The following is a 57,671-nucleotide window of genomic DNA, read 5'->3' as shown; positions in this document are numbered from 1 at the left end:
GCTCGACCAGCTCGCCTTCTACGGCGACATCAAGGCCAACACCTACATCTACACCCCCAAGGACGACGCCTACCTCAGGGAGGAGTGGCGCGCCCCCTACCCCGCCGACGAACTGGCCGACCTGCGTGAACTGATCGAGCAGGCCACCGCCCACCACGTCGACTTCACCTACGCCCTCTCCCCCGGCCTGTCCGTCTGCTACAGCGACCCGGCCGACGTGAACGCCCTGAAGGCCAAGCTGGGCACCCTGTACGACCAGGGGGCCCGCAGCTTCTACGTGGCGCTGGACGACATCAGCTACACCAGGTGGAACTGCGACGCCGACGAGGAGAAGTACGGCGCGCCGGGCAGGGGCAGCGCGGGACAGGCGCAGGCCGACCTGCTCAACGCCGTACAACACGACTTCATCGACACCCGTCCGGATGCCGAGCCGCTCCAGTTCGTGCCCACGGAGTACTCCGACACCTCCGACAGCGCCTACAAGTCCGTGCTGCGCGCGCAGTTGGACCCTAAGGTGGTCGTGCAGTGGACCGGCACGGACGTCGTCCCCCCGTCGATCAGCGTGGCGGACGCCGAAGCGGCGTCGACGGTATGGGGGCGGAAGGTGTTTCTCTGGGACAACTACCCCGTCAACGACTACGGGCAGACGACGGGCCGGCTGCTGATGGCCCCGTACGACAAGCGCGAGGCCGGGCTGCACAAGGCGCTGAGCGGCATCGTGCTCAACCCGATGAACCAGGCAGCGGCCAGCAAGGTCGCGCTCTTCGGCGGGGCCTCGTTCGCCTGGAATGACGAGGACTACGACCCCGGGCGCACCTGGCGCGCGGCGGCCCGCTACCTGGCCGACGGCGACCCGGCGACCACCCGGGCACTGCTGGCCTTCTTCGACACCCAGCATCTGGCACCGACCTTCGGCGACACGGACTGGCAGCCCCAGGCACCCGAACTGGGCGCACGGCTGGCGGACTTCACCGAGGCCTGGGCCGGCGGGGACCGCGCCCGCCGGCAGGCCGCACTGCGTGAGCTCGGCGCCTACGCCGAGGTGCTGGCCGGGGCTCCCGCGCAGATCCGGGCCGGTGTCCGGGACCCGGCCTTCCTGGCGCAGACGAAGCCGTGGCTGGACGCCCTCGACGCCTGGGGCAGCTCGCTGGAGGCCACCCTGGACGGTCTGCGGACCCGGCTGCACTCGGGGTCCGGGGAGAGCGACTTCGCCGAGGCGGCGGAGCTCGCGAAGCGGGCAGCCGCGTACACCACGATCCCTGGCACCACCCGCCCGCAGGGCACGATCAAGGTCGCCGACGGGGTGCTGGACACGTTCATCGAGCAGGCGCCGACGATGTGACACGTGCCCCGGGCGCCGATACCGGCGCCCGGAGCAGTCCGCCACCCCAGGCGGCCCGGCGCTCGCTTCAGGTGTGCTCGGCGGGGGGCCTGAGGTAGGCCAGCAGGGCCCCGATTCCGACGACCGGCCCCAGGACGAGGACGAGGAGTGCCGCCGTCCAGGAGACTGCGTCGGCCAGGACCGGCACGAGGTAGATCGTCACCGCCGTGGTCACGTACCCGATGGCGAGCTGCAGCGACACGGCGCTGCCGACGTACCGTTGATCGGCGTTCTCGGTCACCATGGCGGAGAACTGGGCGGAGTCGGCGATCACCCAGAAGCCCCAGAACACGCTCAGGGCCAGAACGACCGGCAGCGGCAGGTGGTGGGCGAACGCCAGCACGGCCGCGGCACCCCCCGAGCAGCTGAGACTGATCATCGCCGACTGCGCGCGGCCCCTGCGATCACTGATCCGGCCGCCGACGAGGCAGCCCACCGCGCCGACGCCGATACAGAGGAAGGCGGCCAGCGCGGCGAGCCGAGGCCCGTCCGCACGGTGCGCGAAACCGTCCAGGCCGGCCAGGAAGGTCCCGATCCAGGCCCACATGGCGTACAGCTCCCACATGTGCCCCGCGTATCCGATGTCGGCCAGCAGCACCTGACGGTTGCGGCCGGCCCGCAGGGCGGAGCGCAGGCTGAAGTCCGACGTGGGGAACGGGTACGGGCCCGAATGCCGGATGAGCAGTGTGGCGAGGCCGCCCAGGGCGGTGAGGACCGACGTCGCCACGATCACGATGCGCCAGTCGACACCTCCGGTGGCCTTGACCAGCTGCGGCGCCGCGGAGCCGAGGGTCAGCGCGCCGATCATGACACCCAGGGCGGTGCCGCGTCCCTCCCGGAACCAGGTCGACACCTCCTTGAGCGCCGGCGGGTAGACCGCGGCGAGGCAGGCGCCGGTGACGGCCCGGAGCAGGACCGCGACGGTGAACCCCGGCGCCCACAGCAGCATCAGGTTCATCACCGCCGCGGTGAGGGCACCGACGCACATCAGGCGGCGCCCCGGTACGGCATCGGCCAGCCCCGTCGCGGTGAGGGTGAGAGCCCCGGCCACGAAGCCCAGCTGTACGGCGATCGTGAGGAACGAGCTCTCGCCGCTGCTCAGATGCCACATCTGCCGCAACTGGGGGACGACGAACGACGCGGAGAACCAGACGCTCATGGACAGGAACGTGGCCAGCGCGATGAGAGCGAGCGCCCGCCCAGGACGGCTCCGCACCCCCTCGTCGGGCGACGACGTGGTCACAATCCTCACTGCTGGACACTCCATGCTCGGTCGGTGCGGGCCGGGACGGCAGGCGCGGCCGGCGGCCGCGACGGTGCGCCGCACCGACTGGACGGCAGGAAGGCCGTACGCCGCTGCCTTGCGCAGCGTACGGACCCGCCGGCCATGTCCGCCCCCCGCCTCCGGAGGCGGGGCACCTCCCCTACACGTGCCCCGGCTCCTGCGCGGCCAGAGCGTCACGGCACCACAGGCAAGGTGCGCGGTCCGCCCGTGGTGCGGCGGTTCCGTCAGCGCGCCTTCGCCCGACCGGCGATGTACCGGCGAGTGGCTGGGCGGCGTACCGGCGAGCTCCCGGTGGGGCGCCGCCCGCCCGGGCATCTCGACCACGACGATCTCCCGAGTGGAAGCCGTGCCACCGATCCCCCGACGGCCATGTCAACGGCCGTACGTCGTGCGGCACAGGTCGACGATCTCGGCGGACGCCACCCCCTGGCCCGTCGCGCAGACGCTACGCATGTCGTAGGCCTGCCGAGGCTGGGCCCGGCGAGGTGTGCCCCCGCGGCGTGGCGGCTCGGGACGGACGGGCACCGCCCTGCGCGGCTGGCCACCGGTCTCCCGGCGCGCCGGCGGCGCGACGGCACCCGCCCGCCGGGCCGGGTCGCCCGCCTCCTCCTTCTTCCGCTTCTTCCCGCTCCCACGATCCTGCCGCTCCTCGGACTTCCCGAGTCCGTCGTGCACGGCCGGGGGCGCTGTCGGTGCCGTGGACGCGTGCGCGGCGGGCGCGTTGCCGGGGCGCGCCGAGACCGCGGGGGCGGGCCTGTCCGGTTCGGCCTGTACGGATACGCAACCCGCCGTGCTCAGCAGGGCGACGAGCGTGAGGGACAACGACCGCAGGTTCATGGCCTGATCAACGACGGTGCCCTCGGCCGGACACGTGTGGCCGCGTGCACCCACGAACGGCCCTCGCGCCCTGTTCTGAAGCCTCCAGCCCGCGTTCCGCATGGCCCGTGACCACGGACGGTGTCAGCCGGGCCCTGTGGGGCCGAGCTTTTCGTCCTTGCGGAACTGCCGCCAACTCCCGCTCCTGGCGGCATGCTTCGACCGGCGAGAAGGTTGGTACTACGCCTGCGCATGCCCTGCGAGGGCCAGGGGACGACGCCGAATCCCCCAGTGGCCGCAGCGGAGGCTGAGGCCGCTGCGGCACCGGTCCTCCTCAGCTGGACAGGCCGGCCCGGGCGAGGCCCAGTGCGCGGGCGATGGCACCCGGGAGTGACTCCGGCCGGGGATCCGGGCCCCACGCCCACTGCTCGACCCCGATGCGCAGGGCGCCGTTGAGCAGGGTCGCCTGCACCCTCGGTTCCAGGTCGTCAGGCCGGTGGCCGGTGCGTTCGGCGACGACCTCGGCGAAGACCAGCTCGGCGTCGTGGTGCACCTGGAGCCAGACCGCACGCAACCCGGGCTCGGTGCGGGTCAGCAGGACCAGGTCGCGCAGGGCTTCGGCGTCGGTCGGGGGCGACGCCTCCGTGAGCGAGGACGGGCCGCCGGCGACGGCCTCGGACAACGGCTTGTCGCGCGGCCACGACCGCATGAGGACGGTGACGGAGTCGAGCGCGTAGGTCAGCAGCGGTCGGACGCACAGCTCCTTCGACGAGGTGTAGCGCCACAGCGTCCGCTGCGAGATTCCGGCAGCGGCGGCGATCTCGTCGGCGGTGGTGGCAGCCACACCCCGTTCGGCGAACAGCCGTACGGCTTCGCGCGCGATCTCCAGACGGGTGGCGGCCTTGCGCCGTTCGGTCAGTGGGGGCCGGCCGAGGCGGGCGCCCCCTTCTGCGGAAGCCCCGGGGGCGCCGGCGACCCCGGCCTCGACGGAAGCGGTGGAGGCCCCGGGCGTTCCCGGCCTCCCGGTGGTGCCAGAAGGGTCCCCGGAGGCGACGGAGGGGCGGCCTTCCGTCCCGGCGTGTGCGATTTCCACGGCTTACGGCCACCTTCCTTCCGCTCGGGCCATCGTAGCGACTCCCTTTTCTGGCGCGGTTCGCCATTTTGGCACCACACGCCATTAAAGGTAGCGTGCCAGAGCCATCACCGACCGCGAGGAGCCTTCCGTGAGCGTCACCCCCAACGGCCCCGGCCGCAGCATCATCGTCACCGGCGCCGGATCGGGCATCGGCCGTGCCACCGCCCTGCGCTTCGCGGAGGAGGGCGCGCGCATCGTGGTCGCCGACGTCGACCCCGTGGGCGCCCAGGCCGTGGCCGAGGAGATCACCCGGGCCGGGGGCACCGCGGCAACCGTGATCGGTGATCTGCGGGACCAGGCTGTCGTCGACCAGGTCGCGGCGACCGCCGTTGAGGAGTTCGGCGGGATAGACGTCCTGGTCAACAACGCCGGGATCATGGACAGCATGTCGGCGGCGGCCGACACCGGTGACGACGAGTGGGAGCGGGTCATCGGCATCAACCTCACGGCCCCGTTCCGCCTCACCCGGGCCGTCCTGCCGCACATGCTCGCCGCCGGCAAGGGCGCCGTGGTGTTCACCGCGTCGGAGGCCTCGCTGAGAGGCAGCGCGGCGGGCGCGGCCTACACCGCGTCCAAGCACGGCATCGCCGGCCTGACCAAGTCGCTGGCCGTCATGTACCGCGACAAGGGGATCCGGTCGAACGCCATCGCCCCCGGCGGCACCATCACGAACATCCGCGTCGAGGCCGACCGGGGCGCCCACGGGCCCGCCGCCCTCGCCCCCTACATGGGCAACGTCGGTTCACCCGCGGCGGCGGACGAGCAGGCGGCGGCCATCGTCTTCCTCGCCTCCGACGCCGCGAGCAACATCAACGGGGCGATCCTCCCCGTCGACAACGGCTGGTCCGCGGTCTGAGTTCACCCGCCGCCGCGCCACTGCGTCACCGCGCGGCCGGGTGCCGGGTGCCGCGCGGCCGGGTGCAGAGTGTCGCGCGGCCGGGTGCAGGGTGGCCGGGATCCGGGTGGTGGGGATCCGGTGGCCGGGTGCCGGGTGGCCAGGTGCCGGGTGGCCAGGTGCCGGGTGGCCAGGTGCCGGGTGCCAAAGCCGGGTGCCGGACTCCGGGTGGCCGGGCTCCGGCTGTCACCCCGCCCGGTTCCTCGTGTGCTGTCCCGCTGCACGTCCGCCGGAGGGGTACCGCGTCGGAGTACGACGGGCCCGCGGGACCTCCAGGCGCATCTCGTGGTGGCCGAGGACGGCCGCGGTCATGAGGCGGACTTCCCCCTGCCAGGGTGGAGCGCGGCGTCCGGGTATGTCCCGGTCCCATGAGGCCGCGGGAGCGGGCGCTGGGTACAGTCGTGCCACTGATCACCCAGCCAGGAGGAGCACGGCCGGACATGGCGGTGGACGCCCTCGACACCCGCATCCTGCGGCTGCTCATCGAGCAGCCCCGCACCAGCGTGCGCGAGTACGCGCGCATCCTCGGGGTGGCACGCGGCACCCTCCAGGCTCGTCTGGACCGGCTGGAGCGGGACGGGGTGATCACGGGGACGGGCCCGGCCCTGTCGCCCGCCGCCCTCGGTCATCCGGTGCTCGCCTTCGTCCACCTGGAGGTCACCCAGGGACATCTGGACGAGGTCGGGAACGCGCTCGCCGCCGTACCGGAGATCATCGAGGCGTTCTCCACCACCGGCGGCGGGGATCTGCTGACGCGCGTCGTGGCGCGGGACAACGGGCATCTGGAGGACGTCATCCAGCGGCTGATCCAGCTCCCCGGCGTGGTCAGGACCCGGACCGAGGTCGCCCTGCGCGAACGAGTGGCCCATCGGGTGCTGCCGCTGGTCGAGGCCGTGGGGCGGGCTGCGGGCGGCCCGGGCTGATCACCGTCGGGCATGCTGGGGGTCATGAAGACCCCGCGCGTCCCGGCACCGTCCGTCCTCTTCGACCTCGACGGCACGCTCGTCGACAGCGAGCCGAACTACTACGAGGCGGGGCGCCGGCTCCTCGCCCGGTACGGCGTGCGGGACTTCAGCTGGGAGAACCACACCCGCTTCATCGGGATCGGCACCCGTGAGACCTTGACCGCCCTGCGCGCGGAGTACGGCATCCAGGCGCCGGTCGACGAGTTGCTGGCGGGCAAGAACGCCCTCTATCTGGAGCTCGCCGGGGCGTCCACCACCGTCTTCCCCGAGATGCTCACACTCGTCGAGCGGCTGCACGGACACGGGGTGCCGATGGCGGTGGCCTCGGGGTCCTCCAGGGCCGCGATCGCCGCCACGCTCGCGGTCACGGGGCTGGACGCGTACCTCCCTCTGTACGTGTCGGCGGAGGAGGTGGCCCAGGGCAAGCCGGAGCCCGACGTGTTCCTGGAGGCGGCCAGGCGGCTCGGGGCGGAGCCGGGCTCCTGCGTCGTGCTGGAGGACGCCGTGCCCGGGGTCCTGGCCGCGCACGCGGCGGGGATGCGCTGTGTCGCGGTTCCCGACGCCCGAGCGGCGGCGGACGGGGCGGTGTTCGCGCTGGCGGAGCTGCTCTTCCCGGGCGGGCAGGCCGAGTTCACAGCTGCCGCAGTGCTGGACTGGCTCTCCGCCGAACAGAACGCGCCGCTGCGACCTGGCGATTGACCGGATTCGGCTGTCCCGCCCCCGGCCGGGCGAGCGGAGGCCCGGAGGGCGGATATCCTGATCACGCCGCGCACCCCGACGCACCGTACCGAGGCGATGAGCCCGATGAGGTCGCCGCCGCGGCAGTTCGGAGCGGGCCACAATTCGAGATTGGTGAGCACAGGTGCTGGTTGCTGGGCGGTACCGGCTGATATCCCCCATCGGCCGTGGCGGTATGGGTGAGGTGTGGCGCGCCACGGACGAAGTGCTGGGGCGGGCCGTGGCGGTGAAACTGCTGCTGGGCGACCAGGCCGATGCCTCGTCCACCGCCCGCTTCCGCCTGGAGGCACAGACCGCCGCGCGCCTGAGCCACCCTCACCTGGTGGCCGTGTTCGACTTCGGCTCGTGGGAGGACCGCTTCTATCTGGTGATGGAGCTCGTCGAGGGCAGGAGTCTCGGCGATCTGCTGGAGTCCCAGGAGACCGTCCATCCCGAGCAGGTGGCCCGTATCGCCGGAGAGGCCGCCGCCGGCCTCGCCGCGGCCCACCGGCAGGGCATCGTCCACCGCGACATCAAGCCCGGCAACCTGATGCTGGACGCCGACGGGTCCGTGAAGATCGGGGACTTCGGCATCGCGCAGTTCGTCGACGATCCCTCGACGGCTCTCACCACGGCGGGCCACATCGTCGGTACGAGTCTGTATCTGGCCCCGGAGCGGGCCCTGGGCCGCACGGCCGACTCCGCCTCGGACATGTACTCACTCGGCTGTGTCATCTACCAGTTGCTGGTCGGGCAGCCGCCGTTCCGCTCCGACACCGCGACCGCGACGCTCTACCAGCACGTGGACACGCCGCCGGTGCCGGTGCGGCAGCGGGGTGCCGACGTCTCGCCCGCCTTCGACTCGTATCTGCTGGGCCTGCTGGCGAAGCAGCCCGAGGACCGGCCGAGCGCGCAGCAGGTCTCCGACTGGTTCCGCACGGATGCCTGGCGGGGGCGTCCCGAACCGCTCCCCCGGCACGCGCCGGCCGCCCCGCGACCGGCGCCCCGGCCCGCCCCGGCGCAGGCCCCCGCTCCAGGCTCACCCGCCACCGGGGGCGTGTCGACCTACCGCCTGCCGCAGGCCACCGGACGCAGACGGGCGGCACCCGCACCCCGGGCGCCCAGATCCGCCTCCACGCGCCGGATCAGCACGAGCGAGGCCATACGCCGTCGCCCACGGGTGGCGAGCGCGGTCGCCGGCACGGTCGCCTTCCTCGCCGCGGTGTATCTGGGGACGATCCTCTTCGCCCCGGACACCGGCGCGGCGGACACCCCGGCTCCCGGCTCCACGCCCACCGCCGGCGTCGGAACGCCGGGCCAGGCCGATCCCGCGGCGGACTCGTCAGCCGGCTCCGCCGGCGGTCCCGCTCAGGACGGCGAGGGGCAGGACGAAGGGGACGACTGAACCGTCCGCTTCACCAGCGCGCGTGGACCTGTGCGCGGATCCGCCGGTCGTAGAGGTCGCGCACCGCCTGCAGCGTGCTCTCCGGCAGCGGGGGCAGCGCGGCGGCGGAGGCGTTGGCGACGGCCTGCTCGACCGAACGCGCACCAGGGATGACGCTGGTGACCCCGGGCTGCTGGATGACCCAGCGCAGCGCCGTCTGTGCCGGGGTGACGCCGGCCGGAGCGAGCCCGGCGAACTCCGTGGCGGCGGACACGCCGGTCGCGTAGTCGACGCCGGAGAAGGTCTCTCCCTGGTCGAACGCCTCGCCGTGGCGGTTGTACGTGCGGTGGTCGTCGGGAGCGAAGACAGTGTCGGCGGTGTACTTGCCGGAGAGCAGCCCCGAGGCGAGAGGCACCCGCGCGATGATGCCGACCCCGGCCTCCACGGCGGCGGGGAGGACCTCGTCGAGCGGCTTGAGGCGGAACGGGTTGAGGATGATCTGGACGCTGGCGACGCCCGGCCTCGCGATGGCGGTGAGCGCTTCGGCGCACGTTTCGACACTCACCGCGTAGGCGGAGATCTTCTGCTCGGCGACGAGCGTGTCGAGCGCGTCGTACACCGCGTCCGAGGAGTAGACCGCCGTCGGCGGGCAGTGCAGCTGTACGAGGTCGAGGGTGTCGACGCCGAGGTTGGCGCGCGAGCGGTCGTTCCAGGCGCGGAAGTTGTCCAGCACGTAGTTCGCGGGGAGCTGTTCGGTGCGGCGGCCCATCTTGGTGGCGACGAAGACGTCCGCGTCCGGCCGTTCCTTCAGGTAGCGGCCGATGAGCTGCTCGCTGCGGCCGTCGCCGTACACGTCCGCCGTGTCGAAGAAGGTGACGCCCGACTCGACGGCCGCGTCGAGGACGGCGAAGGCATCGGCTTCCCGCACCTCACCCCAGTCCCCGCCCAGCTGCCATGTGCCCTGTCCTACGACCGATACGTCACGGCCGGTCCTGCCGAGTGTGCGCTGTTCCATGCGGATCATGCTACGTCGGTGGGCCGGACCGGCGGCGGTGGCCGCCGCCGGTCCGCACCGGTACTCAGTCCCCGGTGGTCACGCGGACGTAGTCCACGACGAGTTGCTGGGGGAAGCTGGTGCTGCCGTCCGGGTCGCCGGGCCAGTAGCCGCCGACGGCGAGGTTGAGGATGAGGAAGAACGGCTTGTTGAACACCCAGGCGTTGCCGTTGAGGTCGGCGGGTGTGCGGCGCTGGTAGACGGTGCCGTCCACGGACCAGGTGATCGAGTTGGGAGACCAGTCCACCGCGAACGTGTGGAAGGCGTCCGCGAAGGCGGCGCCGCCTGGCAGGGTGTAACCGGCGCCGATCCCGCCCGAGCCGGAGTAACCGGGACCGTGGAGGGTGCCGTGGACGGTGCCCGGCTCGAAGCCGACGTTCTCCATGATGTCGATCTCACCGCTGTTGGGCCAGCCCACACTGCCGATGTCGGCACCCAGCATCCAGAACGCCGGCCAGATGCCCTGCCCACGCGGGATCTTCATCCGGCTCTCGACGTGCCCGTACGTCGAGGTGAACCGGCCCGAGGTGTTCAGACGGGAGGACGTGTACTCACATCTGCCGTACCAGCACTGGTAGTTGCCGGGGTTCTCCTTGCGGGCGGTGATGACCAGGTTGCCCTGGCCGTCGAGCGCGGCGTTGTTGGTGCCCGCCGTGTAGTACTGCCGCTCATGGTTGTTGACGTTGTCACCGGTCTCGGTCAGCCACTTGCCGCCGTCGACGGCGGAGCCCGCGGGCCCGTCGAACTCATCGGCGAACGCCAGGGCCTGCGCGTTCCTCGGAGCGGTGGAGGACGCAGCCGTGTGGGGGTCGGGTGCGGCCGAGGCTCCGGCGGGAAGGGCGGTGAGGACGGCGGAGCAGCAGAGCAGGGAGAGCGCGTACAGCGTCGCGCGACGCCGCTTGGAGGGGCGGTGCGTCGTGCGGTGGGGGGATGGCACGGACATCACATCATTTCCGGTGGGGGGACCGTCATGCGCATGACAGATTTGCACTGAGAGGTGAACGCTTGGCTTGCTCATGCCATGCGCATCTTTCAATACTTGATTTAAAGCAGTGGCCGATGACCCGTCAAGGATCTGGTCCAGACCGGGCGGGTGCGGGTAGAACTGGCCGCGGACGGGAACGGACAACTCATGCGCATCCGTACCGAAGTCGCCGCTCCCCTCGCCCTCGCCGTGGCCGTCGCTCTGGCGGCGCCGGCCGGCGCCGCCACCGTCTCCTCCGCCGGGGCCGTCGCCCCCACTCCCCCGAAGTGCCTGGAGAACGTCCTGAAGGTGTCCGCCGGTCCTTCCGGACAGCCGGAGACCCTGCGGATCACCGTCACCAACCGCAGCCGGCACGCCTGCGTGGTCGACCGTGTGCCCACGGTGGTCTTCGGTGATCTGGACGGCCCGGCCCTCCCGGTACCCGACACGGAGAGCGGCCCTTACCGGGTTCCTGCCGGAGGCCGCGTGTACGCCGCGGTACGCACCCTGGACCCGGCGGCCACGGAGCTGCGGGTGGTGGACCGGCTGACGGTCGCCGGCGACCCCGCTCACCGGGGCAGGACGTTCGGCGCGGCCTCGCTGGGGGCGCCGGACGGGATCCGGGTCTGGGAGCCGGTCACCACCCGGTGGCACCGCTCGGGCGCTGCCGCCGACGCCGCGCTCGAACGGTACGCGGGCTGACGTGCCTGCGCGCGTGCCGCCGCCATGCGGCCTGCCCTCGGCGGCGGCACAGTGGAGACAGGGACTGTGCGGACTCGCGTGGCCTCGGCCCGGCAAGGGCGCACCGTCCGACCGCACCGGCGGAAGGATCAGTCGTGGACAGCGAGAGCACACGGCGTTTCGTGGTGCAGATCCACGACGCCCGGCGTATGCATTTCGACTTCCGGCTCGAGGTCGACGGCGTCCTGAAGTCCTGGGCGGTGCCACGTGGTCCCTCGGACAACCCACGTGACAAACGGCTTGCCGTGCCGACGGACGACCACGCCCTGGAGTACCGCGAGTTCGAGGGTGTCATCCCGCAGGACGAACAGGGCAGCGGCACCGTGATCGTCTGGGACCAGGGCACCTACCGCCCCACCAGTCACGACCTCACGGGCGCCCCGGTGCCGTTCGCCGAGTCCCTGGCGGACGGCCATGCCACGTTCTGGCTCGACGGGGCCAAGCTGCACGGCGAATTCGCGCTCACCCGTTTCCGCATCGACGACGATGACGGCGTCCAGGGACCGGAGGCCTGGCTGCTGATCAAGGCCGACGACCGGCAGGCCGTCCACGACCGGCCGGGCACCCCCGATCCGTACCACGCGCGCTCCGCCCGCACCGGGCGCACACTGCACCAGGTCGCTCTGGCCGAGCGGGAGGGTGCCGGCTGAGGACTCACGGGAGCGGCCCGTCGGCCGCCCCGGTGAGCCGGTCCAGGAGTCCTGTGTAGCGGGAGCGCTTGTCGGGCCTGGCCTGGCCCGAGGCGTGCCGCAGGGCGGGGATCGCGGGTCCGCCCATCAACAGCAGCCCTTCGGCGGCCTCGCGGCGGACCGCAGGGTTCCGGTGTCCGAGCAGGGCGACCAGCGAAGGAACGGCGGGTTCCCAGGCGGCGCGGCAGAGCGTCCTGATCGCCATGCGGCTGATGTCCGGCTGCGGGTCGTCCAGCAGGACGGCGGTGTGGAGCAGATGGGCCGGCCGGTCCAGCATGGCGCGCGAGGTCCGGTGGGCGTGGAGCCTCACCTTGGGCCTGGGATGGGCCAGCAGTTCTCGGAGCACCTCCCTCAGTGCGGGGTCACGGTCCGGGGCTCGCCCGTTGTGCTCCTCCGCCAGTCGGGACAGGGCCCGGCGGATCTGCTCCGGGCCCCCCGTGCGGGCGAGGCGGACAAGCTCGGCCCGCCCGGGCCGGTGGGCCGCGCCCGCGGAGGCAGCCGCTCGGGGTACGTCGTCCGGGGTCGCCGGGTCCGCGGGGGAGCCCGGCCCCTCGTCCAGGAGGAGCATGTCGGCGAGGTCTGCGCGTCCTTCGGCCCGGAGCCGGTCCCGGATGCGCGTCAGGTCCGGGGTGGCGAGGAGCCGCAGGCCGGCCAGCAGGTCCAGGAAGCCCCAGGCCCCCGCCTCCAGCCGGGGCCGGAGATGATCTGCCAGCACTTCGGGGGGCGCCGCGCGCAGGGCGTGGGCGGTCTCGGCCCGCAGGCCCGCAGGCCCGTGTTCCCACCGGTCGAGCAGCAGTGGGATCAGTGGCACGAGGTCCCAGGACCCGAGTTGGCCGGCCAGCCGGATCAGCCTGTCGGGCATGATCTCCTCACCGCCCAGCTCCGCCGGATCGAGCGTGGCCAGTGTCCGGGCCAGGCGGGCTCCCGGCGGCAGGGAGACGCGCCCCCGGAGATACTCGCCGAGGACCACGCGGGCGGGCTCCGGCTCCGGCCAGTCCAGGAGCTGCCGCGCGGCGTCCGTTCTCCGTACGGCATCGGGAGCGTCCAGCAGGGCCAGCAGCCGGGCGCGCCGGGCGGCGGAGCGCGGACGGCCGTCGTCGCCGTCGTGTACGACTTCCGAAGCCGTGCACGCTGTCTCGTCGAGAGTCCACGGGGGCACGCCGAGCGGCTGAAGGTCCGTCATCCAGTCGAGCAGGAGGGCTCGCACGCCCTCGTCGACGGCTTCGGGCCAGGCAGCCATGAGGGCGGCGAGCCGCTGCCGCGAACCCGGCGGCGACGGGATGCCGCCGTGCCGGAACTCCTCCAGCGCTCGCCGCGTGCGGAGGGCCGCGCGCAGCCCCGCTCGCCAGGCTTCGGCGTCGGGCGCGGAGGGGACCGGTGTGCCGAACACCTCGCGCAGGACGGCCGCCCCGGCGTCCCGGCCGTCGGCGTCGAGTCGGGCCGCGGCCAAGGCCCGGTCGAGATCGGCTCTGCCCAGCACCGCGTCGCAGGCACGGAGCAGGCGCAGCACCGGCACGTGCTGCGGCGGTGACAGGGCACGTACGGCATCGGCGAGCGCCATGCGCTCCGCACCCGGCAGGCCGGACGCCACTGCCTGGAGTACGGCGAGAAGACGGGGCAGGCGCTCCGCCTCGCCTGCGAGCCCTTCGACCAGGACCTGGGTGGAATCCGAGAAGTGTGCCAGCTCCCCGGCCGACCACTCGCCCGGGCACATCCGCAGCACGAGGCCCAGGATCCCGCGCCGCGCGGGCTCCTCGGGCGCGGCCCTGGCCAGGCGCAGCCAGTCGGCCAGCATGGGCCGCAGTTTCCACAGCAGGGCATCCGGCAGGCCGTCCGCACGGTTCGCGAGGCGCAGGGCGATCGAGGCGTTCCAGCCGCGGGCGACGAGCGCTTCGGCACAGGATTCCGCGTCGGAGGAGGCGGTGGACACCGTGATGCCGTGCCCCGCCGACAGCTCGGCGAGATCGGCGACGGCTCCCGCGCCGAGACGGATCCGGCCTTCCGCGAGCAGGTCGAGCAGGTCGGACACGACCGGGGATTCCTGGTCGGCGAGGGCGAGGACCGTGCGGGAGGCGAGGGCGCCGTCGAGGCCCTGGAGCAGCAGCGTCCGCTCGCGGGAGCCCGGGGAGCGCTCGGCGGCCGCGAGCACCGTGGATGTGCAGGCGTCGCCCAGCACCGCCCGGAGTGCCGTGACGAGGCCGGTGCGCAGCCCGGGGTTGCCGGTGCGGCCGAGCGCCCGCAGGAGGCCGGGTACCGCTGCCGGTGTCCCGGCACGCACCAGGGCCGCGGCGGCCGTCTTCCTGATGTTCATGGTGGGGTGGGCGAGCAGAGGAGTGATCGCCGGGCACGCCCAGCGGGCCTCGGCCCGTCCGAGGGCCAGCAACGCCTGCCGCACGGTCTGGATGTCGTCGGCGCGGGTCAGCGCGATGAGCGTGGCCGACAGGGCCTGCGCGTCCTCGCCCTCCGCGCCCACCGCCAGGAGCGCGATCGCCTGCTTGCGTACGTGCGGGTCGCCGTGGCGCAGCAGCCGGTGCACGCGGGGGCGCGTCCGTGCGGACGGTGCCCGCCGGAGGACTTCCAGCAGGACGGACTGCTGAGGCGCCGACAGGCCCGGCCCGTCCAGCAGGTCCAGCACGGTCCCCGCCAGCAGCGCGTCACCGGCCTCCTCGGGGTCCTGGGCACCGAGGAGGCAGGAGGGCCGGATGCTGCGCCGCTCGTACAGCCGGCCGCCGAGGGCCCGTACCGCGTCCACGACCTCCTGGGGCACGACGGGTTCCTCGGCCCGGTCAGCCTGCGGCTCCGTCTCCACCGTCTCCCAGGATGCCGCCAGTTCCCGTACGACCCGCAGCAGCAGTCCTGCGACGGCGGGCAGGGTGGCAGCACTGCCGTGGGCCGCGAGCGCGCAGAGCGCGGTGACCGGATCGGCGGGCTCCGGGCCTGCGGTCAGCACGGCCAGTTCCCGCTCGTCCGGGGCTCCGAGCCCGGCGGCGACGGCCGGGGGCAGAGCGGTGGGATCGAAGCGGGCAAGGAGGTGGCGCCGAAGGTCCGGGTCGGTGTTGAGCTGCCACAGGAGTTCGAGCGCCCGGTGGCGCACGGGGCGCAGGAAGGGAGCGATGCCACGCCCGTCGGTGTCCGGGCCGAGCGCGTCTCTGAGGGTGGTGACCGTGCGGGGTCCGCCGATGGCTTCGAGCGTGTCGAGAGCCGCCGCGGGGGCTTTCGGAAGCAGGGCGAGCACGGCCTCCTCCGCTTCCTCGTGGCGGAGTTCACGGATCGCTTCGAGGAACGGCGTGGGCACGCGCGCGAAGGGCAGCAGCCGGGTGACGGCCGCCCCGATGGGGAGGTCTCCCGTCCCCTGCCCGGCCAGGGCGACGAGCAGTTCGAGCCGCCGCGGCCAGTCCGGCGCGTCCGTGGGGGCGTCGACGAGCAGGTCCAGCATCGGACGGCGGCAGGTGTAGAGGACGGTCGCGACCGTCCGGGGGTCGATCGAGTGATCGGCCAGTGCCAGCCCTACGAGGGCGGGTACGTGGACCGCCGTGGGGAAGTGCCCGCGCCGGTGGAGACCTCGCAGACAGCTGACGGCGGGCACACCGAGCAGCAGCGGGTCCTGGGCTGCGATGTCCAGGAGGGTGCCGATGTCGCCGCGCTCCGCCAGATCACCGAGGAGTTCCATGGCCAGCTGCCGCACCCTCGGGGGCACGTCGGGGTCGGCGGCCGTTCGTGGCAGCAGTGCGCCGTGGCCGTGCCGGGCGGCGGCGACGAGGGCCGCAGCCGCCGTCGGTTCCGCGACGGCCGGGCCGAGGAGCCGGGCGAAGCCTGCCGCGGGCAGAGGGTCGGAGGCCGCCCACGGCTCGGCCAGTTCCTCCAGGACGGCGGCGGCGACGACCGGGGCCGCGGGCTCGGCGGCGAGCAGCCCCGCCAGGAGGTCCCTCGCGGGACCGGGCGCCAGCAGGCCCGCGCGCAGGCCCTGACGTATCAGCCGGACCGCCTCGGCCCGCAGGGCGGGGGCGGTCGAACCCACGAGTTCGGCCACGAGCAGGTCCGGGCGAGGGGCGTCCTCGGCATCGATGCCGCGCACCGCCTGGTACAAGGGCTCCCCCGGTTGCTCGGTCCGCAGCGCCGAGGGGTCGGTGAGGAGTTCGGCACGCAGCCAGGCGACGCGTACGCGTTCCTCCTGCGTGGCCGTGCGCCAGGCGGGCAGCCGCCGGCCCGGGAGGTGGATCCCGAGGCGGCCGTACAGCGTGGCCAGGAGCAGCGACTCCTCCGGCGATTCCGGCACGTCACGCGGAAGCAGCCGGGCCAGTTCCGCCGCTTCCCCGGCCCCCGAGGGCCCGGCCACCCGCTCGGCCAGCAGGGTGAGCCCCCGGTAGCGCGTACGGGCGTCCGTGTGTCCGATCAGGGACCTGAGCCCGGTGGCCGGGCTGTGGTCCGCCGCCCCGTCGTGCCCCGGGCCGCCGGTGTGTCGCTGCTGGGTCCGCGCGGCGGCGGGGGTCGTGGTCACGGTCGGATGGTAGAGGGGTGCGAAACCGCTCAGCCAGCGGATAAACCGGCGCAGTCAGCGGCCCAACGGGTCCGTGCCCAGGACGCGGGCGGCCGGTCGAGCGCGGCCGAGAGCTCAGCGCCCGTGTGCGCCGGGCCGTCCGATCCAGGAGCGCGCGGGCGCTGCGCTCTCATTCGCGTGCCCGGGGCGAACCGGGGGCGGCCTCGGTCAGGGGTTCTTCGCGGAGGTCAGGTGAGCGAAGACCACGACGTTGTCCTCGTAGTCCTTCTTCTTCTTGTCGTACACGCCGCCGCAGGTGATCAGGCGCAGCTGGGCGGTGCCCTTGTCGGCGTACACGCGCTCGTTCGGGAAGTCGGCCTTGCTGAACGTCTCGACCGAGTCGACCTCGAACGTGGCGACGACTCCGTCCTCACGGGTGATGTCCACCGTGTTGCCCGCCTTGAGGGTGCTCAGCAGCAGGAACACCGCGGGGCCGGTCTTGGTGTCGACGTGTCCCGCGACCACCGAGGTGCCGCGTTCGCCGGGCGTGGCACCGTTCTTGAACCAGCCCGCCAGGTTCGCGTCGTTCGCGGGCGGCGCGTCCAGCTGTCCGGAGGGGCCGATCGCCAGGGGGATGAAGGGGGCGTCGACCGCGATCGACTTGATCGAGATGCGCTTCGGATAGGACGGGGGCAGTTCGGGCGGAGCGGCGGACGCCGACGGGGTGGGCGCGGCAGGAGCGGACGCCGCGGGGAGGGACACCACGGAGGGGGCCGGCGGGACCCCGGCGGAGGCGTCGAAGGAGTTGTAGACGAGGAGGAAGCCCAGGCCTACCGCCACGAGGGGCCACAGCAGGGAACGGCCGATGGCCGGGGAGGCGGAATCTGGTTCGGACGGCTGCGGGGCGGCCATGCTCATGCTGCCTTTCGTGTGCGTGGGGCGGGAGCTGTACGGGAAAACCCGCGCGGCCACCGCCCTGGGAAGGACGGCGGCCACGACATGATTCACTCAGCGTTACGGAGCGCCGGTCAGGCGGCCGCGGCACCCGAGGCGTTGCGACGGCGCAGCTTGTACGCCGCGGCACCGAGCCCCCCGAGCATCAGGACCGAACCCGCGGCCAGGCCGCCGCCGGAGAGCGCCATCGCGCCACCGCCGGTGTGGACACCGCCCTCGGGCTTCTCGTGCTTCCAGGTCTTCTCGCCGTCCGTGCCGCTGCCGGAGCCGGACTCCTTGTCCTTCTGCCAGTCGTCGGCCGACACACCGGCGAGCGCACCGCCACCGGTGTGGACGCCGCCCTCCGGCTTCTCGTGCTTCCACGAGTCCGGCTTCTCACGGTCGTCGTTGCTGCCGGAACCGGACTCCTTGTCCTCTTCCTTGTCCTTCTGCCAGTCGTCGGCCGACACACCGGCGAGCGCACCGCCACCGGTGTGGACACCGCCCTCCGGCTTCTCGTGCTTCCACGAGTCCGGCTTCTCACGGTCGTCGTTGCTGCTGGCGGAGGAGCCGCTGTCCTTGTCCCAGCCGTCCGCCGAGGTCACGGCGTATGCGGCGGGGACGGAGACCGCGAGGACCGCCGTGACGGCGGCCGATGCGAACAGGGTGCGGGCAGAGCGCATGGGTACACGATCCTTTCGCCACTCCCGCGCTGACCGGCTGGTTGTCGGCTCATCGGATCACGGGTGCGACGTGATCCACCGTCAGCCGAAATGCGCGGGCCCACCACTCGGGAGACCCGCATTCGAGGGACGACGTGGGCCCATCGTGTGACAGGGAGCCAGATGTCACCCGTTGGACGGCACGCCACGCCGGGTGGAGGTTTGGGCCAGGATGATCATCGGTGTAAGGGGCCGTCACCACGCTCGCAAAGACCACCACCTGAACGACATCGCGCCCGAAGGATGCTCCTCTCCTGGTCGCATGCGGCCTGCGGCCCGGCCGGGACCTGGCACGGGCCGGCCGGACGACACGCCGTGGCGGTGCGGGGTGGAGGGCACCCGGTGGGACAGGCTCGCCGGCAGCCTGACCGGCGGCCGCGAGGACCGTCCCGTGGTGCACGCGTCCTGGAACGACGCACGTACGTAGGCACGTTGAGCCGGGCGCCCGGCTGCCGACGGAGGCCGGGTGGGAGTACGCGGCACGCGGCGGGCTGGAACAGGCCCGCTGTCCGTGGGGCGACGGTCACTCCGGGCGGGGTGCACCGCTGCAGCATCGGGCAGGGCCACTTCCTGACGAGAACACCGGGGAGGACGGCCACGCGGGCACGGCTCCGGAGTGCTGTGGGGCGGCTCAGGACAGGTCGGGGGCGAGGGCGGACGTCGCCTTCGTACGGACGCACGCCGTCCGGCGAGACCATCCGCCAATTCCTGAACCCGGGCACCGCCGATCTCACACCGCGTCACCAAGGAGGACGATCGAGAGGGGGCGCCCCCGTAGCGCAGTTTCAGTTCTTGTCGGCAACTGGCTCCGAGACACGCGTTGTTGCACATCTCTTGACGCGTTCGTAACAAGGGTGGAGTATCTCGCACAGTCGGAGAGAGCGCTCTCCGGCTGTGCGCGTCGTGTACCCGCCCCACGACTCAGGAGACCCCCATGTACGCACCTCCGAACCTCCACAGACCCCTTCCCTCGGGGACCGGCAGACGCAGCGGTGTGCTGGCCGTGATCGCCGGACTCGTCCTCTCGCTCCTGACCTTCCTCCCGCAGTCCACCGCCGATGCCGCGGCCACGCTGCTCTCACAGGGAAAGACGGTCACCTCCTCCAGCCAGGAGAACGACGGAACCCCCGCCGCGGCCGCGGTGGACGGCAACACCGGCACCCGCTGGTCGAGTGCCTTCGCCGATCCGCAGTGGATCAAGGTCGACCTCGGTTCCGCCGCCTCGGTGAGCCAGATCGTGCTGCGATGGGAGGCGGCCTACTCCACCGCCTACCGCATCGAGTTCTCCTCGGACAACAGCAGCTGGAGCACCGCCTACTCCACCACCACCGGCCCCGGCGGCACCGAGATGCTCAACGTGTCCGGCACCGCCCGCTACGTCCGGCTCACCGGCACCGCGCGGGCCACCGGATACGGGCACTCCCTCTGGGAGTTCCAGGTGTTCGGCACGACCGGCGGGGGTGACCCGCAGATCCCCGGCGGCGGTGATCTCGGGCCCAACGTGCTGGTCTTCGACCCCTCGACCCCGAACATCCAGGGCAAGGTCGACGAGATCTTCAAGAAGCAGGAATCCGCGCAGTTCGGCACCGACCGCTACGCCCTGATGTTCAAGCCCGGCACCTACGACAACATCAACGCCCAGATCGGCTTCTACACCTCCATCGCCGGCCTCGGTCTCAAGCCCGACGACACCACCTTCAACGGTGACGTCACCGTCGACGCCGGCTGGTTCAACGGCAACGCCACCCAGAACTTCTGGCGCTCCGCCGAGAACCTCGCCCTCAACCCCGTCAACGGCACCAACCGCTGGGCCGTCTCCCAGGCCGCCCCCTTCCGCCGCATGCACGTCAAGGGCGGCCTCAACCTCGCCCCCAACGGCTACGGCTGGGCCAGCGGCGGCTACATCGCCGACAGCAAGATCGACGGCCAGGTCGCCCCCTACTCCCAGCAGCAGTGGTACACCCGCGACAGCTCCATCGGCAGCTGGGGCAACGGCGTCTGGAACATGACCTTCTCCGGCGTCGAAGGCGCACCCGCCCAGAGCTTCCCCGAACCGCCCTACACCACCCTGAACAACACCCCGGTCTCCCGCGAGAAGCCCTTCCTCCACCTCGACGGCAACGACTACAAGGTCTTCGTCCCCGCCAAGCGCACCAACGCACGCGGCGTCTCCTGGAACGGCACCCCGCAGGGTGAGTCCATCCCCCTGAGCCAGTTCTACGTCGTCAAGCCCGGCGCGACCGCCCAGACCATCAACGCGGCCGTCCGCCAGGGCCTGCACCTGCTCTTCACCCCGGGCATCTACCACGTCGACGAGCCCATCGAGATCAACCGTGCGAACACCGTCGCCCTCGGCCTCGGCCTCGCCACGATCATCCCCGACAACGGCGTCACCGCGATCAAGGTCGGCGACGTCGACGGCGTCAAGCTCGCCGGACTCCTCGTCGACGCCGGGACGCAGAACTCCTCGGTCCTCGTCCAGGTCGGGCCGGAGGGCGCGTCGGCCGACCACTCGGCCAACCCGACCAGCCTCCAGGACGTCTTCGTCCGGGTCGGCGGCGCGGGCGCCGGCAAGGCGACCACCGGCATGGTGGTCAACAGCGACGACACGATCATCGACCACACCTGGCTCTGGCGCGCCGACCACGGCGACGGGGTCGGATGGGAGACCAACCGCTCCGACTACGGACTCCGGGTGAACGGTGACGACGTGCTGGCCACCGGACTCTTCGTCGAGCACTTCAACAAGTACGACGTCCAGTGGAACGGCGAGAACGGGAAGACGATCTTCTTCCAGAACGAGAAGGCGTACGACGCTCCCAACCAGGCAGCCATCCAGAACGGCGACATCAAGGGGTACGCCGCCTACAAGGTCGCCGACTCCGTCACCACCCACGAGGGCTGGGGCATGGGCAGCTACTGCTACTTCAACGTCGACCCCACCATCCGCCAGCAGCACGGCTTCCAGGCACCGGTCAAGCCCGGAGTGAAGTTCCACGACCTGCTCGTCGTCTCACTCGGCGGCAAGGGACAGTACGAACACGTCATCAACAACACCGGATCCCCCACATCCGGCACATCGACCATCCCGTCCCAGGTGGTCTCCTTTCCCTGAGCCGGGATGAGGTGAGCGCAGTCCGCCCACCGCACGGCGTGGGGCCCGGCAGCCACTGCCGGGCCCCACGTCGGTTCACGCCGCGAAGAGCTTCCCCAGATGTGCGGAGATTCCGGGACCTTCCACCTCGGTGGTGCGCAGTCCCAGATAGCCGTCCGGCCGCACGAGGAACGCTTCGCCGTCCCGCGCGCCGTACAGCCGGCGGAATTCGCCGAGGCTGTCGCGCACCGCGGGTATGCGCAGCGTGGTCGTCCGCACGTCGGGGGCGAGGACCGCGCAGGCGTTCAGAAGGCCGTGCGCGGCTCGGGCGGCTGCCGCCGCCACCTCGTCGAACACCGCCGCCCGGTCCTCGTGCTCCGCGTAGAGCAGCAGGGTGTGTTCCCGTTCCCGCAGCAGGGTGAACAGTCGTACGGGGAAGGCCGCGAGAGCATGGCGCAGGCCTCCGCAGTCGGGAGCACGGTCGCCCGGGGCGGGGCCGTCGTGCGGTGCGCCGTCCGGGCCCACGATCGGGCTGCCCCGGTAGCCGACCAGGAGCTGGGCCTCGCGGAGCATGATCGTCGCGGGGTCGTCCGGGTCGGAGGCGATACCGCTCCGCGCGTGCCGGAGCGTGCGCGCGACCACCTCCTCGCCGACCGGGTGGCGTTCGGCGCTGTAGCTCTCCAGCAGTTCGGTTCCCGCCCGGCCTCGCACGGCGGTGGCGAGCTTCCACGCCAGGTTGAAGGCGTCCTGTACCCCGGTGTTCATCCCCTGTGCCCCGGTGGGCGGATGGATGTGCGCGGCGTCCCCGGCCACGAAGACCCGCCCTCGGCCGTAACGGTCGACGATGCGGTGGCTGATCCGGAAGACCGAGGACCAGCGCAGCGAGGAGGCGGTGGTGGGGCGGGGTGAGAGCCTGTCGAGCACCGCCTGGATGTGTTCGAGCCCGGGTTGAGGGCCCTGTTCACCGGAGAGCCCGTGCGCCACCCCGTCGGAATCCGCGCGCCCTTCACCCCCGGCGCGGGAGAGTTCGGGCGGAGTCGGCATCGACATCCGGTAGCGGTGGTCACCCGGCAGGGGGATGCACACCAGCAAGTCGTCGGTGTGCCCGTCGACGACGTGCGAAGCTCGGACGCCGTAGCCCCCCGGCAGGTCCCAGTCGACCTCGACGTCTCCCAGCATGTACTCCTCGGGGATTGCCCCTCCGTCGAAGGTCAGGCCGAGGCCTTTGCGTACGGCGCTGTGGGCTCCGTCGCAGCCCACGAGGTAGCGGGCCGTCAGTTCCTCCGTGCCGCCCGACGGCAGGCGGAGGACCGCCCTGACCTCACCGGTGTCCTGCTCGAACGAGAGGAGTTCGGTGTCCCGTTCGACTCGCCCGCCCCAGCGGCTCAGCAGGTCCTCCAGGAGCCGCTCGGTCTCGTACTGCGGGAGGGCGGCGAAGCGGTAGGGCACCTCCGGAGGCAGTTCCAGATCGATCCGCGGGCCTTCCTGGCCGTTGACGTAGAGCAACTGCCCCTTCAGCGGGACCGCTGTCTCCACGGCCTCGCGGACCATACCCATCCGGTCCCAGATCTCCAGCGTCCGGGGCTGGACCCCCACGGCCTTCGCGTAGGGCAGCCTCGCCGGGAGCCGGTCGACGACTCTGCACGACACACCACGCCGGCTCAGTTCGGACGCGGCTGTCAGACCGACCGGGCCCGCCCCTGCCACCAGCACATCGACGTCGACCACGGGTACCTCCCTGGCGGGGTGCGTTCACTCCAATGCAGCACGCCCGGGGTGCTCTGTCCATTCGGCGGCACGCGGCGCCGGTGCGGGCCCGCTCCCCCGCACCGGCGCGTCGGGCGTCAGCCGACGGTGCAGGCCTCACCTCCGAGCGTGAACCCGGCCGGTTCGCCGTTGCCGCCCGTCCAGGTGCCGGTGAAGCCGAAGCCGACCGACGATCCCGGAGCCACCGTGCCGTTCCAGCCGGCATCGGTCGCCGTCACCTTCGCGCCCTCCTGCTGGTGGGAGGCGTTCCACATCTGGGTGACCTTCTGGTCTCCCGGGAAGGTCCAGCCCAGCTTCCAGCCGCTGTAGGCCGAGTCCCCTGTGTTGGTGACCTTCACATCGGCCTGGAAGCCGCCGGACCACCGGTTGGTGACGGTGTAGGTGACTGCGCAGGCAGCGTCCCCGCGAGGATCCGTGGGGTCGGGGGTGGGCGTGGGGGTGGGTTCCGGGTCCGTGCCTCCGCCGCCGGAGTCCGAGGACTCGCCCACCTGGATCCCGCGCCCGTTCGTGGAGACGTAGACGCGGCCGTAGACCCGCGGGTCCCCGGTGATCGCCGCTCCGGTCCAGGCCCACTGATGTGCGTCGTCGTTGATCCTCGTCCAGTGCGCGCCGGCGTCGGTCGACCGGAAGATGCCGCGCACCCCGCCGATCTTCGCGCTGACGAAGACGGTCTGGTACGACGCCCCGGACGCGGCCTTGCCGAAGCCGACGCTGTCGGCCTGCTCCACGTTCGAGAACTTGGTGAAGCTCGCACCGGAGTCGGTGGAACGCCACAGTCCGTACGAGCCGGTGGACGCGCCGCCCGCGAGCCAGATGTCACCCTCGGTGCCGGGCAGGGCCTTGAAGCGGACGTTGCCTTCGGCCGGGAGGCCTGTCGCCTTCGCGGTGAAGGTGGCGCCGCCGTCGGTCGAGACGTAGAAGGTGCCGGCCTTGAATCCGTAGAACTTCTTGGGGTTCTTCCGGTCGGACTCGACCGTCGCGCCTGCCGGGATTCCGGTCGACGCGGTCCAGGAGTGCCCGTATCCCGTGGTGCGGTGGACCGCCGCCCCTTCCGGGCTCCAGACGAACCCGCTGCCGTCCGCCGCGGCTGCCACCGTGCCACCGCCGGTGACCCCGGAGGGCTCGGAGCCCTGGAACCAGTTGGCGCCGTTGTCCGTGGAAAAGCCGATGTGCGGGGCGGCGTCGGCGTTGCCCACCCGGACGACCGTGCCGGGCGAAGTCTCCGCGAAGTCCAGACTGGTGGTCGAGTCCAGGTTCGGCGAGGTGAACATCATGGCGGGCACGGCGTCGAGGTCCGTGTGACGGAAGCCTCCGATGTCACCGAGCGCGCTGAGCAGCGGCGCCCCCGAGGGCGGGCTCGCCAGGTCGTTGACCGCCGTCTCCTCCAGGCCCTTCACCATGGGCGTGATCTTGAACTGCCCGCCGGAGTCCCATGCGGTGAGGTTCTCGGTGCCGAAGACCGTCGCACCCGTGCCGTACATCATGCGGTTCGAGTCGAAGGGGTCGATCTCCAGCGACTCCGTCATCCAGCCCAGCTTTGGCGCGGTCTCGGGCGGGGAGGGGTTGGCACCCCAGCTGAGCCACGGGACGGAGGAGACGTCCTGCGTGTAGCGGTTCTGCCGGCTCGGGTAACTGGTGTAGTCCCAGGCCTTGGTCCAGGTCGCCCCGCTGTCCGTGGACCGGAAGATCTGAGTGTCGGGCCACCAGGAGCTGTAGGCCGTGGCCATCAGCGTGCCGGGCTTCTGCCGGTCGACGGAGAGACCGCTGAATCCGTAGTAGGTGTCGGCGAGGGCGACAGGGCTGACGTCCTTCCACGCGCCGGACGCGGTGTCGTAGCGCCAGACCTGTCCCTTGGCGCCGTCGTACGGGCCGCCGGTGTCGCTCGTCGTCAGATAGAGGTAGCCGGTCGCGGAGTCGAGTACGCCCTTGTGCGCGAGGTAGCCGGTCGGCTGGCCCGCGATGCGGGACCAGGTGCTGCCGCCGTCCGTGGAGCGATAGACGGTGTTCTCCTTGTCGGCGACGCCGACGTAGATGTCCTTCGTGGCGCTGCCCGCACTGCCGGAGCGCTCGTCGAAGGTCACCCACACGATGCCCTGGTTGTCGTTGCCGTATCCGCTCGTGTCGGACGGGTCCTGCGCGTAGTTGCCGGGGTTCGGGAAGGCGGTCACCTCGGACCAGGTGACCCCCGAGTCGGTGGAGCGCCAGAGACCCTTGCCGCTGGGGGCGCCCAGATAGAGCACGGAGTTCTTGTTCGGGTCGACCGCGAGCCGCTCCCCCATCCCCCGGCCCGGCATGTTGCCGCCGAGCTTGAAGGGCAGGGTGGCCGCTTTCCAGGAGGCGCCGCGGTCCGACGAGCGCAGCACCGCTCCGTTCGTCGGGTCCCAGCTGTTGGTGTACGTGCCCACCGCCGCGTACACGTTGTCGGGATCGGCGGTGTCCGACGCCAGGCTCACCACGCCCGACCAGCCCCAACGGTCCCAGTCCACCCAGTCCAGCAGGGGCGTCCACCGCTTGCCCGGCTGGTCCCATCGGTAGGCTCCGCCGATGTCGGTCCGCGCATAGGCGAGGTTCTTCTCGGAGCGGTTGAAGACGATGCCGGGCACGAATCCGCCACCGTCGATCCGCGCGTTCTTCCAGCTGTAGGTGTCCGCCGCGATGGACACATCCGATGCTTCGGCTGCGGTGGGCCCTTCGTCGGAGCGTGCCACGGCCGGGCTGCCGGTGATCGACAACCCGGCGGTCAAGGCGAGTGCCGCCAGTAGGGCGGCGATGGGTCTGGCGCTCAAGCGCACGGAAACGTCCTCTCCGAGCTGGTCCGCCGCACAGCGGCGGTACGGGACTGACAGAGATGGGAGCGCTCCCATAAGGCATCCCGATGGTAGCGCCCGCCTGTCGTCCGAGAGAAGGGTGGTGCAGGCGTTTCATCCGATGAATCAGGCACGCACCCCCACGCACCATCCATACACCGCGCCCGCGCGGCCCTCACGTGGTCCACGCGACCGAAGGAAGCCACACATATTCCCCACAGGCCCGGAGAAACGAAGACGCGCCACGCACAAAGGGCCTGGAATTACTCCACGAATACGCCGCCGGAGCCGGATTCAGCACACACAGAAAAGAGAGCCATACTCACCTTCACGCCGTCGTGAATACCGATATCTTCCGGGCGGAGCGCGTGCACCCATTCACCGCCGCGGGGAATTGCACGACCGGGCCGGTCGAAGAACCTGCACACGGCGTGCGCACACCGATCACGCCGGCCTGCACGAAATGCCAGGTCCGGGCGGGTCCGAGCGGCGTATCCCGAGGTGCTGCGCCACGGTTCGGTCATGCGCTTGCGACGGTGCGGAATTCATTCGGTGAAGCTCGTGAAGGAACTGCGTCACGAAATGAACGATTCTGCACGTACGTCGGTACGAGCTGCCGAACAATCACCGGTGCGCCTCAGTTCGATTGGCTGCGCACGGCGCAGGCATGCTTTGATCCTGGGCCATACGGAGGCCGCCACACGGGCTTTCCGTACATAGGCAATTTCCATACGAAGGGCGCTCATCATGAACTACACCCCCCAGGTCGAGACCGCCGAGATCTCCGACGCCGACCTCGACAACGTCTCGGGCGGCCTCGTGGGCGGCCTCGTCGGCAACGTGGCCGGCACCGTCGAGGGCATCGTCCCGGTCGCGGGCGTCGTCGGCTCGGTCACCGGTCTCGTCGAGTCCGCCACCGGTGTGAACACGGGCGCCGTCACCGGTCTGGCCACCGGCCTGACCGCCGGTCTCTGAGAGACGGCAGCACCCCGCCGAGCCCCGGAACCATCGGTTCCGGGGCTCGGTGCCGACCGCTGAACAGGTGAGGGAAGAGTTCCGTGCAGTTCCGCCAGCAGGCCCTTTCCAAGCTGCAGTCGCCCGAACAGCTCGACCTCCCGGTGCGGTTCGCCCGCCCGCAGGGACTGCTCGTGCTGGCCCTCACCGTCGCCGTGATGGCCGCCGCCTCTTTCTGGGCGGTCACCGGATCCGTGGCAGGCACGCTCGACGCGCCCGGCATCCTCACGCACACGCGCGGCAGTTACGTCCTCCAGAGCCCGGTCGCCGGGCAGGTGACCGAGGTGCTGGCCGACGAGGGTGCCTCCCTCCCGGCGCACTCGCCGCTACTGAAGGTGCGTACGGCGCAGGGCGAACAGGTGGTGCGCACCATCGACGCGGGCCGGCTCACCTCGGTGACGGCCACGATCGGCGCGGTGGTCACCACCGGCACGGATGTGGCGAGCGTCGAGCGGATCGAGGGCGCCGACGACCCCCTGGTCGTGCTGCTGTACGTGTCGGGCGCCGGCGCGGCGGCGGTCCCGGTGGGTGCGCGGGTCGACCTCACCGTCCAGTCCGCGCCGGCCCAGCAGTACGGGGTGCTGCGCGGCAGGGTGGCCGCCGTGGGCAGGGCCGCGCAGACCGAACAGCAGATCACCCGGTTCCTGGGTGACGCCCAGCTCGGCGCCCAGTTCTCCGCACACGGAAGGCCGTTGCCGGTCGTGGTGAAGCTCGAGCAGTCCGACTCCACGAAGTCGGGCTACCGCTGGTCCTCCGCCGACGGTCCCCCGTACGCGATCGGCTCCATGACCCTGGCCACCGGATCCGTCCGTCTCTCCGACCAGCGCCCGATCGATTGGCTGCTCCCGTGACCGCACCGCACCCCTCTCCTGCCGCCCAGCAGTTGCCGCCTCCCGGCCGCGGCAGGCACCGCCCGGAGAGCGCGCCGGGCAGCGGAGGCCGGCGCGCGCGTCCCGTCCGGAGGCCCGCCCGGACGAAGACCGTCCGCACCCCCACCGTGCTCCAGATGGAGGCCCTGGAATGTGGCGCCGCCTCGCTGGCGATGGTGCTCGCCCACCACGGCCGGTACGTGCCTCTCGAGGAACTGCGCATAGCCTGCGGTGTCTCGCGTGACGGATCCCGGGCCAGCAACGTGCTCAAGGCCGCGCGCGGTTACGGCCTCCAGGCCAAGGGCATGCAGATGGAGCCCGCGGCACTCGCCGAGGTGCCGGCGCCCGCGATCCTGTTCTGGGAGTTCAACCACTACGTCGTGTACGACGGCACGGGGCGCCGCCTCGGACGGCGCGGCGTGCACATCAACGACCCCGACAAGGGGCGCCGGTTCGTGCCCGTCGAGGACTTCGACACGAGCTTCACGGGTGTCGTCCTCGTGCTCGAACCCGGTGAGGGCTTCCGGCGCGGCGGCCGGAGACCCGGCGTCCTGTCCGCGCTGCCGGCCCGGCTGCGCGGGACCACCGGCACCATGCTGGTCGCGCTCCTCGCCAGTCTGCTGCTGGTGGCCGTCGGGGCGACACTGCCGGCGCTGAGCCGTACGTACATCGACATGTTCCTGATCGGGGAACAGACCTCGCTGCTCGGTGTGCTGTTCGCCACGATGGGTGGTGCGGTCGCCCTCACCGTCGTCCTCACCTGGCTCCAGCAGGCGAATCTGCTGCGCGGACGCATCATCTCCTCCACGCTCGGCAGCGCGCGCTTCTTCCGGCATCTGCTCCGCCTGCCCGTCACCTTCTTCTCGCAGCGCAGCCCCGCCGACCTCGTCCAGCGGCTCCAGTCGAACGACGCGGTGGCCGAGACGCTCGCCCGGGATCTCACCGCGGCCGGTGTGGACGGCATCGTCGTCCTTCTCTACGCCTTCCTGCTCTGGACGTACGATCCGCAACTGACCGTCATCGGTGTGGGGATCGCGCTGCTCAACGTGGTCGCGATGCGCATCGTGGTGCGGCTGCGGGCCACCGGCACCCAGAAGTTGCGGGCCGACAGCGCGCGGCTGACGAACACCTCCTACACCGGTCTGCAGCTGATCGAGACCATGAAGGCCACCGGCGGCGAGGACGGCTACTTCCGCCGCTGGGCCGGCCAGCACGCGACCACGCTGGAGGAGCAGCAGCGGCTCGGTGTGCCCAGTGCCTGGCTGGGCGTCGTCGCGCCCGCGCTCGCGACGCTCAACAGCGCGCTGATCCTGTGGATCGGCGGGCTCCGGGCGGTCGAGGGGCACATCTCGATCGGCCTGCTCGTCGCCTTCCAGGCGCTGGTGACACGCTTCACCGCGCCCGTGACCCGGCTCAACGGGGTCGCGGGCCGCGTCCAGGACTTCGCCGCCGACGTGGCCCGGCTGAAGGATGTCGAGAACTTCCCGGTCGACCCCCTGTACTCCCGTCGTGAACCGGCCGCGAGCACCCGCCGTCTCAAGGGCCATGTGGCTCTGGAGGGGATCACCTTCGGCTACAGCCCCCTCGACAAACCGCTGCTCACCGGCTTCTCGCTCTCCGTGGGGCCGGGGCAGCAGGTGGCGCTGGTCGGCGGTTCGGGCAGTGGCAAGTCGACGGTGTCCCGGCTCATCTCCGGGCTCTACAGCCCGTGGGAGGGCACGATCCGCATCGACGGACAACGCCTGGAGGACCTCCCCAGGGGCGCCCTGGCCTCGTCCGTCTCCTTCGTGGACCAGGACGTCTTCCTCTTCGAGGGCACGGTGCGCGACAACGTGGCGCTGTGGGACCCGTCGGTCACGGACGAGGCGGTGACGGAGGCCCTGCGGGACGCCGCCCTGTACGACGTCGTCGCCCGCCGTCCCCGGGGCATCCGCAGCCGGGTCGAGCAGGACGGCCGCAACTTCTCCGGAGGGCAGCGCCAGCGCCTGGAGATCGCCCGGGCCCTCGTGCGGCGGCCCAGCATCCTGGTCCTGGACGAGGTGACCAGCGCGCTGGACGCCGAGACGGAACGGATCATCATCGACAACCTGCGGCGGCGCGGCTGTGCCTGCGTGGTGATCGCGCACCGGCTGAGCACCGTGCGCGACAGTGACGAGATCGTGGTCCTGGACCACGGGACCGTCGTGGAACGCGGCCAACACGAGCAACTGGTGGCCGCCGGAGGCCCGTACGCCGACCTGGTCAGGGAGCACTGACGTGGCATCCGTACATCCCCTGGCGGGCACGCGGGCTCCCGGGCAGGACCCGGTCGTCGACGCGCTGGGAACACTCGGTTCGCCCGTCGACTGCACCGGGCTGCGGAGCCTGTCGCTGGAAGGGCCGCAGGTGCTGTGGCTGGTCGTGGCCGGCGCCCTCGACCTGTTCGCGGTGGACGCCGTGGAGCAGGGGCACTGGCACTTCCTGGGCCGTCTGGAGACGGGCGCTCTCGTGCTGGGTCCGGTCGAGGGGCCGCAGCACACCCTGGTCGGGCGCCCGCTCCAGGAGTGCGTGCTGCGCAGGATTCCGCTGCGTGAGCTGTACCGGCCGGACCACGCCGGGCAGGGGCCGTACGAGGGGCAGTACCTCAGCCACTACGACACCGGGGACGCGGCACTGAGCCTGCTCGAGCACGCCTTCTCGCTCGGGGTGGGCCGCAGCCGGCGCGTGCTGTTCGAGGCGCCTCTGGACGGGCGTTCCACCTTCGACGAGGCGGGGGGCGACGACGACGTCCTGTGGCTGCCGGTCGCGCCCGGCAGTGTGCAGTACGGCGCCGCCTTCAGCGCGGACGCCGCCGGTGACCTGCTCGTGGACGCGGCCATGTGGCAGGGGATGGTCAACCAGCAGTACCGCCTGCTGTCGGCGCTGGACCGCTGGATCGAACAGCTGGAGCGTGCCCACGAGGACCGGACCGCGGCAGGCATGAAGGCCGGCGAAGCCGTCCGCAAGGAGGCCGACCAGGCGCTGCTGACCTCGATCGGCCGGTCCGCGAAGGGCCCTTCGCGCCCGGCGGGGGCGTCGGACGACGCGGTGTACGCGGCGTGCCGCCTGGTCGCCGGGGACGCGGGCATCGTCCTCGCGGAGCCCGCCGCCGGCGGTGCGGTGAGCGACCGGATCGACCCGGTCGAGCGGGTGGCGGTCGCCTCGCGCATCCGCACCCGAGCGGTGCGGCTCGACGGACGCTGGTGGAGGGAGAACTCCGGACCGCTGGTCGGTCGCAGGGCCGCGTCAGGGGCGCCGGTCGCCCTGCTGTGGCGCCGGGGCCGCTACGAGGCGGTGAACCCGCTGACCGGACGGCGCAGCCGGGTCGACGCCGGCTCCGCGCAGGAGTTCGACGAGCGGGCCGTGATGTTCTACCGGCCGCTGCCGGAACGGCCGTTGAGCAGGTGGCAGCTGCTGCGCTTCGCCATGTTCGGCACCCGGGCCGATCTGCGCCGGCTGGTGCCGGCGGGTCTGGTGACGGTCGCACTGGGGTCGCTGGTGCCGATCGCGACGGGCAAGGTGCTGGGCGTGTACGTGCCCACCGCGCGGACGGACCTCATCGTGCAGGTCTCGGTGGCCGTGATCATCACCGGCGTCGTGTCGGCGGCGTTCACGCTGATGCAGAACCTCACGATCCTGCGGATGGAGGGGCGCATCGAGAGCACCCTCCAGCCCGCGGTCTGGGACCGGCTGCTGCGGCTGCCGACGACGTTCTTCACCGAGCGCTCCACGGGGGAGCTGGCGAGCGCCGCCATGGGGGTCAGCGCCATCCGCCGGGTGCTGTCCGGAACCGGTCCCGTGGTGGTGCAGGCGGGCACCCTCGCGGCGATGAACCTGGGGCTGCTGCTGTGGTTCAGCGTTCCGTTGGCGCTCGCCGCCGTCGCCATGCTGGTGGTCATCGCCGGGGTCTTCCTCACGATGGGCATGTGGGAGCTTCGCTGGCAGCGCCGTCTGGTCGAGCTGAACAACAAACTGAACAACCAGGCCTTCCAGACGCTGCGCGGGCTGCCCAAGCTGCGGGTCGCGGCGGCGGAGAGCTTCGCGTACGGGGCGTGGGCGGCGGAGTTCGCGCGCAGCCGTGAGCTGCAGAAGCGGGCCGGCCGGATCAAGAACCTGACGACGGTGGTCAACGCGGTCCATCTGCCGCTCTGTTCGCTGGTCGTCTTCGTCCTGCTGGCGGGCCCGGCACGCGGTTCCCTCACTCCGGCCGAGTTCCTGACCTTCAACACGGCCGTGACGATGCTGTTGACGGCGGTCACCCAGCTCACCGGGGCGTTCGTGTCGGCCGCCGGGGTACTGCCGATGTTCGAGCAGATCAAGCCGGTGCTCGACGAGGCCCCCGAGGTGCGCGGCGCCAGTACCCAGCCGGGCGAGCTGTCCGGGGAGATCGAGGCCAGGGACGTCTCCTTCCGCTACTCCGGCGACGGGCCCCTCGTCCTCGACGGGGTGTCGCTGACCGTACGGCCGGGCGAGTTCGTCGCAGTCGTGGGTCCGAGCGGCTGCGGCAAGTCGACGTTGCTGCGGCTGCTCATCGGCTTCGACAGGCCGGTCTCGGGCAGTGTCCTGTACGACGGACAGGACCTGACGGCGCTCGACCCGGCTGCCGTACGCCGCCAGTGCGGGGTCGTCCTGCAGAACGCGCAGCCGCTGGCCGGCTCCATCCTGGACTGCATCTGCGGGGCCGAGGTCTTCACCCAGGAGGAGGCCTGGGAGGCCGCCGCCATGGCGGGACTGGCCGAGGACATCAAGCGGATGCCGATGGGTCTGCACACGATGATCTCCGGCGGCGGCTCGATCTCCGGAGGGCAGCGCCAGCGGCTGATGATCGCGCAGGCGCTGGTACGGCGCCCCCGCATCCTGTTCTTCGACGAGGCCACCAGCGCACTCGACAACGAGACCCAGCGCACGGTGATCGAGAGCACGAGGTCCCTGCGGGCCACCCGCATCGTGATCGCGCACCGCCTGTCCACGGTCATGGACGCCGATCGCGTGATCGTCATGGCACAGGGGCGTGTGGTCCAGGAGGGTCCGCCCGCCGAGCTGCTCGCGGACACGGGCGGGCAGCTCCACGAACTGGTGCGGCGTCAGATGAGCTAGACCGCACGACTGGAGCAGGTGCCAGGGCGGGCGGACCAGGCCCCATCGGAGGACGCGGCCCCCTGTGAGCTTCGCCCCGGCTCGGGCCCCGTGTCCGAAGGCGGGGCCCGATCGCGGGACGCGCGGCCCGGAGGCGTTCAGGCCCGGTGCCCGCCCGGCCTGGGAGGCTCCACCGCGTCACGGATGCTGCCGCGTGCCGCCGCGGCGACCGCTTCGGCGGTGAGGCCGAACTTCTCGTACAGCGTCTGGTAGTCGGCGGAGGCCCCGTAGTGCTCCAGGCTCACGATCCGGCCGGCGTCGCCGACCACCTCGCGCCAGCCCTGGCCGACCGCGGCCTCGACGCTGACACGGGCACGCACCTCGGGCGGCAGCACCTCGTCCTGGTAGGCCACCGGCTGTTCGGCGAACCATTCACGGCAGGGCATGGAGACCACGCGTACGGCCAGCCCCTCGTCGATCAGCAGCTTGCGCGCGTCGAGGGCGATGTGGACCTCGGACCCGGTCGCCACCAGGATGACGTCGGGAGCGGATCCGGCGGCTTCCACGAGGACGTAGGCTCCGCGCGCGGCTCCCTCCGCGGGGGCGTGCACGCCGTCGTCGCGGTCGAGTACCGGCAGGTTCTGCCGGGTCAGGACGAGCCCGGCGGGCCGGTCGGTGTGTTCCAGGACGGTCCGCCAGCAGACCGCGGTCTCGTTGGCGTCGCCGGGACGCACGACGTCGAGGCCGGGGATCGCACGCAGAGCGGCCAGGTGCTCGACGGGCTGATGGGTCGGGCCGTCCTCGCCGAGGCCGATCGAGTCGTGCGTCCACACGTAGGTGGCGGGAAGCTTCATGAGTGCGGCGAGGCGGACCGCGGGGCGCATGTAGTCGCTGAAGGTCAGGAACGTGCCGCCGTAGGGGCGGGTCAGGCTCTGCAGGGCGATCCCGTTGAGTACGGCCCCCATCGCGTGCTCACGGATGCCGAAGTGCAGTGTGCGGCCGTAGGGGCCGCCCTTGAACTCCGAGGTCTGACGGTCGGCCGGGACGAAGGAGGGCTCGTTGTCCATGGTCGTGTTGTTGCTGCCGGCGAGGTCCGCCGAACCGCCCCACAGTTCGGGCAGCACCGGGGCGAGAGCGGTGAGCACCTCTCCGGAGGCCTTACGGGTCGCCATGCCCTTGGCGTCGGCCGGGAACACGGGCAGGGCGTCGGTCCAGCCGTCGGGCAGTTCCTGCTCCCGCAGCCGGTCCAGCAGAGCGGCCCTGCCGGGGTTCGCGGTGCGCCACTCCTCGTAGAACTGCTGCCAGCGCTTGTGCTCGGCCTTGCCCCGCTCCCCCACCGCCCGCGTGTGGGCCAGGACTTCGCCCTCGACGGGGAAGTACGCCTCCGGGTCGAAGCCGAGGAGCCGCTTGGTGCCGGCGACCTCCTCGTCCCCCAGCGCGGCGCCGTGGGCCTTGCCGGTGTTCCGCTTCGTCGGTGCGGGCCATCCGATGATGGTGCGCAGCATGATCAGCGAGGGCTGGGACCGTTCCGCCTTCGCGGCCTCGATCGCGGTGAACAGCGCGTCGACGTCCTCGACGTAGTCTCCGGTGCGGGTCCAGTCCACGGTCTGTACGTGCCAGCCGTACGCGGCGAAGCGGGCCGGGACGTCCTCGCTGAACGAGATGTCGGTGTCGTCCTCGATGGAGATGTGGTTGGAGTCGTAGAACGTGATGAGGTTGCCCAGCTGCTGGTGGCCGGCGAGGGACGCGGCCTCGGACGCCACGCCTTCCATCATGTCGCCGTCGGACGCCAGCACGTACACGTGGTGGTCGAAGGGGCTCGTGCCCGGCGCGGCGTCCGGGTCGAGCAGGCCCCTCTCCCTGCGGGCGGCCATCGCCATCCCTACGGCGGCGCCCATGCCCTGGCCGAGCGGCCCCGTGGTGATCTCGACGCCCCGGGTGTGCCGGTACTCCGGGTGCCCCGGGGTCGCCGAGTCCCAGGTCCGCAGGGCCTTGAGGTCCTCCAGTTCGAGGCCGTAGCCGGCGAGGTAGAGCTGGATGTAGAGCGTGAGGCTGGTGTGGCCGCAGGAGAGGACGAAGCGGTCCCTGCCCAGCCACTGGTCGTCGGCCGGGTCGTGCCGCATGATCCGCTGGAACAGCAGGTAGGCGAGCGGGGCCAGGCTCATCGCCGTACCGGGGTGGCCGTTGCCGGTCTTCTGCACGGCGTCGGCGGCGAGCACCCGCACGGTGTCCACCGCCCGTACGTCCAGCGGGGTCCAGCCGACTCGGTCGGCGACGGGGAGGGCGAGGCCGGGGTCCCGTGTCCCCGTGCTGCCGGAAGTGGATCGCTCGGGCGCCATGGTGTCGTCTCCCTCGGATGTCGCTTCTCGGTACGCCGGGGCCGGCAGAGTGCGGCTCACCATCCCTCGCATCCTCTGTTCCCTCGCCGCCGTCCGCACCCGGAGGGGGCCCGGCTGTGCGGCGGGGTCACGGTGCTCGCCGGGGGGCGGCGGACATCCGGTCCGGTGACGGTGGCGCACCTTGCCGTCGACCGGTCGCCTACCCCCGGCGGCTCCCGGCAGACCATCCCGCCACGGGCGGTTTCCCCCGCATTCACGGACTCCGGACAGCGAGGCGTACGGATGTGGCACAGTCGTGCCGTGGACGAGCTGCGGCCTCAGGATCCCGCGCGCATCGGCGCGTATCAGTTGATCGCCAGGCTGGGAGCCGGTGGGATGGGGCAGGTGTATCTGGGCCGCTCGCCCGGTGGACGGCTGGTGGCCGTGAAGGTGATCCGGGACGAGATCAGTGATCATCCGGAAGCGCTGGCCCGTTTCCGGCGGGAGGCCGCCACCGTGGAGGCCGTACGCAGCGCCGGCACCGCCCGGATGATCGAGGCGTCCCTGGACGCGGCGCCCTACTGGCTGGCCACCGAGTACGTGTCCGGCCCCACGCTGCGCGCAGCGGTGCGTGAACGCGGGCCTTTCCCGCCGGGCAGCGCACTGAAGCTCTTCGCCGCCCTCGCCGAGGGGCTCTCCGCGGTCCATGTCCACGGGGTCACGCACCGGGATCTGAAGCCGCAGAACGTGATCCTGGCGCCGCAGGGTCCGCAGTTGATCGACTTCGGGATCGCCCGCTCACTCGGGCAGACGGTGCTCACGCGCGACGGCATGGGTCCGGGGACCCCCGGGTTCGCGGCACCCGAGGTGGTCCTGCGCAACGAGGTCGGCCCGGCCGCTGACGTCTTCGCCCTGGGCGCGACGCTCGCCTACACGGCGACCGGGAGAGCGCCGTTCGGCTCCGGGGACGCGGCGTCGGTCAGCTACCGGGCGGTGCACGAGGAGATCGACGTGACCGGCGTGCCCCGCGCGCTGGCGGAACTGATCCGGGAGTGCGTCAGCAAGGACCCGGCCGACCGGCCGGATCCCGCGTCGGTGATCGCGCGGTGCGCGGTGGACTCGGCCCTCGTCACGGACGCCCACTACCGGTCGCTGAACGGGGCCGGGGCCACGGCGGTGCGCGAGGCCCGCGGCACCGCAGCCGAGGACCTCGCGACGGCGGGCGAGGACGTGAGCGGCACGGGCGAGGACGTCCGCGGCACAGGCGAGGACTTGAGAGGCGCGGGCGAAGAGGCCACGGCTGTACGGAAGGACGCCACTGCCGTCCGGGACGAGGCCACGGCAGTACGAGGGGACACCACAGCCCTACGTGCGGAGACCGGGACCGCACGGGAAAGGGCCGCGACCGCCCCCCTGCCGGCCGACGGCGGGGAGGAGCCCCACGTGTCCGCGGCGCCCTCGCCGTCGCAGGGGTCCACTCCGTACGACGGCCCTGAGCACCGTACGGCCGCGTCCCGCACCGGCCGCCGTGGGGCGATGGGCCTCGCGGCGGTCGCTGCGGCGCTGGCCGCGTCCGTGACCGCCTGGCTCCTCTCGGGGCAACCGGACGGCGGGGCGGACGGGGCGAAACCGACGGCCGGGGCGGGACGGAGCGCGGGCGCGGAGGGGACGGGCGGGCCCACCTCCGCCGCACCGGCCTCGGGCCCGCCGGACCACATCGTCAGCGACCGTGAGTCACGGGACCGCTGGACCTTGTCCGACGACCCCTGGCAGGCGGCCCAGGGCATCGGCTCCTGCGAACTGTCAGGCCTCGACACGGCCTCGCTGCCGGCGAACCTGAACTCCTCCGTCTCGCACACCACCGGGTCCGACACCGCCTCGGTGCGACTGCGGCCGGAGAAGGCGGGCCGGGGAAAGCGGCCCGCGCCGTACTACGTGGCCGTCGGTGTGCGGCCTCCTCACGGGACCGACCCCGCCACGGGCCGCCCCACCCGGGCCGTCGGCAAGGGGATCGGCTTCACCAGCAAGCCCGTCGACGTCTTCTCGGAATGGTCCTCGGGCGGCACGATCACCTTCAGGTACCCCGAGGACTTCCGTGGCCACTTCGGCGACCGGACCGTCGATGCCATTCCCGTGGGCGACGACAGGGGTGACTGGACCGTGGTGCTGTACCACGTGGAGGGCGGACCCTCCGATGTCACCTCCGTCGTGTGCAACGGCTTCCACGCCTGAGGCCGCGTCGGACCGGCGGTCGCCCGAGGCAGGGCGCGCGGCGGCCGGTTCCTGCACACCCGCTCACACCACGGCCACGTCGGTGTAGCGGGACGCGACGTGCAGTTCGGACTCGATGCTCCCCGCCGTGACGAGGAGTTGGGGCAGCACCTGCTCCAGGCACTCCTCGACGGTCCGGCTGCTGCTGTGCATGGCCACGTTGATCGCGGCGACCGTCGCACCGGCCCGGTCCCGGACGGGGACCGAGACCGAGCGCAGGCCGGCCTCGAGTTCCTCGTCGACCAGGGCGTACCCCTGGGCGCGCACCTGGTGCAGCACGGCCTCGAGTTCGGTGCGGCGGGTGAGCGTGTGCGGGGCCAGCGGACGCAGTTCGGCGTGGGCGAGGACGGTTCTGAGCCCGTCGCCCGGCAGTCCGGCCAGCAGGACGCGGCCCAGCGAGGTGGCGTAGGCGGGGAAACGCGTGCCGACGGTGATGTCGACGTTCATGATGCGGTGGGTGGCGGCACGCGCCGTGTACTGCACGGAGTCGTCCACGAGGACGGCCAGGGAAGCGGAGTCGTGGATCCGGCCGGCCAGCGCGGCGAGATGCGGTTGGGCGATCCGGGGCAGGGTGATGCGGGAGAGCGACGGGTACCCGAGCGCCAGGACGCGCGGTGTGAGCCGGTGCCCGCGTCCGTCGGCCGTGACGTAGCCCAGGTGTTCGAGGGTGATCAGCGCCCGGCGCGCGGAGGCACGGGACAGGCCTGTGGCGCGGGCGAGGTCACTGAGGGTCGGATCCGGGCCTGCGCCGTCGAAGGCCGTGATGACGGTGAGGCCCCGGGCGAGGGACTCGATGAACTCCCGGCCCAGTTCCTGCTTCGAGGCCGCCGTCCACGAGGCGAGGGGCCCCGGGACGGGCGCGGAACCGGGCCCCGGGACGGGCGCGGGGTCCTCCCGGAGCCGCGCCGCCATGGCCGCCGCGGCGTCGAGCAGCCGCGGCAGCAGGCTCTCGCGCAGCCCTCGCGCGGTGTGCCGGCTGGTGTGGCTGACCACGCTCAGCGCGCACACGGTGCCTCCGGCGGTGTCGCGTACGGGTACGGAGAGAGCGAGGAGGCCGGGCTCGATCAGCTGGTCGTCCAGCACCCAGCCGTCGCTCCGCGCCGCCTCCACCCGCTCCTCGAAGAGATCGTCCGCCGGGGAGGGGCGCGCGGGCAGCGACGGGAAGGCGGCTCCCTCCGGGTCCGAGGTCCGCCTCTCCCGCCAGGACTGCCACTCCTGCGGCCCCCAGTGGGTCGCGAAGAGCGTGCCGGGCCCCGTGCGTTCGGCGGGCAGCAGGTCCCCGATGCGGAAGCGCAGGGACATCGCCCGGCGCCGGATGGCCTGGTGCACGAAGCGGATGCCCCCGCCGTCGGGCACCGCGAGGGACACGGATTCGTCGAGCTCGCCCGCGAGGGCGTCCACCTCCTCCCCCAGGAGTCCGGGGATACGGACCGAGGACAGGTAGGCGTTGCCCAGTTCCATGAGGCGCGGGGCGAGGGTGACGGTCCGGCCGTCGATGCGGACGTACCCCGTGCGGGCCAGGGTGAGCGTGACGCGGTCGACGGTGGAGCGGGCGAGCCCGGTGGCCCGCTCCAGCTCGCTGAGGCTGAGGGAGCCGTCGGCGTCGGTCAGCCGGCGGAGCACGGCGATGCCGCGCATGAGCGGGGCGACGGCCTCCGGGGGCGTCTCGGCGCCCGGCTGTGACGTTCCGGTCGGTGCCATCTGTCTCTCCGTCGGGTGGGGCGGCAGGGGCCGGGACCGTTGACAGGGCTCCGATCCGGGCGGCAGACTCATCGCATCATAGTGAAGGAAACTTCACTATGCGAACACTAATGGATGGACGGTCCCATGGACAAGGTGGTCGCGTCTGCGGCGCTGGCCGTCGCCGACGTGCCGGACGGCGCCTCGGTGGCGGTGGGAGGCTTCGGTCTCAGCGGTGTGCCGAACGTGTTGATCGATGCCCTGTACGCGAGCGGAGTCAGCGGGCTCGGCGTCGTGTCCAACAACTGCGGAGCGATGGACTCCGGGCTCGCGGTGCTGCTCTCCGCCGGACGCATCAGCCGGGTCACCGGCTCGTACATCGGCGGCAACCAGGAGTTCGCACGGCAGTACCTCGGGGGCGAGCTCGAGCTGGAGCTGATCCCCCAGGGCACTCTGGCCGAGCGGCTGCGGGCGGGTGGCGCGGGGATACCCGCCTTCTACACGCCCGCGGGTGTGGGCACGCAGGTCGCCGAGGGCGGACTGCCCTGGCGCTACGACAGTGAGGGCGGCGTCGCCGTGGCCTCGCCGCCCAAGGAAGTACGCGACTTCGACGGCACCGCGTACGTCCTGGAGCACAGCATCCGCACCGACTTCGCCCTCGTCAGGGCGGCGAAGGGCGACCGGCACGGCAACCTCGTCTTCAACAAGTCCGCGCGCAACTTCAACCCGCTCGCCGCCATGGCCGGCCGCGTCACCGTCGCCGAGGTGGAGGAGCTGGTGGAGCCTGGCGAGATCGACCCGGACCATGTCCACCTGCCCGGCATCTTCGTGCAGCGGGTCGTGGCGCTCACCCCCGAGCAGGCCGTGGACAAGAAGGTCGAGAAGCGGACGATCACCGAGCGGGAGGCACGGGACTGATGGCCTGGAACCGGAACGAGATGGCCGCCAGGGCGGCGGCCGAGCTGCGCGACGGCGAGTACGTCAACCTCGGCATCGGGCTGCCGACGCTGATCCCCAACCACCTGCCCGAGGGCGTGCACGTCGTCCTGGAGTCCGAGAACGGCATCCTGGGCACCGGCGCCTTCCCGTACGACGAGGACGTCGACCCCGATCTGATCAACGCGGGCAAGGAGACGGTGACCGTCAGGCCGGGGGCCTCGTTCTTCGACTCGGCGCTCTCCTTCGGCATGATCCGCGGCGGCCACATCGACACCGCGGTGCTGGGCGCCATGGAGGTCTCCGCCCGGGGCGACCTCGCCAACTGGGCGGTGCCGGGAAAAATGGTGACCGGGATCGGCGGGGCCATGGACCTCGTGCACGGGGCCCGCCGTGTCATCGTGACCATGACGCACACCGCCAAGGACGGCAGCCCGAAGATCGTCGAGGAGTGCTCGCTGCCGCTCACCGGCAAGGCGTGCGTCCACCGTGTCATCACCGACCTCGCCGTGCTCGACGTGACGGAGGACGGACTGGTCCTGGTGGAGACCGCCCCCGGCGTGAGTGAGGCCGAGGTGCTCGCGAGGACGGCCGCTCCTGTCCGCACGGCCGTGAGGATCGCGTCATGAGCTTCCGCCCGCGTGATGTCTACGTCGTCGATGCGGTCCGGACCCCGATCGGCAGGTACAACGGGGCGCTCGCACCCGTCCGGCCCGACGACCTCGCCGCCCACGCCGTCCGCGCGCTGCTCGACCGCACCCCGGAGCTCGACCCGTCGCGCATCGGTGACGTGGTGCTCGGCAACGCCAACGGCGCCGGTGAGGACAACCGCAACGTCGGCAGGATGGCCGCGCTCCTCGCGGGTCTGCCGGTCTCCGTGCCGGGAGTCACCGTCAACCGGCTCTGCGCCTCAGGCCTGGAGGCGGTCGTGCACGCGGCGCGCGCCGTGGCGCTGGGGGACCACTCGCTCGTGGTGGCCGGCGGCGTCGAGTCGATGACCCGCGCTCCTTACGTCCTGCCCAAGAGCGACCGTGCCTTCCCTGCCGGGCACCCCGAGATGTTCTCGACCACCCTGGGCTGGCGCATGGTCAACCCACGGATGGATCCGCAGTGGACGGTGCCGCTCGGCGAGAGCGCCGAGCTGATCGCGGAGAAGCACGACATCAGCCGTGAGCAGCAGGACGAGTTCGCCCTCGCGTCCCATCGGAAGGCCTCGGCGGCGCGGGCGGCCGGACTGTTCGACGACGAGATCGCGCCGCTGGCGATCCCGCGCCGCAAGGGCGACCCGCTCGTCGTGGACCGTGACGAGTGCATCAGGGACGACGCCTCGCTGGAGGCGATGGCCAGGCTCCGTCCGTCGTTCCGTACGGAGAACGGGACCGTCACCGCGGGCAACTCCTCCCCGCTGAACGACGGTGCGGCCGCCCTGCTGCTGGCCGACGAGGAAGGGCTGCGGGCCACCGGCCGCGAGCCGCTGGCCCGGATCACGGCGTCCGCGGTGTCCGCGAACGAGCCCCACTACTTCGGACTGGCGCCCGTCGAGGCCGTGAACAGGGCCTTGGAGCGCGCCGGCCGGACCTTCGCCGATCTCGCGGCGCTCGAACTCAACGAGGCCTTCGCGGCCCAGGTTCTGGGCTGCGTCGCCGAGTGGCCCGACCTCGACCCGTCGGTGCTCAACCCGCGCGGCGGGGCGATCGCGATCGGCCACCCGCTCGGCGCTTCGGGGGCGCGCCTGGCCGGGTCCATCGCCCACCAGCTCAAGGCCGCCGGTTCCGGAGTCGGCGTGGCGACGCTGTGCATCGGCGTGGGGCAGGGTTCCGCACTCGTACTGGAGAGGTGATCCCCTCAGGGTGAGCCGTGCCGGCCGGGCGGAACCCCGCCCAGGCCGGTACCGGCGACGATCGTGACGCAGTGCGGTGGGCACGGGTGCGGTGGGCACGGGTCCGGGGGGACGGATCCGGGGGGGGCACGGGTCCGGGGGGGGTACGAATGCGCTCGGCCGCGGAGGGGAGCCGTTCTCCCGATTCCGTACGCGCCGGCCGCTCCCCCGCGCGGGTCCGTACAGCCATGGAGTCCCTCCCGAGCGGCGGAACGGGCGTGCCGGATGAATGATGAACAGGTGTTGTGGTGCCGCGGGCAGCCCTGGTCTTTCGCCGGGCGGTCCCGGCCCGGCTCCGGTCACGAAGCGGAAGGCATGAGCGCATGGCCCCCCAGACGGCGTCCACGGCGGTGGACCAGGTGCCGCAGGCGTCGCCACTGCCGGCACGGTGCGCCGGCCACCTGGCGCCTGCGGGCACCGCTGCCTGCTCGGACAGGGCGGGGGCCTTGAGGTGAGGTCCTCGGACGGGCTGCTGGAGACCGCGATGATGCGTACGGTCTTCGACAGCTTGGGCGCGGGCGTGTTCGTCACCGACACCGCCGGCCGGCTCACCGCCTGCAATCCCCGCTCGCAGGAGCTCCTCGACCGGCCGCAGGAGCAGATGCTCGGGCAGGATCTGCACGATCTCCTGCACCGCGGACGGGACGGTGGCCCGATCCCGCGCGGCGAGTGCAGCCTGCTGGCCGTCCTGAGGAACGGGCGCCCGACCGAGGGCAGCGAGGATCTCCTCCTGAAGGGCGACGGCAGCCTGGTCCCGATCATCTGGGCCGCCACGCCGCTCCGGCACCAGGGGCGGATGGAAGGCGCGGTCATCGTCTTCCACGACTTCAGCCTGCACCGCGACGCCGCCGAGCAGACCGCCGCCTACCTCGCCGCTCTCGAGGGGCTCACCGCCCGTCTGACGATGGTGGCCGAGGTCTCGACGGTGCTCATCTCCACCCTGGACACCACGGAGATGCTGAACAGGCTGATCGGTCTGCTGGTGCCGGACATGGGTGACTGGGCCGCGATCGACGCCTGTGCGGAAGGGGAGACAGGGGGACTGCGGCGCGTCGCGGTGCGTGCGCCCGGCGACCAGGGGGCGGCCGAAGCGCTCACGGGCCCTCTGCCGTCCCTGGACGAATCCACCCGTTCGGCGGTGATGCGGGCACTGCGCAAGGCGCGGCACGTCGTGCTGGACGCGGACGCCCTGACGCAGGAGCCTGACACCCCGCTCGCCCGGGCCCACCGCGCGCTGTTCGACCGGCTGGGCGGCAACTGCGCGGTCGTGGTGCCCCTGCACACCCGCAGGCAGGTCTTCGGGGCGCTGACCGTGGCGCGGGTCGCGCCGGACTCCTCGTACACCGACGCCGAACTGTTCATGCTCACCGACATCGCGCGACGCGCCGGCCTCGTCATGGAGGCCGCCCAGCTGTTCGAACAGCAGCGGCACGTCGCGGAGACCATGCAGCGGCAGCTCCTCACTCCCCTGCCGCAGGTCGACCACCTGCACCTGGCGGCCCGGTACCGGCCTGCCGAGAGCGCCGCGGAGATCGGCGGGGACTGGTACGACTCCTTCCTCCTCGGCGACGGGGTGCTGACGATGGTCATCGGGGACGTTGTCGGCCACGATCTGAAGGCCGCGGCCCACATGGCGGAGGTCCGCAACATGCTGCGCGCCCTGGCCTGGGACAGGACCGAACCTCCGAGCCTGATCATGCGCCGCCTGGACGAGGCCATGACCCACACCAGCGACGCCCCCATGGCCACCTGCGTCTTCGCCCGCATCGAGGGCCCGGAGGGCGGACCCTGGCAGTTCCACTGGGTCAACGCCGGCCACCCCCCGCCGCTCCTGATCACCCCCGAGGGGCAGACCCGCTTCCTCGAAGGAGGTCACGGGCCGCTCCTCGGTCTCAGCTCTGCCCTGCACCTCGGGCTGGGCTGGCCCGACGCCCGCGCGGACCTGCCGCCCGGCTCGACCCTCCTGCTCTACACCGACGGGCTCGTCGAGAGCCGCAACCGCGACATCGAAGCCGGCTTCGCCTCTCTGCGCCGGCACGCCGGAGCCCTCGCGGGCCAGGACGTCGAGGACTTCCTCGACGAGCTGCTGCGGCGCATGGACCCCGGTGGCGACGACGTCGCGCTGCTGGTCCTGCGCCTGCCACCGGCCGGGATCCCCGTCGACGACGAGGCACCGCCGCAGCACGCGCACAGCCCGGCTGCCACCGATCGCGGCGCGCCCGGGTCCCGGATCGAGGGCACACCCGTGCGGGACACCTCCGAACCGGCCTGACCACCGCACCACGCCCCGGGCGCACGGGGATTCGGAGCCACGCCCGGTCGATCCGGCGTGGCTCCCCGCATCTCCGCCGTGGTGGGAGCCGCCTTCGGGCGGTGGGAGCCGCCTTCGGGCACGCTCGCGGCGGGACTCACCGCCCCGCCGCCGCGCCCTCCGCGTGGCTGAGGGATCCTCAGATCCGTAACACGCGGGATACACGTGCCTGTTGAAGCTTTCTCCTGGTGATCATAGAATCGCTCGCCGTCGGCCCCGGTTCGCGTCCGCGACCGCGACCCCGCTGTGCGGACGCGCGCGACCACCGCCGCGGCCTCTCACCACGGGCCGGGGTCCGCTGCTCGGCCTGCACCACTGCGAAACCCCGTATCCACCCAGCCGGGAGAAGCATGTGAGAGCACGTCGCACGGCCAGATGGGCCGCCTCCGCCCTGGTCACCACCCTCGCGTCGACCGGCGCCCTCGCCGGTCCCGCAGCCGCCTCCGGGCCCGCTGTCCCGCCCACCCGCACGGTAGCGGTCGCCACCGCGACCGACCCCGTCGGCCACGAGGAGAACGACCGCGTTCCCGAGGGCTCGCTCTGGACGCAGCACTACTTCCCGTCGTCGGACCGGTCCGGCACCGAGCTGCACGCCGACGTACTGCTGCCCGAGAACCTGCCCAGGCGGGCGAAGGTGCCCGTCATCCTGTCCGTCGGCCCGTACTTCGGGCACTCGGGGCAGTCCGGCGTGGAGGGCTGGACCCACACCGGCCCCTCCGCCCGCTTCCAGGACTTCATCGAAGGCACCGACCTGTTCGACCAGGGTTACGCCTTCGTCATGGTGGACCTGCGCGGCTTCGGCGGCTCCACCGGCTGCCTCGACTGGGGCGGCCCCGGCGAACAGGCCGATGTGAAGGCCGCGATCGACTGGGCCGCGAAACAGCCGTGGTCCACGGGTGCCGTGGGTCTGTACGGGAAGTCGTACGACGCCGTGACGGGGCTCATCGGCAACAACCTGGACCAGCGCGCGCTCAAGGCGGTCGTGGCGCAGGAGCCCCTCTGGGACATGTACCCGTACATCTACTCCAACGGGGTCCCCCGCCCGAACGTCACCGGCACCGCCAACGCCTACAACTCCATCGCCACGCAGTCCCAGATGGCGGACGACGACGCACGCTACCTGGCGAACTCGCGTTACGAGCGGAGCCATCCGGAATGCCTGACGGACAACGCCGCCGGATACCGGATCGCCGACCGGGACGACGCGTTCTGGACCGCCCGCGATCTGGCGAAGTCGGCCAGGGGCACCGACACCCCGCTCTTCGTGACCCAGGGTTTCATCGAGAACAACACGAAGCCCGAGGAGATGCAGGAGTACCTCGACAACCACAAGGGGCCGGAACGCGGCTGGGTCGGCCAGTGGGATCACGTACGCGGAGGGGACCGCACGAGCGACGGCAGACTGGCCATGGGCCGTGAGGGGTGGTACGACGAGACCCTCGCCTTCTACGACCAGTACCTCAAGGGCGTCCGCCCGGCGGTCCGCTACCCGGCCTACTCCGTCGAGGACTCCACCGGCGCCTGGCGCGGACAGAAGACCTGGCCCGTCGTGGACCACTCCGTCACCCTCCCGCTCGGCGGCGGATCGTACGTCGACGACGGCGGGGTCTCTGCGCTCGCGGCCCTGGCGGCCTCGGGCATCCCGGAACCGAGGGCGAGCGCGCAGCCTTCGGGGCAGTGGGACATGGAGAACGCCCCCGCCACGGACCCGGTGGCTCCCAAGAGCCTCACCGAAGGGCTCACGCGACTCCAGGAGGCCGGTTCGGTCACGTCGAGCTTCTTCGTGTGGTCGAAACCGCTCGAACGGGCCGTGCGCGTCACCGGAACCCCGCAGATCTCCCTGACCGCCGAGGGGCAGGGCAACGTCATGCTCAAGCTGTACGACGTCGCGCCGGACGGCAGCGCCGTCATGTTCGACGAGCAGGTGTCGCTGCTGACCTCCGGACGGCTCCGGGTCGACCTCAAGGCGACCGACTGGACGCTGGCGGCGGGTCATGTCCTGGCCGTGGAGATCGGTTCGATCAGGACCGGGTCCTGGCGTGACACGCCGTCCGGTGAGACCGTCCGGGTGGAGAACGGGCGGCTCCGGCTGGCCCTGGACGACCCGGCCGACGACGTCGCGACCGGCGGGGCCCGCTCTCCGTATCTGGACACCTATCTGCGCCAGTACACGGTGGACCTGCCGGCCGGCGCCCCCACCTTCACGGTGGTCCCGGGCGGTCGCCTCTGACTCGGGAGCCGGCCAGGACGGCCTCCTGAACGCGACGCGGAACGCACTCCCGGCCGGCACGCCTCGGTGGCGTGCCGGCCGGGGCCCTGCCCCTTTCCAGGAGCGGGGTTCCGGGTGCCTGCCCCTTTTCCCGAGGGGCCCGGGTCTACCTCCGGCCGGCCGCCGTCCCGGCACCGCCGTTGATGACGAACTGTGAGCCCGGTTCGATCACGACGTCGCCGTCGGCCGAGCCGGTGACGGTCACGTCGGTCAGGGTCGCGCTGCCCCGCGCTCCCCCGTGGGCCAGGATTCCGGATCCGTTGAGGGAGTCGGTGATCCGCACCCGCTGGATCTGCGCGCCCGGGACAGCTCCTCCCCCGGACTTGAACTGGATTCCGTCGTAGGTCGAGTCATGGATGTCGGTGTCACGGATCGTGACACCGGGGATGTCCTGCCCGGCCGCGAACAGGGTGATGGCGCCGAACTCCTGGGCCTCGCCCCAGAACGCGCCGCCCGTGCGGTGGAGCGCGTTGCCGGCGATCAGGGTCTGCCCGGAGAAGGGCAGGGGGTCGTGGTCCGTCGCCAGCATGATGCCGGGGTAGTTCATCGTGTCGGAGATGATGTTGTTCTCGATCGTGTTGCCGTAGCCTCCGTAGACGGCGATTCCGTTGGCCCTCCAGGGCAGTTGGATCGTGTTGTTGCGGAAGTGGTTGTCGTGGCCGACGTCCACCGACGGATCCTTCACGTACTTGCTCGACCAGACGGCCAGGGCGTCATCGCCGGTGTTCCTGAAGGAGGAGTTGAAGACCGTCGAATTACGGGTGCCGTTGGCGAAGTTGATGCCGTCCGCATAGGTGTTCCGGATCCGCATGCCGGTGAACTCGAGTCCGTCGCCCGGCCCCCAGAGCTCCTGGATGTTGGCGTAGTCGCGCCCCGCCCACACACCGACGTTCGCGTGCTCCAGCCACACGTTCGTGATCTTGGTGTCCTTGCCGAAGCGCCCGTTGAGGGCCACTCCGCCCTCGGCGTCGCCGTCCCCGCCCCGGATGGTGCCCGAGCCGAAGATCGCCAGGTCCGAGATCTTCGTGTTGTCGTCGATGTCGAAGCCGAAGTTCCCCTCGTGCGGGTGGTTGATGCCGCCCGCGTCCTGGGGCGGGGTGAGGGTGTAGAGCTGGGAGTGCCACATGCCGGCGCCCCGTATCGTGACGTCCCTGATGCCGACCTGGTTGAACTCGCCCCGGTTCAACGGGTCGTCGGTGAGGATCTTCTGCTCCTGCCGCCACTGCCCCGGCGGGATCCACACGCAGCCGATGTCACCGTTCTGGTCGGCTGTCACGGCGCGCTGGAGGGCGTCCGTGTCGTCGATGCCGTCGTTCGGAACCGCTCCGTAGGCGGTGATCGAGGTGCAACCGGCCGGCTGGCCGGCCGCCGGCGCCACCTGTTCCAGGTCGACGAGGTCGATGATGTAGAAGGAGGCCGAGTCGCCCGCGTCGCGCTGGAGACGGAACGTGGTCCCGGCGGGGTAGGTCCGGCCGAGCAGGGCGTTGGACTCGTCGAACAGCCTGCGGGCATCCGCCTGGGGCCGGTTGGTCAGGCCTTCCGGGCTGTCCGTGTCGCCGTAGAGCCAGCTGTGCTTGGAGGAGAGCGTCAGCTTCCTGACGAAGGCGTCGTCGATGTACAGGCTGATGGTGGCCTCGGCCCCGCCGCCCCCGGCGGCGTCGGGCACGGAGTTGCGTACGACGATCGAGTTCGAGGGGACGGTCGAGGTGATCTCGACGTACTGACCGGTGCTGTTGAGCCGGACCGACTCGCGGCCCGAGGACTCGGTGGCGAAGTTGGTGTGACCGAAGGTGCGTTCACGGTCGGCCTTGAGCAACGTTCCTTGGTAGGAACCCTGTTCGGCCTCGTACTCGGTGTACGGGACCGCGGCGCCGCGGCCGACCACGATGGCGCGCGAGAAGATGTTGTTGTTCTCGTCGGTCTCGGTGAGCAGACCCGTCGCGTCCGCGGTGGCGGTGAGGTTGGCACCACCGCTCTTCGCGGTCCAGCTCCCGCTGACCGGCACGGACACCGTACCTCCGGCGGGAATGCCGCCGGTGGTGCCGTTCAGCGTGGTGGTCTCCACCAGGAGACGGGTGACCGTCGAGGACGTCACCGCCGCGGTACCGCGGTTGCGGACGGAGACGGTGAACGTGACGGCCGCGCCCACCGCGGGATTCGACGGGCTGGACGTGATGCCGAGCACCTCGAGGTCGGGGCCGGGGCTCTGCCCCACGACGAGCTTCGAGGACGCGGTGGCACTGTTGTTGCTGTTGTCCTTCTCCACGATCGTGTCGGTCGGGTCGACGGCCACGGACACGCCGTACGTGCCCATGGGCCGCCTGCCCACGTCGACCCGCACCGTGGCCGAGCCTCCGGCCGCGAGGGCCGCCACGGGCGCACTGCCGGCGACCACACCTTCGAGGCTGACGGCGACCGTCGTCGCGGCGGCGGACGCCGTGCCGATGTTGCGCACGGTGGTGCTGACGGTGACGCTGTCGGCCGACGACGGGGAGGCGGGTGACCAGGTGGGTTGGGAGACGGTCAGATCAGGGTTGGGGGCGGCGGTTCCGACCACCTGGATCTCCGCCACCTGGGCTCCGGGAGCGCCGGTGTTCGAGAAGAACTTGAGCTGCACGTCCGCGTACCGTCCGTCGACCGGGATCGTCACCGTGTTCTGGTTCCCGGAAGGGCTGAACGTGCGGTCTGAGCGCTCCACGACCGAGGCGAAACCGGTGGCGGACTGCGCGCGGCCGAGCACCTGCACGCTCTGGGTGCGGGTCGACCACGCCGGGTCCGGGGAGAGCTTCACGACGACGGCCTCGACATCGGCGTCGGCACCGAGCTTCACCGTCAGTGTCGAGGGGTGCCCGTCCGACTCCCAGTACGTCCCGGTCCTGCCGTCGTTGGCGTTGGCCGCCACGTAGGTCTGCGCGTACGACGACGCCTCGATCGGCTTGTTCAGCGCCAGGTCGGAGCCGCTCGCGGGCGGCGGTCCGGTGTCCTCGTCGCCGTAGACCTCCAGTTGGGAGAGCTGCGCGGCGTTCCAGCCGGTGTTGGCGGTCACCTGCACACGGATGTACCGCACCTGCGTCGCGGTGAATGCGACGGTGACGGTGTTGCCCGTCGAGGGGGTGAACACCCGGGCGGCGGAGTCGGACAGGGCGGTGAAGCCGCTGCCGTCGGTGCTTCCCTGGATGGCGAGGGTCTGGGTCCGCGCCTCCCACGTGGCCGGCAGTTTCAGGACCACCCGGTCCACGTCGAACCGGCCGCCCAGGTCGATCCGTACCCACTGCGGGAAGCTGCCGGGGCTCTCCCAGTACGTCTGCTGGCTGCCGTCGGTGACGTTCGACGCCGGATAGGCGCCGTGCGCCCCGCTGGTCGTCGCCGGCTTACCGAGGGCCAGGTCCGTGCTCCGGACGGCCGCCGCCGCGGTGACCGGCAGGAGCCCGACGGTCATCAGCGCGGCTGTCACCGCACCGGCGACGAACTGCCATCCGAGTTGTCTCCATCTCATGCTGTCCTCTGTTCCGTGGGACTCGGCGCCGACAGGACGCGCCGGCTCGCGCCTGTCGTCCGGACGCGCGGGCGTCGGAGGGCGGGCGTGGGCCGGTGCGGGCTGGCGGTACACCGATGGGGAGAAGATCCAGGACGCCGGCAGGAGGGCGAGCATCGACCTGCCGGGAACTCGCGCGTACAACCTAGGATTTTGAGCAATCCGGTCAATATTTTGCGGTGCTGAGGTGACAGGTTTCTAGCAGGGCACAGTTTTGTCAACGGCCCTCACAGCGGCACCACACGCACGTCCACTGTTCGCGCAGCTCAAAGGCGCCAGGCGTGTCAGGACGCGTGCCGGGGACGCACAGAAGCTCGCAGCGCCACGGTCGACGCACAGGACGCAGACATGGGCGCGCTCACCAGGGGGCGCCCCCGGGCGGCGCGGGGCGATCCGGGAGCCGTAAGGGCAGGGCTGATCAGGCTTTCAGGGCCCAGGGAGCGACAGAGGGGGCGGGCGTCGCCGCTCGGCACGATGTTCGGACACGGCGGGCCGCCGCGCGGAGGCTCGGACACGGCGGGCCGCCGCGCGGAGGCTCGGACACGGCGGGCCGCCGCGCGGAGGCTCGGACACGGCGGGCCGCCGCGCGGAGGCTCGGGGACCCGCCCGCGTCAGCGGCTGCCGGGGTCCCAGTCCCGCAGGGCGGCCCGGAGAGCGAGCCGGCTGTCCCAGTCGGTGAAGAACCGGATGCGCCGGTCCAGCACCAGCTCCAGGTCCTGCCGGGCACGGGCGCTGCGTGCGGTGCCTGCGGCGAGGGCCCGTCCGCGTTCGGCGGGGACGCGGCCGAAGTCCAGCAGCCCCCACACCACGGCGACCATGCCGGCGACCAGACCGAGCCACAACAGCGCACCGTCCAGAAGGAAGGGTGCGAGGACGAGAGCGGTTGCCCCGCCCGCCGGTCCACCGATCCGGCGCGGCTGATTACGCCCCACGCCACTGGCCTCGGTCTCGGCACGCGTGCGCAGTTCGGAGGTCAGCCGCTCCGCGAGTTCCTGCTCGTCGACGGGAACGGTGAGATCGGCGGGCAGCTCGGCACTCCAGCCCTCGATCGTGACGGTGACCGTCCGGGGCCTCAGCCGGCGCGACTCCTGTGCCATCTCCTCGGCCGTGGTACGGAGATCGTCCAGCACCGTCATGAGCACGAGCCGCCGGGCCTCGTCCCCCAGAGCGATCAGGCGCGGCCGGAAGACGGCGTGGTCGAGGAGGGACCCGACGTCCATGACCTCGGCGTCCGCCTGGATGAGCCGGTCGTACTCCCGCTGGGCGGCCTTCTCGTCCCCCTCGTGCGCGATGAAGTGGTTCCAGCGTTCGATCGTCGCGTGCATCGCGGCCTCGTCCGGCTCCATGTGGTCGATGAGCCTGTCGAGGGCTGCCTCCGTGTACGGGAACCGCTGCCGCACGCCGGGCGGTGTGGCGGCGCGGGGCGGTGTGGCGACGCGGGGCGGGAACTCCTTGCGCAGGTGGGCGAGGGTCGCCTTCGTGACTCCGGCGAGCTGCAGGCCCTGCCGGAGATCCGGCCACTGGGCGCACGCCCGGTCGAAGGGGGAGTACGCGTCGCCCGGAAGCGTCAGGAGGCCCTGCAACTGCTGTCGCCACCGTCCACCGCCCGCTCCGGACGCCTCGCGGACGGACGCCGCGTCAGCTCCCCAGCGCTCCATGGCCCGTCGGACGTGGCCGTGGGCCTGCTCGCCGAGCTCCAGCTCGGCCACGGCATCGAGCGCGGCGAGGAAGTCGCCGCCGAGCCGCTTCGGGTCGGTCTCCCGGAGGTAGCCGTCCATCCGCTCCCCTGCTCGGGCCTGGTCCCTTGCCTTCGCCGCGCCCAGGGCGAGGAAGAGATGTGTCCTGCCCGGCGCCAGGTCCTGGGCCCGGCGCGCGGCGCCTGCCTCCAGCTCCTCGTTGCCCGCGAGGCGTGCGGAGAGTGCGAGCGCGGCATGGGCGAGCCAGAAGTCCGGTTCTTGGAGCAGGTGTTCACGTATGGCGCGGTCCAGGTCGGTGGTGTCGATCGAGCCCTGCCGGACCGTGTCGGGACCGATGCTCCGGACCAGCCGCCGGACCAGATCGCGTATCCGGCGGCGCCCGCCGAAGGCCGCACGCCGTTCTTCGTTGAGCCGGCTCAGCTCGAACCGCGCCGTGAGCACCGCGTGGTCGCGTTCGTACTGTTCCCGGAGGTCGGCGACATCGGTGACGACCTGGTCGATTCGTGAACGCTCCTCGTCGAAGCGGCTCTCCAGTGAGTCCGTCCTCGAACCCACGGAACGCAGCTGTCCGGCGAGGGGCTTCGTCCGGCCGTCGAGCTCCTCGTGCTTCCGGGACAGCTCGGCGAGCCGTTTCCCCAGAGCTTCCAGTTCGGATGCGCGCCCCCGCATGAGCTCATGCAGCTTCTTGAGCTCCTCATCAGGATCCCACTGAGGTGCCCTGCGCGACGGCTCACTCACTGCGCTCCCCCCTTCACCCTGCCTGCACGTACTTTCGGACAGCACGCGGGCACCACACAAGAGCGCGTGAAGGTACGGCGGGTGCGCCCCCCGGCAGCGTCCGTCGCACCGATCTCGATTGGCAGGATTCAGTCACCGGGCGACTACGCCATGGTTAAGCTCACGGCGTCTGTGGCACTTTCGCACGCATGGGGACGGTGGGGGATGAAGTTTCGCATTCCGGCGAACGGCGACGAGGAAGCGCTGGTCGATCTTCAGGAGTGGCTGGCCGCCGATCCCGGTACCGCCCAGGTGCAGGTCACCGCGGTCGGTGGCGACAGCGGCCCCACCATGAACGTGCTCGAAGCCATCGACGTGATCCTCGGCAACGCGGTCGACATCGCGAACTTCGCCCTTGCCTACGTGACCTGGCGCTCCATGAGGCGCGACGAAGCACCGGCGCGGAGCGACGGCGAGGAGACCGGTGGACAGCTCCTCGTGCACGGAAACGCCAGCGTCGACATCAGCCATCTCTCGTCCGAGGAACTGGCCGATCTGCTGCGCCGCCTGCACGAAACCCCCGCCGTGGGAGCCGGCGAATGACCTCCGCTCCCCGTCGGTCCAGGGCAGTCCTGTTCGGAGTCCACGAATTCGGCGAGCTGACGCAGCTCAGCGGTGTCCAGCACAACATTCCCGCGCTGCGTTCGCTACTCACCAGCGAGGACGTCGGCGGGCTGGCCGAGCAGGACTGCACGGTGGTGCCGCCCGACGGCACCCAGCAGCAGTTGCTCGACACCTTGCACGACGCGACCGAGGAGGCCACGGATCTCCTGTTGTTCTACTACGCGGGACACGGGCACTTCGGCGGCCGTGATCGCTCGTTCTTCCTCGCCACCCAGAACAGTAGTGGGCGGCGGCCGTACCACTCGGTGAAGTACAGCGACATCCGTGACCTCGTCGCGGGGTCGCGGGCGCAGCGGAAAGTGGTCGTCATCGACTGCTGCTTCAGCGGCCGGGCTCTGCCGATGTCGGACGAACACACCCCCACGCAGCTGGACATGGAAATCACTGGTGCCTGCGTCCTCACCTCGGCCGCGGACACGGAGCGATCGCTCTGTCTGCCCGAGGGCAGTGTCTTCACCCTCGAACTGACCGCCCTGCTCAGCGATGGGCTCAGGGGCGAGTTGACCGGCGGACGGCAGGGCGAGCACCTTCCAGACCTCACGATGACCGATGTCTTCAACGCCCTGAATGCCAGGCTGCACGGTCGGCAGGTCGAGGGCATCCGGGTCCCCCAGCCCAGGATGAGCACCCGCGATCTCGGCCACCAGATCGTGCTCGCCCGGAACCGCGCGTACACCAGCGCCCCGGAGGGCGGTGCCGGCGTCGGGGTCGAGGCGCAGACCGAGGACCACGAATGGGTGACCGCGGCGCGCGACCACCCGCTGTGGAACTACGTGGCCGACGAGCGTGGACTCTCCCTGCTGCGTGACACCGCCACCGCCCTCGCCGCGCGGGCCGCCGCCGCTTCGACGCGGGACAGTGCAGCCTGCGCCGGCGATCCCTGGTACTCCCTGTCGTACGCCGACCGGGTGGCCGAGTGGACCGACAGCCTGCTCCTCGACAGCAGCGCACGCCCGGAGGAGCTCGAGCTCTCCGCCGCCGAGGTTTTCCTCCTCGTCACCCACCCCTATCTGCACGCCGCCTTCTGGAAGTACAACGCGAGCCGTTACAGCGCTATCGCTCCGACCGATCTCACCGATGTGGAGAGCACGTCCCCGGGCCGGAGGAGTTACGAGGCCTTCCTGCGGGGTCAGCCCCGGTTGATGCGCCGCGCACTGCGGAACAGCGACGGCACCTCCTCCGACGCCATCGGCTGGTGGCTCTTCCACCGCTGGCTGGTACGGCAGGTCCGGCTCTACGAGCCCGCCTCGGTCGAGACCCTGCTGGACCACCTCGCGGTCCCGTTGGGAAAGCGGTCGCCGAGGGAGAAACGGCTCGTCGAGGATGTGCTGGAACCGCGGCTGCTGGCCCAACTCCTGCGCTCACCCCAGCTCCCCGGCAGGCCTGAGGAGGCTTCCGTCGGCCCCCGCAGTGTTGGGGTCGCGGAGACCGCTCAGCGGGTGCGCGTGCACCAGCTCGCCGAGCTGGTGCGTATCGCGCATCTCTTCGCCGTCGACCCGATTACCCTGTCCGACGTGGTCGTCGACCACATCGGCATCGGATACGCCGTAGATCTCCCAGGACTGCATGACACGCTGGCCGACGTCCGCTGGGAGTCGAGCGGGCGGACCAGGGTCCTCACCGCCACCTGCGGCCACCTCGCGGTCGACCTCGGGCTGCGCCAGCATGCGGCGGCTCTCGACACGCTGCTGGCCAGCATCGACATCAGCACAGGGGACGAGGAGCGGCCGGCACTGCTGCGCAATCTGCCGTTGCACGTCACCGCCGAGCGCGTGACGCCCGCCGTCGAGGAGAGCGGACGGCTGGCGTACGAGTCAACCGAACTGCGTTTCCGTCTCGCGGACGACCGCATCCAGGAACTGCTGATGGGCGAGGAGCTGTACGGAGATCCCGCCCTCGCGATACGTGAGTTGTACCAGAACGCCCTGGACGCCTGCCGGTACCGGGACGCGCGTACGCGCTACCTGCGGGCCACGGGATCGCAGGTGGCCGCGTACGAGGGGCACATCACCTTCCGTCAGGGAGTCGACGAGGCGGGCCACTACCTGGAGTGCCGTGACAACGGGATCGGGATGGGGGAGGTCGAGCTCAGAGATGTCTTCTCCCACGCCGGCATGCGCTTCGCGGACCTGCCGGAATACATCGAGGAGCGAGCTCGATGGCAGGAGCACGACATCGCCATGCACCCCAACAGCCAGTTCGGCGTGGGGGTTCTGAGCTACTTCATGCTGGCGGACGACATCACCGTCACGACCTGCCGCCTCACCCCTGACGGACTGCCGGGCGAACACCTGCGGGTCGAGATCGCCGGCCCCGGTTCCCTCTTCAGGATCCAGCGCCTGGAGCGCAGCACCGAGGCCTACACCAGCGTCCGCCTCAGGCTCCGGTCGCCGGAGGTCGGCTCCTGCGTCGACGTGCTGCGTCGCATCCTGTGGCTGTCCGACTTCGACGTCACGGCCGAGGACCACGAAGGCCAGTCGCTGACCTGGGAGGCGAACCGCCTGTGCGACGAAGCTCCCCTCGGCTCGGATGATCCTCACCTGCCCACCAGCGTGCGGGAGGAGGGCGTGGTCACGCTCGCCAGTTCGAATCCCACTGTCTGGTGGTGCAACACCGGCGGCGCCGTGCTCGCCGACGGCCTGTGGGCCGGCGAACACCGGTTCGGGGCGGTGGTGAACCTGTCGGGAAGCCACACACCGCGGCTCACCGTGGACCGGCGGAAGATCATCAACCCGGACGCGGTCGAGATCGAACGGTTGCTCCGCCAGGAGATCCCGGCCCTGCTCGCCGCGAAGGACGCCGTGTTCCGGCACGCCTGGCTCGCGGGGGTCCTGGAGGAGAGTCCTGCGCTCGCCGATGAGATCTTCGCCGAAGCGGTACGCATCGGCTTCGCTCCCTGGCGGATCGCGGGCCAGGAGGTGGACATCACCAGATCGGGATTCTTCGCGGAGGACGAACTTCTGCATTCCTTCGACGCCCGCGATCCCTGGTCAACCGCCCTGGACGACCCGCGCGTGGGCAGGTTCAGAGAAGAAGCCCTTGCGAACGCAGGCTACTTTCCGGGGCTCACCACAACGGCATCCTCACCAAAAGCGCTTCCCGTGCCCTCTGACATACGCCTCCTCATGCCCGAATGGCCGGGCCGCACCCAGATGTCCTGGGCCGGTTCGGTGTTCTCTCACACCTCGACGATCAGCATCGGACTCATCACACAGGCTGCTCGCGGGACGGGGTGCTCCGCCGAGGACGTCGCTTCTCGGCTGAAGGACCTCGGCCTGCCCGTCCCCACCGCCCCTCTCCCTCAGCTGGAGGACGGCGACCTTCGCATCATCGGCGAGATCTTCGGAGGAGGTCCAGCCCCCTGGATCGACACAGCCACCCCCGTCGACCCTGTGCGGATCATCCATACGGCACAGCGGACCGGTCACACCACTGCCCACGTCACGAGCCGCCTGAACGCACTCGGCTATCGCACTCTCGTCGATCCGATGCCGGTGGAGGACGAGGATGACATGCTCCTCCTCAGCCGTGATCTGGACGCCGCGGCCCCCTGGCTCGACCCGGAAACCACGGTCAGCGTCGCCCACATCACACAAGCGGTCACCAAGACGAAGCGGTCCGCCGAGCAGGTGAGCGCCCGGCTGGCCGAGTTCGGCTACCGCATCCCTGTCGTCCCGCTGCCGTCACTGGCAGCTGAAGACTTGCACCTCCTGAGTGAGAACGGGAACGGGGAGGCTCCCTGGCTGAGTCCCGACAGGACCATCAGTCCTGCCCAGATCATCCAGACCGCTGCTCAGGTGGGCAGTTCGACGGACCGTCTCGCCCAGCGTCTGTCCGCACTCGGCCTCCGCACACCCACCACTCCGCTACCCGAGGGAGAACCCGACGACTTGCGCATCATCAGCGTCAACTGCAACGGCCGATCACCGTGGCTGAACATCGACAGAGCCGTACCCCCGGGCCATATCGCCTTGGCCTCCTCCCTCACCGGGTGCACACCTGAGCACGTCGCCTCCCGACTCAGCCGGTTCGGCTACCTGCTTCCCGACACCAGCCTGCCGCCCCTCGAACCGGATGATTTGCGCATCATCAGCCGCGATCTCGACGCCGTGGCCCCTTGGCTCGATCACCACGAGCCGGTTCAGTTGTTTCACATCGCGCTGGCCGCCGACACCCTGAAGCTGACCCCTCACTCCGTCGCCACCAGGCTCCGAGAACTGGGCTTCAGGCTACCCAACTTCGTCACCCTGAGCCCCGAACCCCACGGCGAAAGGCCCGTTCGGGCCACCCGGTGACCCCTCAGAGCCTCCCCGCCGCACGCAACGCTCCGTCGGTGGGCAGGCCGAGACGGGCGGCCAGGGCGAGGGCGTCCTCGTAGGTGACGTCGGCGCCGGCCAGGCGGGCCGCTGCCAGCGCGGGCGGGACCTTGCCGTGGTCGAGGAGTACGGCCCACTGCTGCCGGTCGAGCGCGAGGTAGCGCAGGTCGGGGAGGTCAGCGAGGACGGTCAGGTCGGCGGCCTCGCATCCCGCGAGGTCGAGACCGCGCAGGTGGGGGACGGTGAGCAGCGGCG

Annotated in this window: 36 protein-coding genes (2 of these 36 cut by a window edge); 21 read left to right on the top strand and 15 right to left on the bottom strand. The window is 71.5% G+C overall.

Going from position 1 to position 57,671, the window contains the following annotated elements; all coding sequences use genetic code 11:
* Positions 1-1,342, top strand: partial view of a beta-N-acetylglucosaminidase domain-containing protein gene (locus tag ACFYQ6_RS21835; protein ID WP_388764398.1) — the 3' portion only. The gene continues 671 nt to the left of window position 1, outside the view; 1,342 of the gene's 2,013 nt are visible here — the last part of the coding sequence; its start codon lies off the left edge, out of view; it ends in the stop codon at positions 1,340-1,342.
* 67 nt (positions 1,343-1,409) lie between these two features.
* Here the strand turns inward: ACFYQ6_RS21835 and ACFYQ6_RS21830 are convergent, their stop codons facing one another.
* The 3 genes from ACFYQ6_RS21830 to ACFYQ6_RS21820 all read right to left on the bottom strand — a co-directional run bounded on the left by ACFYQ6_RS21830 (position 1,410) and on the right by ACFYQ6_RS21820 (position 4,401).
* Positions 1,410-2,633: a nitrate/nitrite transporter gene (locus ACFYQ6_RS21830; RefSeq protein WP_388764396.1), complete on the bottom strand. Its 1,224-nt coding sequence runs from the start codon at positions 2,631-2,633 to the stop codon at positions 1,410-1,412.
* Positions 2,634-3,038: 405 nt separating this feature from the next.
* Positions 3,039-3,503, bottom strand: a complete 465-nt coding sequence (locus ACFYQ6_RS21825) for a hypothetical protein (protein ID WP_388764394.1) — start codon at positions 3,501-3,503, stop codon at positions 3,039-3,041.
* Positions 3,504-3,816: 313 nt separating this feature from the next.
* Positions 3,817-4,401 (bottom strand): TetR family transcriptional regulator, encoded by a 585-nt coding sequence (locus ACFYQ6_RS21820; protein ID WP_361580727.1) that lies wholly within the window; start codon positions 4,399-4,401, stop codon positions 3,817-3,819.
* Between the two features lie 304 nt (positions 4,402-4,705).
* On the opposite strand from ACFYQ6_RS21820, the gene ACFYQ6_RS21815 reads away from it, so the two are divergent.
* The 4 genes from ACFYQ6_RS21815 to ACFYQ6_RS21800 all read left to right on the top strand — a co-directional run bounded on the left by ACFYQ6_RS21815 (position 4,706) and on the right by ACFYQ6_RS21800 (position 8,599).
* Positions 4,706-5,473 (top strand): SDR family NAD(P)-dependent oxidoreductase, encoded by a 768-nt coding sequence (locus ACFYQ6_RS21815; RefSeq protein ID WP_361580456.1) that lies wholly within the window; start codon positions 4,706-4,708, stop codon positions 5,471-5,473.
* A 479-nt stretch (positions 5,474-5,952) separates the two neighbouring features.
* A complete protein-coding gene (locus ACFYQ6_RS21810; RefSeq protein WP_361580458.1) occupies positions 5,953-6,435 on the top strand; it encodes an Lrp/AsnC family transcriptional regulator in 483 nt (160 codons plus the stop codon).
* A gap of 24 nt (positions 6,436-6,459) precedes the next feature.
* Positions 6,460-7,176, top strand: a complete 717-nt coding sequence (locus tag ACFYQ6_RS21805) for an HAD family phosphatase (RefSeq protein WP_361580460.1) — start codon at positions 6,460-6,462, stop codon at positions 7,174-7,176.
* A 214-nt stretch (positions 7,177-7,390) separates the two neighbouring features.
* Positions 7,391-8,599, top strand: coding sequence for a serine/threonine-protein kinase (locus ACFYQ6_RS21800; RefSeq protein WP_361580730.1), 1,209 nt, complete (start codon positions 7,391-7,393; stop codon positions 8,597-8,599).
* A gap of 10 nt (positions 8,600-8,609) precedes the next feature.
* Here ACFYQ6_RS21800 and ACFYQ6_RS21795 read toward each other — a convergent pair whose 3' ends face one another.
* Together ACFYQ6_RS21795 and ACFYQ6_RS21790 are read right to left on the bottom strand one after the other, a co-directional pair.
* Positions 8,610-9,602, bottom strand: a complete 993-nt coding sequence (locus tag ACFYQ6_RS21795) for an aldo/keto reductase (RefSeq protein WP_388764391.1) — start codon at positions 9,600-9,602, stop codon at positions 8,610-8,612.
* 55 nt (positions 9,603-9,657) lie between these two features.
* Positions 9,658-10,575 (bottom strand): family 16 glycosylhydrolase, encoded by a 918-nt coding sequence (locus tag ACFYQ6_RS21790; protein ID WP_388764390.1) that lies wholly within the window; start codon positions 10,573-10,575, stop codon positions 9,658-9,660.
* Between the two features lie 189 nt (positions 10,576-10,764).
* On the opposite strand from ACFYQ6_RS21790, the gene ACFYQ6_RS21785 reads away from it, so the two are divergent.
* Complete coding sequence (locus tag ACFYQ6_RS21785) at positions 10,765-11,298, top strand: DUF4232 domain-containing protein (RefSeq protein WP_361580464.1); 534 nt, start codon at positions 10,765-10,767, stop codon at positions 11,296-11,298.
* 5 nt (positions 11,299-11,303) lie between these two features.
* Complete coding sequence (locus ACFYQ6_RS21780) at positions 11,304-11,987, top strand: DNA polymerase ligase N-terminal domain-containing protein (RefSeq protein WP_388764543.1); 684 nt, start codon at positions 11,304-11,306, stop codon at positions 11,985-11,987.
* A 4-nt stretch (positions 11,988-11,991) separates the two neighbouring features.
* On the opposite strand, the gene ACFYQ6_RS21775 is transcribed toward ACFYQ6_RS21780, so the two are convergent.
* From ACFYQ6_RS21775 to ACFYQ6_RS21765, 3 genes are all read right to left on the bottom strand, one after another.
* Entirely contained in the window at positions 11,992-16,524 is a 4,533-nt protein-coding gene (locus tag ACFYQ6_RS21775) for a HEAT repeat domain-containing protein (RefSeq protein ID WP_388764388.1), read from the bottom strand.
* Between the two features lie 207 nt (positions 16,525-16,731).
* On the bottom strand, positions 16,732-17,415 hold the full coding sequence (locus ACFYQ6_RS21770) for a class F sortase (protein WP_388764541.1): 684 nt from the start codon (positions 17,413-17,415) through the stop codon (positions 16,732-16,734).
* A 116-nt stretch (positions 17,416-17,531) separates the two neighbouring features.
* Positions 17,532-18,119 (bottom strand): hypothetical protein, encoded by a 588-nt coding sequence (locus ACFYQ6_RS21765; protein ID WP_388764386.1) that lies wholly within the window; start codon positions 18,117-18,119, stop codon positions 17,532-17,534.
* A gap of 488 nt (positions 18,120-18,607) precedes the next feature.
* Here ACFYQ6_RS21765 and ACFYQ6_RS21760 point away from each other — a divergent pair, with 488 nt between their 5' ends.
* The gene (locus ACFYQ6_RS21760; RefSeq protein ID WP_388764539.1) at positions 18,608-19,165 is read left to right on the top strand and encodes an SUMF1/EgtB/PvdO family nonheme iron enzyme; all 558 of its coding nucleotides are present in this window, start codon (positions 18,608-18,610) and stop codon (positions 19,163-19,165) included.
* A complete protein-coding gene (locus tag ACFYQ6_RS21755; protein ID WP_388764384.1) occupies positions 19,093-21,273 on the top strand; it encodes a discoidin domain-containing protein in 2,181 nt (726 codons plus the stop codon). The genes ACFYQ6_RS21760 and ACFYQ6_RS21755 overlap by 73 nt, the downstream gene beginning before the upstream one ends.
* A 75-nt stretch (positions 21,274-21,348) precedes the next feature.
* Here the strand turns inward: ACFYQ6_RS21755 and ACFYQ6_RS21750 are convergent, their stop codons facing one another.
* On the bottom strand, positions 21,349-22,980 hold the full coding sequence (locus ACFYQ6_RS21750; RefSeq protein WP_388764382.1) for an FAD-dependent monooxygenase: 1,632 nt from the start codon (positions 22,978-22,980) through the stop codon (positions 21,349-21,351).
* Positions 22,981-23,096: 116 nt separating this feature from the next.
* Complete coding sequence (locus ACFYQ6_RS21745) at positions 23,097-25,811, bottom strand: cellulose binding domain-containing protein (protein WP_388764380.1); 2,715 nt, start codon at positions 25,809-25,811, stop codon at positions 23,097-23,099.
* A gap of 762 nt (positions 25,812-26,573) precedes the next feature.
* Here ACFYQ6_RS21745 and ACFYQ6_RS21740 point away from each other — a divergent pair.
* The 4 genes from ACFYQ6_RS21740 to ACFYQ6_RS21725 all read left to right on the top strand — a co-directional run bounded on the left by ACFYQ6_RS21740 (position 26,574) and on the right by ACFYQ6_RS21725 (position 32,824).
* Positions 26,574-26,801 carry a type A2 lantipeptide gene (locus ACFYQ6_RS21740; protein WP_145810247.1) on the top strand — a complete coding sequence of 76 codons (228 nt, stop codon included), beginning with the start codon at positions 26,574-26,576 and terminating at the stop codon, positions 26,799-26,801.
* 83 nt (positions 26,802-26,884) lie between these two features.
* Positions 26,885-27,691 carry an HlyD family efflux transporter periplasmic adaptor subunit gene (locus ACFYQ6_RS21735; RefSeq protein ID WP_361580475.1) on the top strand — a complete coding sequence of 269 codons (807 nt, stop codon included), beginning with the start codon at positions 26,885-26,887 and terminating at the stop codon, positions 27,689-27,691.
* Entirely contained in the window at positions 27,688-29,964 is a 2,277-nt protein-coding gene (locus ACFYQ6_RS21730) for an NHLP family bacteriocin export ABC transporter peptidase/permease/ATPase subunit (RefSeq protein ID WP_388764378.1), read from the top strand. The genes ACFYQ6_RS21735 and ACFYQ6_RS21730 overlap by 4 nt, the downstream gene beginning before the upstream one ends.
* 1 nt (position 29,965) lies before the next feature.
* Entirely contained in the window at positions 29,966-32,824 is a 2,859-nt protein-coding gene (locus ACFYQ6_RS21725; protein ID WP_361580479.1) for an NHLP bacteriocin export ABC transporter permease/ATPase subunit, read from the top strand.
* A gap of 137 nt (positions 32,825-32,961) precedes the next feature.
* On the opposite strand, the gene tkt is transcribed toward ACFYQ6_RS21725, so the two are convergent.
* On the bottom strand, positions 32,962-35,142 hold the full coding sequence (gene tkt / locus ACFYQ6_RS21720) for a transketolase (RefSeq protein ID WP_388764376.1): 2,181 nt from the start codon (positions 35,140-35,142) through the stop codon (positions 32,962-32,964).
* Positions 35,143-35,442: 300 nt separating this feature from the next.
* On the opposite strand from tkt, the gene ACFYQ6_RS21715 reads away from it, so the two are divergent.
* Positions 35,443-37,353, top strand: coding sequence for a protein kinase (locus ACFYQ6_RS21715; protein WP_388764374.1), 1,911 nt, complete (start codon positions 35,443-35,445; stop codon positions 37,351-37,353).
* A 63-nt stretch (positions 37,354-37,416) separates the two neighbouring features.
* Here ACFYQ6_RS21715 and ACFYQ6_RS21710 read toward each other — a convergent pair whose 3' ends face one another.
* The gene (locus tag ACFYQ6_RS21710; RefSeq protein ID WP_388764372.1) at positions 37,417-39,093 is read right to left on the bottom strand and encodes an IclR family transcriptional regulator C-terminal domain-containing protein; all 1,677 of its coding nucleotides are present in this window, start codon (positions 39,091-39,093) and stop codon (positions 37,417-37,419) included.
* 126 nt (positions 39,094-39,219) lie between these two features.
* On the opposite strand from ACFYQ6_RS21710, the gene ACFYQ6_RS21705 reads away from it, so the two are divergent.
* The 5 genes from ACFYQ6_RS21705 (at position 39,220) to ACFYQ6_RS21685 (ending at position 46,428) form a co-directional block, all read left to right on the top strand.
* The gene (locus tag ACFYQ6_RS21705) at positions 39,220-39,990 is read left to right on the top strand and encodes a CoA transferase subunit A (protein ID WP_388764370.1); all 771 of its coding nucleotides are present in this window, start codon (positions 39,220-39,222) and stop codon (positions 39,988-39,990) included.
* On the top strand, positions 39,990-40,637 hold the full coding sequence (locus ACFYQ6_RS21700) for a CoA transferase subunit B (protein WP_361580487.1): 648 nt from the start codon (positions 39,990-39,992) through the stop codon (positions 40,635-40,637). Before ACFYQ6_RS21705 ends, ACFYQ6_RS21700 begins: the two co-directional genes overlap by 1 nt.
* Entirely contained in the window at positions 40,634-41,848 is a 1,215-nt protein-coding gene (locus ACFYQ6_RS21695) for a thiolase family protein (protein ID WP_388764367.1), read from the top strand. The genes ACFYQ6_RS21700 and ACFYQ6_RS21695 overlap by 4 nt, the downstream gene beginning before the upstream one ends.
* Positions 41,849-42,338: 490 nt before the next feature.
* Positions 42,339-44,159, top strand: coding sequence for a SpoIIE family protein phosphatase (locus tag ACFYQ6_RS21690; RefSeq protein WP_388764365.1), 1,821 nt, complete (start codon positions 42,339-42,341; stop codon positions 44,157-44,159).
* Positions 44,160-44,550: 391 nt separating this feature from the next.
* Entirely contained in the window at positions 44,551-46,428 is a 1,878-nt protein-coding gene (locus ACFYQ6_RS21685; protein ID WP_388764363.1) for a CocE/NonD family hydrolase, read from the top strand.
* 145 nt (positions 46,429-46,573) lie between these two features.
* On the opposite strand, the gene ACFYQ6_RS21680 is transcribed toward ACFYQ6_RS21685, so the two are convergent.
* Complete coding sequence (locus ACFYQ6_RS21680) at positions 46,574-49,963, bottom strand: CARDB domain-containing protein (RefSeq protein WP_388764361.1); 3,390 nt, start codon at positions 49,961-49,963, stop codon at positions 46,574-46,576.
* A 650-nt stretch (positions 49,964-50,613) separates the two neighbouring features.
* Positions 50,614-52,437, bottom strand: coding sequence for a hypothetical protein (locus tag ACFYQ6_RS21675; RefSeq protein WP_388764359.1), 1,824 nt, complete (start codon positions 52,435-52,437; stop codon positions 50,614-50,616).
* A gap of 204 nt (positions 52,438-52,641) precedes the next feature.
* On the opposite strand from ACFYQ6_RS21675, the gene ACFYQ6_RS21670 reads away from it, so the two are divergent.
* Positions 52,642-53,019, top strand: a complete 378-nt coding sequence (locus ACFYQ6_RS21670; RefSeq protein WP_388764357.1) for a hypothetical protein — start codon at positions 52,642-52,644, stop codon at positions 53,017-53,019.
* A complete protein-coding gene (locus ACFYQ6_RS21665; RefSeq protein WP_388764355.1) occupies positions 53,016-57,395 on the top strand; it encodes a caspase family protein in 4,380 nt (1,459 codons plus the stop codon). Before ACFYQ6_RS21670 ends, ACFYQ6_RS21665 begins: the two co-directional genes overlap by 4 nt.
* Before the next feature lie 4 nt (positions 57,396-57,399).
* On the opposite strand, the gene ACFYQ6_RS21660 is transcribed toward ACFYQ6_RS21665, so the two are convergent.
* Positions 57,400-57,671: the 3' portion of an SMI1/KNR4 family protein gene (locus ACFYQ6_RS21660; protein WP_388764353.1), read on the bottom strand. Its footprint extends 1,288 nt past the window's final position; 272 of the gene's 1,560 nt are visible here — the last part of the coding sequence; the start codon falls outside the window, past its right edge — the gene reads right to left on this strand; its stop codon occupies positions 57,400-57,402.

Origin of the sequence: Streptomyces sp. NPDC005494 (assembly GCF_042872025.1) — a bacterium.
Lineage (GTDB): Bacteria > Actinomycetota > Actinomycetes > Streptomycetales > Streptomycetaceae > Streptomyces.
This window is presented reverse-complemented; position numbering and strand designations above follow the sequence as displayed.

Excerpts from the sequence above, each read along its gene's own strand:
- ACFYQ6_RS21825 (WP_388764394.1), bottom strand. The coding sequence starts at position 3,503 with ATGAACCTGCGGTCGTTGTCCCTCACGCTCGTCGCCCTGCTGAGCACG.
- ACFYQ6_RS21810 (WP_361580458.1), top strand. The coding sequence starts at position 5,953 with ATGGCGGTGGACGCCCTCGACACCCGCATCCTGCGGCTGCTCATCGAG.
- ACFYQ6_RS21805 (WP_361580460.1), top strand. The coding sequence starts at position 6,460 with ATGAAGACCCCGCGCGTCCCGGCACCGTCCGTCCTCTTCGACCTCGAC.
- ACFYQ6_RS21800 (WP_361580730.1), top strand. The coding sequence starts at position 7,391 with ATGGGTGAGGTGTGGCGCGCCACGGACGAAGTGCTGGGGCGGGCCGTG.
- ACFYQ6_RS21795 (WP_388764391.1), bottom strand. The coding sequence starts at position 9,602 with ATGATCCGCATGGAACAGCGCACACTCGGCAGGACCGGCCGTGACGTA.
- ACFYQ6_RS21790 (WP_388764390.1), bottom strand. The coding sequence starts at position 10,575 with ATGTCCGTGCCATCCCCCCACCGCACGACGCACCGCCCCTCCAAGCGG.
- ACFYQ6_RS21785 (WP_361580464.1), top strand. The coding sequence starts at position 10,765 with ATGCGCATCCGTACCGAAGTCGCCGCTCCCCTCGCCCTCGCCGTGGCC.
- ACFYQ6_RS21770 (WP_388764541.1), bottom strand. The coding sequence starts at position 17,415 with ATGGCCGCCCCGCAGCCGTCCGAACCAGATTCCGCCTCCCCGGCCATC.
- ACFYQ6_RS21765 (WP_388764386.1), bottom strand. The coding sequence starts at position 18,119 with ATGCGCTCTGCCCGCACCCTGTTCGCATCGGCCGCCGTCACGGCGGTC.
- ACFYQ6_RS21755 (WP_388764384.1), top strand. The coding sequence starts at position 19,093 with ATGTACGCACCTCCGAACCTCCACAGACCCCTTCCCTCGGGGACCGGC.
- ACFYQ6_RS21740 (WP_145810247.1), top strand. The coding sequence starts at position 26,574 with ATGAACTACACCCCCCAGGTCGAGACCGCCGAGATCTCCGACGCCGAC.
- tkt (WP_388764376.1), bottom strand. The coding sequence starts at position 35,142 with ATGGCGCCCGAGCGATCCACTTCCGGCAGCACGGGGACACGGGACCCC.
- ACFYQ6_RS21710 (WP_388764372.1), bottom strand. The coding sequence starts at position 39,093 with ATGGCACCGACCGGAACGTCACAGCCGGGCGCCGAGACGCCCCCGGAG.
- ACFYQ6_RS21705 (WP_388764370.1), top strand. The coding sequence starts at position 39,220 with ATGGACAAGGTGGTCGCGTCTGCGGCGCTGGCCGTCGCCGACGTGCCG.
- ACFYQ6_RS21700 (WP_361580487.1), top strand. The coding sequence starts at position 39,990 with ATGGCCTGGAACCGGAACGAGATGGCCGCCAGGGCGGCGGCCGAGCTG.
- ACFYQ6_RS21695 (WP_388764367.1), top strand. The coding sequence starts at position 40,634 with ATGAGCTTCCGCCCGCGTGATGTCTACGTCGTCGATGCGGTCCGGACC.
- ACFYQ6_RS21680 (WP_388764361.1), bottom strand. The coding sequence starts at position 49,963 with ATGAGATGGAGACAACTCGGATGGCAGTTCGTCGCCGGTGCGGTGACA.
- ACFYQ6_RS21670 (WP_388764357.1), top strand. The coding sequence starts at position 52,642 with ATGAAGTTTCGCATTCCGGCGAACGGCGACGAGGAAGCGCTGGTCGAT.
- ACFYQ6_RS21665 (WP_388764355.1), top strand. The coding sequence starts at position 53,016 with ATGACCTCCGCTCCCCGTCGGTCCAGGGCAGTCCTGTTCGGAGTCCAC.